The sequence below is a fragment of the Sanguibacter massiliensis genome, assembly GCF_900240335.1.
Classification (GTDB): domain Bacteria; phylum Actinomycetota; class Actinomycetes; order Actinomycetales; family Cellulomonadaceae; genus Flavimobilis; species Flavimobilis massiliensis.
Window position 1 is genome coordinate 1687322 of sequence record NZ_LT964979.1, and the last position, 56112, is coordinate 1743433.

At 72.3% G+C, this 56112-nt stretch carries 54 protein-coding genes and 3 pseudogenes (2 of these 57 only partly in view); 21 read left to right on the top strand and 36 right to left on the bottom strand.

What is annotated here, in order from left to right:
* Window positions 1-607: the 5' portion of a demethylmenaquinone methyltransferase gene (locus tag C1729_RS07855; RefSeq protein WP_102509454.1), read on the bottom strand. It extends 95 nt beyond the left edge of the window; only the first 607 of its 702 coding nucleotides appear in the window; it begins with the start codon at window positions 605-607; its stop codon lies beyond the left edge, outside the window.
* A gap of 91 nt (window positions 608-698) precedes the next feature.
* On the opposite strand from C1729_RS07855, the gene C1729_RS07860 reads away from it, so the two are divergent.
* Window positions 699-2012 (top strand): isochorismate synthase, encoded by a 1314-nt coding sequence (locus C1729_RS07860; protein ID WP_102509455.1) that lies wholly within the window; start codon window positions 699-701, stop codon window positions 2010-2012.
* A 242-nt stretch (window positions 2013-2254) separates the two neighbouring features.
* Here the strand turns inward: C1729_RS07860 and C1729_RS07865 are convergent, their stop codons facing one another.
* The 11 genes from C1729_RS07865 to C1729_RS07915 all read right to left on the bottom strand — a co-directional run bounded on the left by C1729_RS07865 (window position 2255) and on the right by C1729_RS07915 (window position 13723).
* Window positions 2255-3811, bottom strand: coding sequence for a S1C family serine protease (locus C1729_RS07865; RefSeq protein WP_102509456.1), 1557 nt, complete (start codon window positions 3809-3811; stop codon window positions 2255-2257).
* 159 nt (window positions 3812-3970) lie between these two features.
* Window positions 3971-5848: a 2-succinyl-5-enolpyruvyl-6-hydroxy-3-cyclohexene-1-carboxylic-acid synthase gene (gene menD, locus C1729_RS07870; protein ID WP_102509457.1), complete on the bottom strand. Its 1878-nt coding sequence runs from the start codon at window positions 5846-5848 to the stop codon at window positions 3971-3973.
* Window positions 5849-5855: 7 nt separating this feature from the next.
* On the bottom strand, window positions 5856-6821 hold the full coding sequence (locus C1729_RS07875; RefSeq protein ID WP_102509458.1) for an o-succinylbenzoate synthase: 966 nt from the start codon (window positions 6819-6821) through the stop codon (window positions 5856-5858).
* 40 nt (window positions 6822-6861) lie between these two features.
* Window positions 6862-8574 (bottom strand): putative PEP-binding protein, encoded by a 1713-nt coding sequence (locus C1729_RS07880; RefSeq protein WP_102509459.1) that lies wholly within the window; start codon window positions 8572-8574, stop codon window positions 6862-6864.
* Entirely contained in the window at window positions 8571-8834 is a 264-nt protein-coding gene (locus C1729_RS07885; RefSeq protein ID WP_102509460.1) for an HPr family phosphocarrier protein, read from the bottom strand. The genes C1729_RS07880 and C1729_RS07885 overlap by 4 nt, the downstream gene beginning before the upstream one ends.
* 163 nt (window positions 8835-8997) lie before the next feature.
* Window positions 8998-10485, bottom strand: coding sequence for a PTS fructose transporter subunit IIC (locus C1729_RS07890; RefSeq protein ID WP_102509461.1), 1488 nt, complete (start codon window positions 10483-10485; stop codon window positions 8998-9000).
* Complete coding sequence (locus C1729_RS07895; RefSeq protein ID WP_102509462.1) at window positions 10482-10934, bottom strand: PTS sugar transporter subunit IIA; 453 nt, start codon at window positions 10932-10934, stop codon at window positions 10482-10484. The genes C1729_RS07890 and C1729_RS07895 overlap by 4 nt, the downstream gene beginning before the upstream one ends.
* Window positions 10935-10936: 2 nt before the next feature.
* Entirely contained in the window at window positions 10937-11890 is a 954-nt protein-coding gene (gene pfkB / locus C1729_RS07900) for a 1-phosphofructokinase (protein ID WP_102509463.1), read from the bottom strand.
* Complete coding sequence (locus tag C1729_RS07905) at window positions 11887-12648, bottom strand: DeoR/GlpR family DNA-binding transcription regulator (protein ID WP_102509464.1); 762 nt, start codon at window positions 12646-12648, stop codon at window positions 11887-11889. Before C1729_RS07905 ends, pfkB begins: the two co-directional genes overlap by 4 nt.
* 173 nt (window positions 12649-12821) lie before the next feature.
* Entirely contained in the window at window positions 12822-13400 is a 579-nt protein-coding gene (locus C1729_RS07910) for a TetR/AcrR family transcriptional regulator (RefSeq protein ID WP_102509465.1), read from the bottom strand.
* On the bottom strand, window positions 13400-13723 hold the full coding sequence (locus tag C1729_RS07915; RefSeq protein WP_102509466.1) for a DMT family transporter: 324 nt from the start codon (window positions 13721-13723) through the stop codon (window positions 13400-13402). The genes C1729_RS07910 and C1729_RS07915 overlap by 1 nt, the downstream gene beginning before the upstream one ends.
* A 173-nt stretch (window positions 13724-13896) precedes the next feature.
* Here C1729_RS07915 and C1729_RS07920 point away from each other — a divergent pair, with 173 nt between their 5' ends.
* Together C1729_RS07920 and C1729_RS15345 are read left to right on the top strand one after the other, a co-directional pair.
* Window positions 13897-14859, top strand: coding sequence for a 1,4-dihydroxy-2-naphthoyl-CoA synthase (locus tag C1729_RS07920; protein ID WP_102509467.1), 963 nt, complete (start codon window positions 13897-13899; stop codon window positions 14857-14859).
* Between the two features lie 178 nt (window positions 14860-15037).
* Window positions 15038-15202 (top strand): annotated as a pseudogene (locus tag C1729_RS15345) (aldo/keto reductase); the annotation flags it as partial.
* 108 nt (window positions 15203-15310) lie between these two features.
* Here the strand turns inward: C1729_RS15345 and C1729_RS07930 are convergent.
* Window positions 15311-15535: a hypothetical protein gene (locus tag C1729_RS07930; RefSeq protein ID WP_102509469.1), complete on the bottom strand. Its 225-nt coding sequence runs from the start codon at window positions 15533-15535 to the stop codon at window positions 15311-15313.
* Between the two features lie 107 nt (window positions 15536-15642).
* Window positions 15643-16692 (bottom strand): DUF3048 domain-containing protein, encoded by a 1050-nt coding sequence (locus tag C1729_RS07935; RefSeq protein WP_242493757.1) that lies wholly within the window; start codon window positions 16690-16692, stop codon window positions 15643-15645.
* Between the two features lie 116 nt (window positions 16693-16808).
* Here C1729_RS07935 and C1729_RS07940 point away from each other — a divergent pair, with 116 nt between their 5' ends.
* Both C1729_RS07940 and C1729_RS07945 read left to right on the top strand, forming a co-directional pair.
* Window positions 16809-18053, top strand: coding sequence for an AMP-binding protein (locus C1729_RS07940; protein WP_102509470.1), 1245 nt, complete (start codon window positions 16809-16811; stop codon window positions 18051-18053).
* An 80-nt stretch (window positions 18054-18133) separates the two neighbouring features.
* Window positions 18134-19003, top strand: a complete 870-nt coding sequence (locus tag C1729_RS07945) for a 1,4-dihydroxy-2-naphthoate polyprenyltransferase (protein ID WP_102509471.1) — start codon at window positions 18134-18136, stop codon at window positions 19001-19003.
* A gap of 5 nt (window positions 19004-19008) precedes the next feature.
* Here C1729_RS07945 and C1729_RS07950 read toward each other — a convergent pair whose 3' ends face one another.
* Complete coding sequence (locus C1729_RS07950) at window positions 19009-19275, bottom strand: DUF4229 domain-containing protein (RefSeq protein ID WP_102509472.1); 267 nt, start codon at window positions 19273-19275, stop codon at window positions 19009-19011.
* 31 nt (window positions 19276-19306) lie between these two features.
* Between C1729_RS07950 and C1729_RS07955 the strand changes: the two genes are divergently transcribed.
* Window positions 19307-19690, top strand: a complete 384-nt coding sequence (locus tag C1729_RS07955; protein WP_102509473.1) for a PLDc N-terminal domain-containing protein — start codon at window positions 19307-19309, stop codon at window positions 19688-19690.
* A 100-nt stretch (window positions 19691-19790) separates the two neighbouring features.
* The gene (locus C1729_RS07960; RefSeq protein ID WP_102509474.1) at window positions 19791-20462 is read left to right on the top strand and encodes an AIM24 family protein; all 672 of its coding nucleotides are present in this window, start codon (window positions 19791-19793) and stop codon (window positions 20460-20462) included.
* Window positions 20463-20532: 70 nt separating this feature from the next.
* On the opposite strand, the gene C1729_RS07965 is transcribed toward C1729_RS07960, so the two are convergent.
* The 8 genes from C1729_RS07965 to C1729_RS07995 form a co-directional block, all read right to left on the bottom strand.
* On the bottom strand, window positions 20533-21279 hold the full coding sequence (locus C1729_RS07965) for a hypothetical protein (protein WP_129590696.1): 747 nt from the start codon (window positions 21277-21279) through the stop codon (window positions 20533-20535).
* The gene (locus C1729_RS14330; RefSeq protein ID WP_129590697.1) at window positions 21276-22448 is read right to left on the bottom strand and encodes a DUF7689 domain-containing protein; all 1173 of its coding nucleotides are present in this window, start codon (window positions 22446-22448) and stop codon (window positions 21276-21278) included. Before C1729_RS14330 ends, C1729_RS07965 begins: the two co-directional genes overlap by 4 nt.
* 193 nt (window positions 22449-22641) lie before the next feature.
* A complete protein-coding gene (gene ccsB / locus C1729_RS07970) occupies window positions 22642-23682 on the bottom strand; it encodes a c-type cytochrome biogenesis protein CcsB (protein ID WP_102509476.1) in 1041 nt (346 codons plus the stop codon).
* A complete protein-coding gene (resB, locus tag C1729_RS07975; protein ID WP_102509477.1) occupies window positions 23679-25427 on the bottom strand; it encodes a cytochrome c biogenesis protein ResB in 1749 nt (582 codons plus the stop codon). The genes ccsB and resB overlap by 4 nt, the downstream gene beginning before the upstream one ends.
* A complete protein-coding gene (locus C1729_RS07980) occupies window positions 25424-26221 on the bottom strand; it encodes a cytochrome c biogenesis CcdA family protein (RefSeq protein WP_102510587.1) in 798 nt (265 codons plus the stop codon). The genes resB and C1729_RS07980 overlap by 4 nt, the downstream gene beginning before the upstream one ends.
* Window positions 26222-26241: 20 nt before the next feature.
* Window positions 26242-26823, bottom strand: coding sequence for a TlpA family protein disulfide reductase (locus C1729_RS07985; RefSeq protein WP_102509478.1), 582 nt, complete (start codon window positions 26821-26823; stop codon window positions 26242-26244).
* 2 nt (window positions 26824-26825) lie between these two features.
* Window positions 26826-27506 carry a histidine phosphatase family protein gene (locus C1729_RS07990; RefSeq protein ID WP_102509479.1) on the bottom strand — a complete coding sequence of 227 codons (681 nt, stop codon included), beginning with the start codon at window positions 27504-27506 and terminating at the stop codon, window positions 26826-26828.
* Window positions 27507-27651: 145 nt separating this feature from the next.
* A complete protein-coding gene (locus tag C1729_RS07995) occupies window positions 27652-28110 on the bottom strand; it encodes a MarR family winged helix-turn-helix transcriptional regulator (protein WP_102509480.1) in 459 nt (152 codons plus the stop codon).
* 138 nt (window positions 28111-28248) lie between these two features.
* Here C1729_RS07995 and C1729_RS08000 point away from each other — a divergent pair, with 138 nt between their 5' ends.
* A complete protein-coding gene (locus tag C1729_RS08000) occupies window positions 28249-28797 on the top strand; it encodes a YceI family protein (protein WP_102509481.1) in 549 nt (182 codons plus the stop codon).
* A 287-nt stretch (window positions 28798-29084) separates the two neighbouring features.
* A complete protein-coding gene (locus C1729_RS15195; RefSeq protein ID WP_102509482.1) occupies window positions 29085-32459 on the top strand; it encodes a S8 family peptidase in 3375 nt (1124 codons plus the stop codon).
* Window positions 32460-32519: 60 nt separating this feature from the next.
* Here C1729_RS15195 and C1729_RS08010 read toward each other — a convergent pair whose 3' ends face one another.
* From C1729_RS08010 to C1729_RS08020, 3 genes are all read right to left on the bottom strand, one after another.
* Window positions 32520-34511: an anthranilate synthase family protein gene (locus C1729_RS08010; RefSeq protein ID WP_102509483.1), complete on the bottom strand. Its 1992-nt coding sequence runs from the start codon at window positions 34509-34511 to the stop codon at window positions 32520-32522.
* Window positions 34512-34696: 185 nt separating this feature from the next.
* On the bottom strand, window positions 34697-35323 hold the full coding sequence (locus tag C1729_RS08015) for a redox-sensing transcriptional repressor Rex (RefSeq protein WP_102509484.1): 627 nt from the start codon (window positions 35321-35323) through the stop codon (window positions 34697-34699).
* Window positions 35320-35571 carry a glutaredoxin family protein gene (locus tag C1729_RS08020; RefSeq protein WP_102509485.1) on the bottom strand — a complete coding sequence of 84 codons (252 nt, stop codon included), beginning with the start codon at window positions 35569-35571 and terminating at the stop codon, window positions 35320-35322. The genes C1729_RS08015 and C1729_RS08020 overlap by 4 nt, the downstream gene beginning before the upstream one ends.
* A 37-nt stretch (window positions 35572-35608) precedes the next feature.
* Here C1729_RS08020 and C1729_RS08025 point away from each other — a divergent pair, with 37 nt between their 5' ends.
* Window positions 35609-36472, top strand: coding sequence for an HAD family hydrolase (locus C1729_RS08025; RefSeq protein ID WP_102509486.1), 864 nt, complete (start codon window positions 35609-35611; stop codon window positions 36470-36472).
* Window positions 36473-36552: 80 nt separating this feature from the next.
* Here C1729_RS08025 and C1729_RS08030 read toward each other — a convergent pair whose 3' ends face one another.
* From C1729_RS08030 to C1729_RS08040, 3 genes are all read right to left on the bottom strand, one after another.
* A complete protein-coding gene (locus C1729_RS08030) occupies window positions 36553-36651 on the bottom strand; it encodes a 30S ribosomal protein bS22 (RefSeq protein ID WP_003792170.1) in 99 nt (32 codons plus the stop codon).
* Window positions 36652-36800: 149 nt separating this feature from the next.
* Entirely contained in the window at window positions 36801-37007 is a 207-nt protein-coding gene (locus C1729_RS08035; RefSeq protein ID WP_102509487.1) for a helix-turn-helix domain-containing protein, read from the bottom strand.
* A 136-nt stretch (window positions 37008-37143) separates the two neighbouring features.
* Window positions 37144-38343, bottom strand: coding sequence for an acetoin utilization protein AcuC (locus C1729_RS08040; RefSeq protein WP_102510588.1), 1200 nt, complete (start codon window positions 38341-38343; stop codon window positions 37144-37146).
* A 208-nt stretch (window positions 38344-38551) separates the two neighbouring features.
* Here C1729_RS08040 and C1729_RS08045 point away from each other — a divergent pair, with 208 nt between their 5' ends.
* The 3 genes from C1729_RS08045 (at window position 38552) to C1729_RS08055 (ending at window position 41120) form a co-directional block, all read left to right on the top strand.
* Entirely contained in the window at window positions 38552-39928 is a 1377-nt protein-coding gene (locus tag C1729_RS08045) for a TrkH family potassium uptake protein (protein WP_102510589.1), read from the top strand.
* A 67-nt stretch (window positions 39929-39995) separates the two neighbouring features.
* The gene (locus C1729_RS08050) at window positions 39996-40631 is read left to right on the top strand and encodes a potassium channel family protein (RefSeq protein WP_102510590.1); all 636 of its coding nucleotides are present in this window, start codon (window positions 39996-39998) and stop codon (window positions 40629-40631) included.
* Between the two features lie 63 nt (window positions 40632-40694).
* On the top strand, window positions 40695-41120 hold the full coding sequence (locus tag C1729_RS08055; RefSeq protein ID WP_102509488.1) for a hypothetical protein: 426 nt from the start codon (window positions 40695-40697) through the stop codon (window positions 41118-41120).
* A gap of 136 nt (window positions 41121-41256) precedes the next feature.
* On the opposite strand, the gene C1729_RS08060 is transcribed toward C1729_RS08055, so the two are convergent.
* The 4 genes and pseudogenes from C1729_RS08060 to C1729_RS15350 all read right to left on the bottom strand — a co-directional run.
* Window positions 41257-41988: an ABC transporter permease gene (locus tag C1729_RS08060; protein ID WP_102509489.1), complete on the bottom strand. Its 732-nt coding sequence runs from the start codon at window positions 41986-41988 to the stop codon at window positions 41257-41259.
* On the bottom strand, window positions 41985-42731 hold the full coding sequence (locus C1729_RS08065) for an ABC transporter ATP-binding protein (RefSeq protein ID WP_102509490.1): 747 nt from the start codon (window positions 42729-42731) through the stop codon (window positions 41985-41987). Before C1729_RS08065 ends, C1729_RS08060 begins: the two co-directional genes overlap by 4 nt.
* Window positions 42732-42841: 110 nt before the next feature.
* Window positions 42842-43597, bottom strand: coding sequence for a hypothetical protein (locus C1729_RS14595; protein ID WP_165375371.1), 756 nt, complete (start codon window positions 43595-43597; stop codon window positions 42842-42844).
* Window positions 43598-43693: 96 nt separating this feature from the next.
* Window positions 43694-43750, bottom strand: a pseudogene (locus C1729_RS15350) (hypothetical protein); the annotation flags it as partial.
* Between the two features lie 392 nt (window positions 43751-44142).
* Between C1729_RS15350 and radA the strand changes: the two are divergent.
* Window positions 44143-45528, top strand: a pseudogene (gene radA / locus C1729_RS08075) (DNA repair protein RadA); the annotation flags it as partial.
* Window positions 45529-45580: 52 nt separating this feature from the next.
* On the top strand, window positions 45581-46645 hold the full coding sequence (disA, locus tag C1729_RS08080; RefSeq protein WP_102509492.1) for a DNA integrity scanning diadenylate cyclase DisA: 1065 nt from the start codon (window positions 45581-45583) through the stop codon (window positions 46643-46645).
* Between the two features lie 21 nt (window positions 46646-46666).
* Here the strand turns inward: disA and C1729_RS08085 are convergent, their stop codons facing one another.
* Window positions 46667-47269 (bottom strand): hypothetical protein, encoded by a 603-nt coding sequence (locus tag C1729_RS08085; RefSeq protein ID WP_129590698.1) that lies wholly within the window; start codon window positions 47267-47269, stop codon window positions 46667-46669.
* Window positions 47270-47365: 96 nt separating this feature from the next.
* On the opposite strand from C1729_RS08085, the gene C1729_RS08090 reads away from it, so the two are divergent.
* Entirely contained in the window at window positions 47366-48250 is an 885-nt protein-coding gene (locus tag C1729_RS08090; protein WP_242493759.1) for an HhH-GPD family protein, read from the top strand.
* Window positions 48251-48346: 96 nt separating this feature from the next.
* Here the strand turns inward: C1729_RS08090 and C1729_RS08095 are convergent, their stop codons facing one another.
* Window positions 48347-48862 carry an amino-acid N-acetyltransferase gene (locus tag C1729_RS08095; protein WP_102509494.1) on the bottom strand — a complete coding sequence of 172 codons (516 nt, stop codon included), beginning with the start codon at window positions 48860-48862 and terminating at the stop codon, window positions 48347-48349.
* A gap of 280 nt (window positions 48863-49142) precedes the next feature.
* On the opposite strand from C1729_RS08095, the gene C1729_RS08100 reads away from it, so the two are divergent.
* Window positions 49143-50063 (top strand): hypothetical protein, encoded by a 921-nt coding sequence (locus C1729_RS08100; protein ID WP_102509495.1) that lies wholly within the window; start codon window positions 49143-49145, stop codon window positions 50061-50063.
* Between the two features lie 354 nt (window positions 50064-50417).
* On the opposite strand, the gene C1729_RS08110 is transcribed toward C1729_RS08100, so the two are convergent.
* Entirely contained in the window at window positions 50418-51449 is a 1032-nt protein-coding gene (locus C1729_RS08110) for a sugar-binding transcriptional regulator (RefSeq protein WP_102510592.1), read from the bottom strand.
* Between the two features lie 152 nt (window positions 51450-51601).
* Here C1729_RS08110 and C1729_RS08115 point away from each other — a divergent pair, with 152 nt between their 5' ends.
* From C1729_RS08115 to C1729_RS08130, 4 genes are all read left to right on the top strand, one after another.
* A complete protein-coding gene (locus tag C1729_RS08115; RefSeq protein WP_102509497.1) occupies window positions 51602-53353 on the top strand; it encodes a glycerol-3-phosphate dehydrogenase/oxidase in 1752 nt (583 codons plus the stop codon).
* Window positions 53354-53531: 178 nt separating this feature from the next.
* Window positions 53532-54266, top strand: coding sequence for an MIP/aquaporin family protein (locus C1729_RS08120; protein WP_102510593.1), 735 nt, complete (start codon window positions 53532-53534; stop codon window positions 54264-54266).
* Between the two features lie 109 nt (window positions 54267-54375).
* Entirely contained in the window at window positions 54376-55893 is a 1518-nt protein-coding gene (gene glpK, locus C1729_RS08125; RefSeq protein ID WP_102509498.1) for a glycerol kinase GlpK, read from the top strand.
* Between the two features lie 194 nt (window positions 55894-56087).
* A protein-coding gene (locus C1729_RS08130; protein WP_102509499.1) for a hypothetical protein crosses the window boundary here: on the top strand, window positions 56088-56112 show its 5' portion. 155 nt of this gene lie beyond the right edge of the window; the window shows 25 of its 180 coding nt (coding positions 1-25); its start codon is at window positions 56088-56090; its stop codon lies beyond the right edge, outside the window.

A 56112-nucleotide genomic window follows, 5' to 3' on the forward strand; every position in this document is an offset into this window, starting at 1 on the left:
GGTGAGCGAGCGCCACCTGGTCCGGCCACGACGTGATCGACTCTGCAAGGTACTCGTACGAGCCCGCGTCCTTCGTCACGACGCCCGCGACCTTCGGCAGCGCCTTCATGAGGTACTCCTGGTACACAGTCCGGAACGGCGTCCACGTCGGCGACGAGAACTCGCACACGACGATCCGTCCGCCAGGACGCGTCACGCGCAGCATCTCGCGCAGCGCCCCGACCGTGTCGACGACGTTGCGCAGGCCGAACGAGATCGTCACCGCGTCGAACGACGCGTCAGCGAACGGCAGCCGCGTCGCGTCGCCCGCCGTGAACGAGAGGTCGGGACGCCGCGCCTTGCCCACCTGGAGCATGCCGATCGAGAAGTCGCACGGCACGACGCGCACGCCCTCGTCCGCGAACGGCTCCGACGACGTACCCGTGCCCGCCGCGAGATCGAGGACCTTCTCACCCGGGGCCGCCCCGACCGCGTCGATCGTCAGGCGCCGCCAGCGGCGGTCCTGGCCGAGCGAGATGACGTCGTTCGTGAGGTCGTAACGACGAGCGATCCCGTCGAACATCGAGGCGACCTCACGGGGCTTCTTCTCCAGGCTTGCGCGCGACATGCCCCCAGCCTAGCGAGCGGGACGGGCACGTCCGCCCCTCGTCACGCGGCCTGTCCTGGCCGACGGCCCCGGAGACGTACTCTGGACGGCGATGAACGCCAACCAGCCGACGCCCGTGGCGCACGTCCCCGCAGGACGCGTCGTCGCCCGGACGACCCCCCTCGACCTGCCCGACGCAGCGACCGACCCGGGGGCCCTCCTGGACCTCCTGCCCGCCGACTCCCCGCTCTCGTGGGTGCGACGCGGCGACGGCATCGTCGCGTGGGGCGAGCTCGCCCGCATCGAGGTCGGCGGAGACGGCCAGTTCGCGCACGCCGAGCAGGCCTGGACACGGCTCCTGCGCACGATGACCGTCCACGACGACGTCCGCGCTCCCGGCACCGGTCCCGTCGCGTTCGGCTCGTTCTCGTTCGACCCCGCCTCCCCGGCCGGCGGCACGCTCGTCGTGCCCCGCGTCGTCGTCGGCCGTCGCGGCCCCCTCGCGTGGGTGACGACGCTCGCCGAGGAGGACGACGACGCTCCGCGACCGACGCTCGCCGAGCTCCTGCGCGTCGGCGCCGCGCCCGTGACGTCCCCCGGCCCCGTCACCTACACGGACGGTTCCCTCACCCCCGAGGCGTGGCTCGACGTCGTCGCCGACGCCGTCGCCCGCATCCGCGACGGAGCCGTCGACAAGGTCGTCCTCGCACGTGACGTCCGTGCCCGCACCACGCGCCCCGTCGATCCCCGCCATCTGCTCGCGCGGCTCGCCGAGCGGTTCGCCGGCTGCTGGACCTTCTCCGTCGACGGGCTCGTCGGCGCGACCCCCGAGCTCCTCGTGCGCTCCGAGAAGGGCCTCGTCATCTCACGCGTCCTCGCCGGCACCGTCCGCCGCACGGGCGACGACGACGCCGACCTCGCACGCGCCGCGCACCTCTCGCACTCCTCGAAGGACCTCGAGGAGCACGAGTACGCAGTGAGCTCCGTCGCGCAGGCCCTCACCCCCTTCTGCACGTCGACGAACGTCCCCGAGACGCCCTTCGTCCTCCACCTGCCGAACGTCCTCCACCTCGCGACCGACGTCACGGGCGTCCTCGCGCCGCCCGGGGCCTCGAGCCTCGCGCTCGCCGACGCCCTCGCTCCGACGGCCGCCGTGTGCGGCACGCCCACGGCCGTCGCGCGCGACCTCATCCGCGAGATCGAGCACCTCGACCGCGCCCGCTACGCGGGCGCGGTCGGGTGGCTTGGCGCGGACGGCGACGGCGAGTGGGGTATCGGGCTCCGCTCCGCCGAGCTCGACCCCGAGGATCCCCACGAGCTGCGGCTCTTCGCGGGCTGCGGCATCGTTGCCGCGTCCGTCCCGGACGATGAGCTCGCCGAGACCGAGGCGAAGCTCGAGCCCATGCGCTACGCCCTCGGCGGCTGAGACAGCACGACGTGCATCGGGCCGGGTCCCTTGCGGGGACCCGGCCCGACGGGCGTCCGGACAGGATCCGGGTCCGCAGACAGAGGGAGGGCCGAGGCGTCAGGGAATCGCCTCGGCCCTCCGGCGGCGTCATCGGCAGGGGGACCGACTCGCCGCGGCTCCGACGGCGTCAGGGATACACCGTCGGGCGAGTGCCGCGGTGCCCGACAGGGGGCGGGACCGCGACCTGTTCCTAATCTAGATCAGAGGTTCTCCTGGAGCCACTGGAAGAACTCGTCCTGGGTCATATCCCCCGGGAAGGTGTTCCCGGAGTCGTTCCCAGGGCGGCTCGGACGCTGCTCATCAGGGGTGGTGCTGCCGTCGTCGCCGGGCGTCGCGGCGGTGTCCTGGCGCGCCGTGAGCGTCACCGTGAGGTCCTTCGCCGCGCCGTGACGCACGACCGTGAGGACCGCCCGGTCACCCTCGACACGCTCACGCACGGCCGCGGTGAGGTACTCGGCCCCGCTCACGGCTTTGCCGTCGATCGCGACGATGACGTCGCCCTCGACGACGCCGCCCTCGGCGGCCGCCGAGCCCGAGGTCACCTCGACGACCTGCGCGCCACGACGCGTCGTTCCGTCCGCGGTCGCGGTGCCGTCACGGAGCGACACCCCGAGGAACGCGTGCTCGGCCGTGCCGTTCGCGATGAGCTGGTCGCCGATCGACCGCGCGAGGTTCGCGGGGATCGCGAATCCAAGCCCGATCGAGCCCGACTGGCCCGATCCGCTCGACAGCGTCGCGATCGACGACGTGATGCCGATGACCTGCCCCTCCGCGTTGAACAACGGGCCGCCCGAGTTGCCGGGGTTGATCGCCGCGTCGATCTGGATCGCGTTCGTCACGGCAGTCGACTCCTGCGTGCCGTCGGACGTCGACACCGGACGGTCGACGGCCGAGACGATGCCGGTCGTCACCGTGTTGGCGAGCCCGAGCGGGTTGCCGACCGCCATGACCGCGTTGCCGACGACGACCTTCGTCGAGTCGGCGAGCGTCGCGGCGGCGAGGTCGCTCGGCGGGTCGACGAGCTTGACGACCGCGAGGTCCGTCGAGGCGTCGAGACCGACGATCTTCGCGTCGAGGAGCCGTCCGTCGCTCAGCTGGACCGTCACCGTGTCGTCCTTCGCGCCCGCGACGACGTGGTTGTTCGTGAGGATGTGGCCCGCCGTGTCGATGATGACGCCCGAGCCCTGGGACTCCCCCTTCTGCGAGACGACGTCGATCGCGACGACGGTCGGGGCGACGCGCGCGGCGACCGCCTCCCAGCTGGCTGGCGCGACCGCGTCGACGCTGATCGTCGAGTTCGTGCCGAGACCGTTGACGGTCGTCGACGAGCCGGCGGACGCCGCGGGCGGGTCCACGAGCTGCGACGTGACGTAGGCCGCGCCGCCACCGACGACGAGAGCCGTAGCCGCGGCCGTCGCGACGACGGCGGGCCAGGTGCGGGACCTGCGCGGTGCCGGTCTCTTATAAACATCCCCGAGCCCACGACAGCGAAACAGAACCTGTATGTCGTCTTCCTCTTGGAAACAAAAAGACCAGAGAGGCACTCGTCTGCCGTCTTCTGNCTGCGGGGGCGCCGTCGGCTGCGGGGCCGGGGGCACGGGCCCGGGCAGGGGCGCGTCCGGGGCCGCGAAGGTGTTCGGCTGCGGAGCGGCCTGCTGCGGCGCTCCGTGCTGCTGGGCGTCGGTGGTCCCGGGGCGTCCCTCGGGGGTGGGCTCGCCCCCGGCTGCGGGGATCGGCTGCGTGGTGTTCTCGTCCATGGTGGACCTCCTTCAACGCCTTCAGTCGACCATCCGACCCTGAGCGCACGCATCGACGACCCTGAGAGTTCTCTGGGAGTTCCGCGCACGCCCTCGCCCCGAGACAGCGGTGAGGCGTCGGGACACGGGTCGGTCGAGCCCTGTCCCGACCCGGAACCCCTATCTCGCGGAGGAAGGGGTGAGGCGTGCGTCGAGGGCGTCCGAGATCGCCGACGCGCGTGCGCGGCGGTCTGCCCGGTCCACGCGCACCTCGACGACGCACGTGCCACGCCCCGGCGACGCGAGCGCCGACCGCAACGCGTCAGCATCCTCGACGACGACGTGCGGGACGCCGTGCGCCGCGCACAGCGCCCCCAGGTCGACGTCGTGCGGCGTGCCGAACACACGCTCGACCGCCGCCGCACGCGCCGGTGCCGCCTCCGCGAGCGCACCGTGCTCGAGCCCCGTGAAGATCGAGCCGCCCGCATCGTTGACGACGACGATCTGCAGCTGCGGGCGCCCCTCCCCGCGCGCTGCCGCCAGCCCGCCCGCCCCGTGGAGGAACGTGAGGTCTCCGACGAGCGCCCGGACGGTCTGCCCCTCAATCCCGCTGAGCCCCGGCCGGGAGAGAGCAAGCGCCGTCCCCACCGCCGTCGCGAGCAGCCCGTCGATGCCCGCGACACCGCGGTTGGCGACGACGCGCGGCGGCGTGACCCACCGGTGGACAAGATCGAGGTCCCGCACCGGGTTCGACGAGCCGACGACGAGGACGTCGGCCGGCACGAGCGCGTCCGCGAGGACCCGCACGGCCCCCTCCGCGGTGAGCGCGCCGACCGGGCCGGTCGTCGCCGTGGCGTCGGCAACCCGTGCACCCCGGGGCCCGTCCTCGGCCGTGCCCAGCCCGAGCACGTCGTCGATCGCCGCGGCGGCGGCGGCGCCGGCCGCGCGCCACGCGTCCCGCCACCGGTCGCGGCGCACCGTGCGCAGGCCGTCGCCGAGCATGTCGTCGGGCAGGAACCAGCCGAGCGGGACCTCCGGCAGCACCGCGCCCGCGCCGCGCGGCGCGTCGGCCCACGGCGCCCCCTGCGGGGCGACGACGACGACGTCGACATCCTCGCGGGCGACGAGCCGCTGGACCGGGCGCGAGAGCGTCGGCCGACCCACGACGACGACGCGACGCACGTCGGCTGTGAGCGGCGAGGCCGCGAGGACGTGCGCGTGCGCGGGGACGAGCATCGGGCCGCCCGCCGACGGTGTCACGCACTCCGCGAGCAACGGCCAGCCGCGCGCCTCGGCGAGCGCGCGCGCCTCACCGCGGTCGCTGTCGCCCGCGACGACGAGCGTCCCGCCGTCCGTGAGCTCGCCCGCCGTCCACGGGCTCACCTCGAGCGGACGCGCCGTGGGCGCCGACACGCGAGGCGGCCGGACGTCAGGCCACGGCGCGGCATCGTCCGCCCCCGGCACGAGCGGGTCACGGAACGCGAGGTTGAGCTGGACCGGCCCCGGGAAGCCCGAACGCGTGCCCGACGCAGCGTCGACCGCGCGCGCCGCGAGGTGCACGAGGTCACGCTCCTCCCCTTGCCGCCCGTCCGGAGCGGGGACGTCAACCGCAAGACGCACCGCGCCCCCGAAGATCCCCGGCTGGTCGATCGTCTGGCTTGCGCCCGTGCCGCGCAGCTCGTGCGGCCGGTCGGCCGTGAGCAGGAGCAGCGGCAGCCCCGCGTGGTGGGCCTCGAGCACCGCCGGGTGGAGGTTCGCGACCGCCGTGCCCGACGTCGTGACGACCACGACAGGAGCGACGCCGCGGTGCCCGGCACCGCCGGGAGCCCCGGGGCCCCGGCCGAGCGCGGCACCGCGCACGAGCCCGACCGCCGTGAACGCCGCCTCACGCTCGTCGACGCGCACCGTGAGCTCGAGCAGCCCCGCCTCCGCGGCCTCGGCCGCCGCGTACGCGAGAGGCGCCGAGCGCGACCCGGGCGCGAGGACCACCTCGCGCACCCCGAGGCGCACGAGCGCGGCAAGCAGGGTCCGGGCGGCGGAGTACGACGGGGACGTCACCGGCCCATCATCCCAGGACGTCGGCGAGGTCCTCGCCGAGCACCGCCGCGCACCGCTCAAGGCGCTCGCGCCACCGCGCGGCGACGTCGTCGGACGCGGCCGTGCGCGCGAGCGCGGCCGGCGCGACGACCGGACGACGCACGCCGATCGCGCCGCCGACCGGGAGCAGCGGACGCACGACCGTGTCGTCCGTGAGCAGGTGCGCCGTCGCGAGCCCGCACGCGAACGGGAGCTCCGGCAGCGAGGCTGCGAGCGCGATGCCCTGCGCCAGACCGACCGACGACTCGAGCGCCGACGACACGACGACGGGCAGACCGACGTCCTCGGCGAGCCGCAGGCACGCGCGCACCCCGCCGAGCGGCTGCACCTTGAGGACGACGACGTCCGCGGCCTCGCGCCGCACGACCTCGAACGGATCCTCCGCGCGGCGGATCGACTCGTCGGCCGCGACGAGCACGTCCGTCCGGCGGCGGACGGCGGCGAGATCCTCGACGCTCGCGCACGGCTGCTCGACGTACTCGAGCCCTCCCGCCGCCCGGTCGAGCACCGCGAGACGCGCGAGCGCCGTCGTGACGTCCCAGCCGCCGTTCGCGTCGATCCGGATGCGTCCGGCAGGGCCGAGCGCGTCCCGCACGGCCTCGAGCCGCTCAACCTCCTGCGCCTCCGACTGCCCCGGCTCGGCGACCTTGACCTTCGCGGTGGTGCAGCCGCCCGACGCCCGCACGATCGCGTGCGCGCGGGGCCCGTCGACCGCGGGCACCGTGACGTTGACGGGGATGCGGTCGCGCACGGCCGGCGGATGCCCCTCGCGCGCGGCCTCGAGGGCCGCGCGCAGCCAGGCGGCCGACTCGACGTCGTCGTAGTCGGCGAACGGCGAGAACTCAGCCCACCCGGCGGGCCCGCGCAGGAGCACGCCCTCGCGCACCTCGATGCGTCGGAAGCGGGTCGTCAGCGGGATCGAGAAGACGTGCATCGCCCCACCCTAGCGAGGGGCCGCGCCCCGGGCGGAGGGCTCACGCGAGGAGCGCGGCGACCTCCTCGTCGAGGAGCGCCACCGCCGCTGCCCGCGCGTCCGCCGCCGACGACGCCGCGAGCGCGGCCTGCGCGATCTCGACGCACCGGGACCGCGTGTGGCGGCGCAGCGCGAACCGCACCGCGGGCACCGACCCGAGCGACATCGACAGGCTCGTCACCCCGAGCCCCACGAGGGCGAGCGCCATGACGGGATCCCCCGCGGACTCCCCGCACACGCCCACGGGCTTGCCGGCCTCCGCGCCGGCGCGCGCGGTCGCGGCGACGAGGTCGAGGACTGCGGGCTGCCACGGGTCGAGGAGGTCCGCGAGCTCGCCGCGCAGCCGGTCCGTCGCCATCGTGTACTGCGCGAGGTCGTTCGTACCGATCGAGACGAAGTCGACCTCGGCGAGGATCTCGCGAGCACGCAGCGCGGCCGCCGGCACCTCGACCATGACGCCGACCTGCTCGAGGCCCGCGGCGCGTGCCGCGGTCGCGAGGGCGCGCGCCTCGGCGGGCGTCGCGACCATCGGCGCCATGACCCACGGACGCGTGCCCGTCGCGGCGGCCGCTACGGCGAGCGCCTCGAGCTGGTCGGCGAGGAGCTGCGGGTGGACGCGGTCGATGCGGTAGCCGCGCACGCCGAGCGCAGGGTTCTCCTCGTCGGGCAGGGTCGCGAACGCGAGCGGCTTGTCCGCGCCCGCGTCGAGCGTCCTCACGACGACCTTCCGGTCGCCGAACGCCGTGAGCGCGGCCGTGTACTCGCGCGTCTGCTGCGCGACGCTCGGCGCGGTCGTCGCGTCGAGGAAGAGCACCTCGGTGCGGAAGAGGCCCGAGCCCGCGACCGTGCGCGCGTCGTCCGCGGCGGCGGCGCGCTCGGCGTCGGCCGCGGTGCCGATGTTCGCGAGGAGGTCGACGGGGTGGCCGTCGGACGTCGCGCCGGGTGCGGCGTCGTCCGCGAACGCCGCCTCGCGCCGGGCGCGGTCGGCGACCTCGGCGACGTCGTCGTCCGACGGGTCGACGCGGAGCTCGCCCGCGCGGGCGTCGACGACGACGGACGTCCCATCCTCGAGGGCGGTCGCACCGGCGACCTGGACGAGGCATGGCAGCCCGAGCTGACCCGCGATGATCGCGGTGTGGCCCGTCGGCCCACCGAGCTCGGTGACGATCGCGAGGACCTTGCCGAGGTCGAGCGCCGCCGTGTCGGCGGGCGCGAGGTCGCGCGCGACGACGACGCTCGGCACCGCGAGGTCGGGCACGCCCGGAAGTGGCGCGCCCGCGACCCGCGCGACGACGCGGTCACGCACCGACACGAGATCGGTGACGCGCTCGGCCATGAGCCCACCCATCGACGTGAACATGTCGATGAAGCGCCCGACGGCCGCGCGAACCGCGGCGACGGGCGCTGCCCCCGCGCCGAGCTCGGCACGGGCACCCGCGAGGAGCGAGGGATCCGAGGCGATGAGGACGGTCGCCCCGAGCACCTCGGCGAGCGGTCCACTCGCGCGGTCGGCCCGTGCCCGCAGGTCCGCCGCGACCGCCGCGAACGCGTCGACGACGACCTGCTCGACGTCGTCCGCGGCCGCTGGCGCCCCGTCGCGAACCGCGGGGGCGTCGTCGGGCAGCTCCGCGGGCGCGCGGACGAGCGCAACCGGGCCGACGACGGCCCCGCGACCGACGCCGACTCCCGCGAGCGTCCGGCCTCCGGCGGTCATCGTGCGTCCAGGTCCGCGGCGACGAGCGCCGCGACCGTGTCGAGCGCACCCTCGTCGTCGCTCGAGAGTTCGACGGTCTCGCCGTGGCCGGCGCCGAGCGTCATGAGCATGAGGACGCTCGACGCGTCGACACCCTCGCTGCCCGGGCGGGCGATGAGGACGGTCGCGGGCGCGAGCTCTGCGGCGGCCGCTGCGAGGAGCGCGGCGGGGCGGGCGTGGAGGCCCGAGGCGGATCCGACGGTGACGGTGCGCTGGTGCATGGGGGGCGCCTTCCTGTGCGGGCTGGTGGAGTGGGCGGGCTGGACGAGTCGGCTGGACGAGCGGGCTGGCCGAGTGGGGTGGCCGAGTGGGGTGGCCGAGTGGAGTGGACAACGAGGTCGCGCCGGGGGCCGGCCGGTGTCACCGGCCCGCCCCCGGGTGGCCTCACGCGGCGACGGGCTCCGCAACGGGTGCGGCGACCTTGCGCGTCTGCTTGAGGAGAATGACGAGGACGGTCGAGACCGCGACGCCGGCGAGGACCGCGAGGACGAACCCGAGCGGGTTGCCGACGAGCGGCAGGACCCACACGCCGCCGTGCGGTGCGACGAGCGAGACGCCCAGGCCCATCGACACGGCACCCGTGACGGCCGAGCCGACGGTCGAGGCGAGGATGACGCGCCACGGGTCTGCCGCCGCGAACGGGATCGCGCCCTCGGAGATGAACGACGCTCCGAGTAGCCACGCGGCCTTGCCGTTCTCGCGCTCGACCTCCGTGAAGAGGCGCGGGCGCACGACGGTCGCGAGCGCGAGCGCGAGGGGCGCGACCATGCCGCCGAGCATGACGGCCGCCATGACCTTGTACTGCGCGGCGTCGGCCGCGAGGCCGGTCGTCGCGAGGCCCGTCACGCCGAACGTATACGCGACCTTGTTGACGGGCCCGCCGAGGTCGAAGCCCATCATCGCGCCGAGCAGCGCACCGAGCAGGAGAATGCTCCCGCCCTGGAGGCCGCCGAGCCAGCTCGTGAGGCCCTCCATGGCGCCCGCGATGGGACGGCCAAGGAGGACGAGCATGAGGATGCCGATCACGAGTGACGACAGCAGCGGGATGACGACGACGGGCATGATGCCACGGACGCCCTTGGCGACCTTCCAGCGGCTGATCCACAGGGCGACGAAGCCGGCCGCGAAGCCGGTGACGAGACCGCCGAGGAAGCCCGCGCCGACGAAGCCTGCGGCGGCGCCGCCGACGAAGCCGGGGACGAGGCCGGGGCGGTCGGCGATCGCGTAGGCGATGTAGCCCGAGAGGACGGGGACGAGGAAGCCGAACGCGAGCTGGCCGGTCTTGAGGAGGACGACCGCCCAGTGCTGGAGGCTCAGCGGGTCGAACGACGCGAAGATCGCTGCGGCGTCGGCGTTCGTCACCTCGACGGCACCCTCGGCGCCGCCCCACGCGACCTGCGCGAGCATGAAGCTCAGGGCGATGAGGATGCCGCCCGCGGCGACGAACGGGATCATGTGGGAGACGCCGGTCATGAGCCACTGGCGGACCTTCGCCGCGCCCGACGCAGCGGGTCGCGGTGCGGCGGGTGCGACGACGGGCCGCTCGGCAGCGGGCGTCGCGGCCGCGGCCTCGACCGCGGCAATCGCCTCGGCCAGAACCTTCGCCGGCTCGTGGACGGCACGCTTGACGCCGACGTCGACGGCCGGCAGCCCGGCGAAGCGGTCACGCTCCTTGACCTCGAGGTCGGCGGCGAAGATCACCCCGTCGGCAGCCGCGATGACCGCGGGGTCGAGCGGCTCGGAGCCGATCGATCCCTGCGTCTCGACGGTCACCTCGTGACCCTGGGCCTTGCCCGCCTGCTCGAGGGCCTCGGCGGCCATGTAGGTGTGCGCGATGCCCGTGGGGCAGGACGTCACGGCGACGAGCTTCACGAGGCCACCGCCTCGTTGACAATCGCGGCGAGGGTCTCGGCGTCGGCGGCGCCCCGCACGGACTCCATGAACTCGGCGTTCATGAGCTTGCGCGCGAGCTTCGCGAGGATCTGCAGGTGCACGTTGTCGCCCATCGAGGGGGCAGCGATGAGGAAGACGAGCGTCGAAGGCCCGTCGGGTCCCCCGAAGTCGACGCCGCCCGGGACGGTCGCGACGGCGAGCGAGGGTGTGAGGACGGCATCGGACTTCGCGTGCGGCAGGCCGACCTGTCCGGGGAGGCCGGTTGGGGTCTGTGCCTCGCGGGCGCGGACGTCGGCAGCGAACGTCTCGCCGTCCGTGACGCGCCCGGCGGCGGCGAGGCGCTCGGCGAGCGTTTCGATGACGACGTCCTTCGTCGCGGCAGGCAGGTCGATGGCAACGAGATCGGCGGGGATCAGATGGGTGGGCATGTCTACAGCTCCTTGACGAGGGTGGCCGGTGCAGGGTCGGGGACGAGCGTGACCGCGTCGACGTCGACGAGGTCGGGGCCCGGGACCGCGGTCCCGGGCAGGAGCACCGCGGCGCGCCCCCAGGCGACGGCGGTGCGGAGGCAGTCGGCAGGGTCGGCACCTGCGTGCTCGGCGGCGAGGTAGCCGGCGAGGGTCGTGTCGCCCGCGCCGACCGTCGAGGCGGGAACGAGGGCGGGGCCGCTGGCCCACCAGTGGTGGTCGGCGGTGACGAGGAGCGCGCCGTGCGCACCGAGGGAGACGAGGAGCGCGTCGGTTCCGCGCGCGAGGACCTCGCGCGCGGCCTCGACGACGTCGCCGACGGTCGTGAGCTCGCGTCCGACGAGCTCGGCGAGCTCGTCGTCGTTGGGCTTGGCGAGCGCGACGCCGCCCGCGCGGGCGGCCGCGACGAGCGGGCCTCCGGACGTGTCGAGGACAAGACGCGCGCCGCGCTCCCGGACGGCGGCGGCGAGCGTCACGTAGAAGTCGGGGGCGAGGCCGCGCGGGAGGGATCCGGCGCCGACGACGGTGTCGCCGGGCCCGACGGTCGCGACGACCGCGGCGAGGAGCCGCGCGCCCGCGGCGGTGTCGAGCTCCGGGCCGGGCGCGTTGATCTTCGTCGTCGTGCCGTCGGACTCCTGGAGCGTGATGTTCGAGCGGGTGTCGCCGGGGACGGGGACGGCGCGCACGGTGACGTCGGTCGGGGCGAGGAGGGTGACGAGGAGCTCGCCGTCGGCGCCGCCGACGGGAAGGACGGCGACGGTGGGGACGGCGTGCGCGGCGAGCGCGCGCGAGACGTTGATGCCCTTGCCGCCCGCGTCGACGTGGACGGCGCCCGCACGGTTGATGCCGCCGCGTGCGAGGGCTTCGACGTCGTAGGCGCGGTCGACGGACGGGTTGGGGGTGAGCGTGACGATCATGCGGTCACCACCCCGACGCCTGCGGCGGCAAGCTCCGTGAGGAGGTCGGGGTCGACGCCCGCGTCGGTGACGAGGGTGTCGACGGACTCGATCGTCGCGAACGCGACGAGCTCGTCGCGGCCGATCTTCGTGTGGTCGGCGAGGACGATGACGCGGCGGCCTGCGGCGGCGAGCGCGCGCTTGGCCTCGGCCTCGGCGAGGTCGGGGGTCGTGAGGCCGCGGTCGACGCTCACGCCGTTGGCCCCGAGGACGACGACGTCGGCGCGCAGCGAGCCGAGCGCGGCCGTCGTCCAGGGGCCGGTCGCGACGAGGGTGCGGCCGCGGACGTGCCCGCCGACGAGGTGGAGGGTGATGCCGGGCCGGGTCGCGACGGCGGCGGCGACGGGCAGGGCGTGCGTGATGACGGTGAGCTCGCGGCCCTCGGGAAGGAGCGCGGCGAGGCGGGCGGTCGTCGTGCCGCCGTCGATGACGATCGTCGATGCGTCGTCGAGGAGGGCGAGCGCGGCGCGGGCGATCGCGTCCTTGGCGTCGGTGTTGGCGAGGTCGCGCTCGTCGACGGACGGCTCAAGCGTGAGGCGTTCGACGGGGACGGCGCCGCCGTGGACGCGGCGCAGGAGGCCGCGGCGCTCGAGGACGGTGAGGTCGCGGCGGACGGTCTCGGCTGCGACGTCGAGCTCGGCGGCGAGGGTCGCGACGTCGACGCGGCCGGCGGCGCGGGCTCGGGCGACGATCTCGTTCTGGCGTTCCGGGGCGTACACGGCGGGTGCTCCTCACGGCGCGACGTTGCGGGCAGAGTCCTCGTCGACAATCACCGTCGACATGACCGATCATGCCCGAGTTCACCCGTGCCGTCAACCCTTTCCCACAGGATCGGGCAGAGACGATGCCCGGTCGTGTGGGAACCTTCCGCAACCACGCCCGAAACGGACGCCTACGGGTGCGCGACTCCCCCGAGTAGCTCCCTCAACCGGGCAGCGACTGTCGGGCGAACCTCACGCGCCTCGCTCAGCGCCGCGACCGCACCCCCGTCGACGACGGCGAGCACGAGCGTCGCCCCGGCACCCGCCACCCCGAGAGCCGCGAGCAGCCGGCCGATCTCCTCGTCGAGCACGGGCCGTGACGCCGCGTACTCGTGCCCGAGCCGCGAGCGCCCGACCCCGACGAGGTGCGCGTAGTGAGCCCTCACGACGTCGTCACCCCCCGGCGGCAGGAGGGCGCGCACGAGCAGGTCCGCCCGCAGCTCGACCGTCGTCGCCGCAGCGATCGCCGCACGGTCGTCGAGCACGTCGCGCACCGCGGCCTGCCAGCGCTTCGCGAGCCGCGCCCCGACCGCACCGAGGATCTCGTCAAGCGACGCGAAGTGGTACGTCGTCGAGGCGAGCGGAAGCCCGGCCCGGGCCGCGAGCGCACGGTGCGTGAGCGCGGCCGGCCCCTCCTCAAGGACGAGCGCGACCGCTGCGTCGACGAGCGCGTCCCGACGCGCGGCGCCGCGCGGGCGGGGCGCCGGCATCAGTGACCCCCGCCCGAGAGGTTGAGGCCGACGATCCCCGCGACGATGAGGACGAGCGAGACGGCCTTGACGACGTTCATCGTCTCGCCGAACGCGAACACCGCGACGACGGCCGTCGTCGTGGCCCCGATGCCCGTCCACACGGCGTACGCGACGCCGACCGGGAGCGTCCTCAGCGCGTAGGCGAGGCCGAGCATCGACAGGACGAGGAGGACGCCGAAGGTCACTGTGGGCCACAGCCGCGTGAAGCCGTGCGAGGCCTTGAGGCTGAGGGCCCAGCCGGCTTCGAGGAGGCCGGAGACGACGAGGACGAGCCATGCCATGGGGTGCTCCCGGCTGGCCGACGGATTGATGGCTTCCCCCGTTCGACGGGGGAAGCCATCAATCCGTCGGGCGACGAGGTGGACGGAACCGAATCGGTACGAGCGTACCAACCCAGTGGTACGCACGTACCACTGTGTGACGCGACCCACCGCGCGCTCGCTAGGGTGAGGACATGAGCGAGATCCCGGCCCAGGTGTCCCAGACCTTCGACCCCATGCGATGGCGCACGGTCGCCGGCTTCGAGGACCTCGTCGACATGACGTACCACCGCGGCGTCGAGCGCACCTGCGCCGCCGACGGCACCGTCACCGCCGAGCGCGACCTGCCCGTCGTCCGCGTCGCCTTCGACCGCCCCGAGGTCCGCAACGCGTTCCGCCCCGGAACCGTCGACGAGCTCTACCGGATCCTCGACCACGCGCGCCTCACCTCCGACGTCGGCACCGTCCTCCTCGCGGGCAACGGCCCCTCCGAGCGCGACGGCGGCTGGGCGTTCTGCTCGGGCGGCGACCAGCGCATCCGCGGCCGCGACGGCTACCGCTACGCCGAGGGCGAGACCGCCGACACCGTCGACCCCGCGCGCGCCGGACGCCTCCACATCCTCGAGGTGCAGCGACTCATCCGCACGATGCCCAAGGTCGTCGTCGCCGTCGTCGACGGCTGGGCCGCAGGCGGTGGGCACTCCCTCCACGTCGTCGCCGACCTCTCGATCGGCTGCCGCGAGCACGCCCGCTTCAAGCAGACCGACGCGAACGTCGGCTCGTTCGACGGCGGCTACGGCTCCGCCTATCTCGCCCGCCAGATCGGCCAGAAGCGCGCGCGGGAGATCTTCTTCCTCGCCCGCGAGTACTCCGCGCAGGACGCCTACGACTGGGGCGCGCTCAACGACGTCGCCGAGCACGACGACCTCGAGGACCTGGCGCTCGAGTACGCGCTGACAATCGCCGAGAAGTCGCCCCAGGCGATCCGCATGCTGAAGTTCGCGTTCAACCTCGCCGACGACGGGCTCATGGGCCAGCAGGTCTTCGCCGGGGAGGCGACGCGCCTGGCGTACATGACCGACGAGGCCGTCGAGGGGCGCGACGCGTTCCTCGAGCACCGTCGGCCCGACTGGTCTCCGTACCCTTACAGCGTCTGACCCCTCCGAGTCGCTCGGTGCGGCATCAACGTTTCGGCGGGAGCAACGATGAGACCGCTGGGCGGAGGCGGAGCACGATGGGGCGATGGACATCCCCACCGTCACCCTCCACAACGGCGTCGAGATCCCCCAGGTCGGGCTCGGTGTCTTCCAGGTCCCCGAGGACGGCACCCAGCGCATCGTTATCCCCAAGTCGGTGACCCCCGAGCGCTACCGCGCCAACCTCGCCGCCGTCGACCTCGAGCTCACAGACACGGACCGCGCCGCGATCGACGCCCTCGAGAACGGCAGCCGCCTCGGCGCCGACCCGGCCGTCGCGGCCTTCACGCAGTACCGCGACTGACATCACGCACCGACGACGACGGGTCCCCGGCAGCCGCGGCTGCCGGGGACCCGTCGTCGTGCGCCGCGCTCCCCCCTGCGGGGCGGGGCGGTCGGTGCAACCGAAACCTCAGCCGGAGACGAAGAACGTCAGCGCCAGCTCGACTGCCTCGCGCAAGCCGAGCGCGAGCGCCGTCGCGAGCGCCGTGAGCAGCGCGACCGACGCCGCAGCAGGCGCGGTCGACGTGCGCCACGGGTCGCGGTCGCGACGGGTACGGGCGGGGCGGACGACGCGGCGCACCGCGCCGTCGGAGCCGGACGGACGGGGGACGTGGTGGAGGTGCGTCGTGGTCATGGCTCAACCCTCGCGCCCAGGCCTCCCCGGGCGCGTCGGCCACGGGTCTGGAGATGACGACGGCGTCTCCCCCGGTCGGGGGAGACGCCGTCATACCGGGGTCGGACTCAGTCGACCGTGTACGAGCTCTTGCCCTTGTTGAGCATCTCGATCCACGTGGTGCCGGGGGCGAGGAGGATCGGCTCACCGTCGGCGTCGACGAGCTCGAGCGGGTCGGAGACACCCGCCTTCTTCCACGTCGCCTCGACGACCTTGCCGCCCGTCGCGACGAGGGCCTTGCCCTTGCCCTTGAACTTCTGGTCGGGGACCATCGCGCCCCCCTGGGCGTCGAGCTTCGAGTCGAGCTGCTCGGTCTCGATGAGCACGAGGTTCGTCGCCGCGAGCTGCGTGCCCGCGGCCGTCATCGCCTTCGCCGAGCCCTCGGACCGCAGCCACGTCGACGAGCCGGCGTCCCACGCCCACGCGGGTCGCGCCGCGGACGACAGGGAGATCGCGATGTTCTTCGCGCCCTTGCCGTCGACGACCGCGGTCGCCTCGTCGGCCTCGAGCGCAAACTTCAGCTCGCCGCTCGGCGGTGCCGAGTGGTTCGCGTCCGCGGACTTCCAGACCGTCGCGAGGTCCGCGTAGACGTTGTGCGGCGCACGTCGCGTCGAGATCCGGCCGAGACCGGCCGCGCCCGCGTCGTGCGAGATCGACTGGATCTCCGGGAGACGACCGATGCGGATGTTCATGCGCTTCTGCGCGCCGGACGCCACGAGCAGCGCGTGCATGGGCGCGGCGACGTGCAGGTCGACGGGCCGCGCCGAACGCACGGGGCCGACGCTCTCAGGTGTCTTCGAGTGGTAGACGGCGATGAACCGCGGCACCTCGAACTCGACGACCGTCTCCCAGACGATGTCAGCGTCCTCGAGCCCCGACTGCGGGCGCGCCGCAGCCGTGTTCTCGACCTTGACGGCGATCGCCGGCCGCTGCGGGACCTCGTCGACCTTGACGCCCGTGAGCGGGTAGATGATCGGGCCCTCGGGCGTCGGGGCGTCCGTCTTCGACGGGTCGACCGACGCGTCGACCGTCACGGTCGGCGTCGTCGGAGCCGGCTCCGGGTCCTTGCTGCACGCGGCCAGCCCCAGCGTCGCCACGAGCGTCCCGGCGAGGGCCATGACGGCTCCTCGTCCTCGCATCGTCCTACGGATCACGTCGTCCACCTCTCTGCCTGCCCCGCACGCCTCGACTGCGCACGCGTCCGCAAGCCTACGTCCGCGGCTAGGGTGGTCGGGTGCACCGTCCCGTCATCTGGCCCGCGGCCTCAGGAATTCCGGACAGCGCGCTGCCCGCGCTCGTCCGGGCGGCCCTCGACGGCTCGGGGCCTGCGCTCCTCTCCCAGCCGGTGCCGCCGGAAGGTTCTCCTGCGGCGACGGTGCCGGCCGGGGTGCCTGACGACGTCACGCTCGTCGTCGGGACGTCGGGCTCGACGGGTCTGCCGCGGCGCGTCATGCTCACGGCTGACGCCCTGCGCGCGTCGGCCGCCGCAAGCGCCGAGCGGCTCGGCGGCACGGGGTCGTGGCTGCTCGCCCTGCCGACGACGCACATCGCGGGCATGCAGGTCGTCGTGCGGTCGGTCCTCGCGGGGACGACCCCGACGCTCCTCGAGGGGCCCTTCCGCGCGGACGCGTTCACCGAAGCCGTCGGGCGCATGCCCGCCCGGACCGCCGCCCCGGGCGGCGGCCGGTTCACGTCGCTCGTACCGACCCAGCTCCACCGACTTCTCGAGCCGGGCCCTGACGCCGCGGCGGCGCTCGCGGCACTGAGGTCCTTCGACGCGGTGCTCGTCGGCGGTGCGGCGCTTGCGCCCGAGCTCGCGGCCCGCGCCGCTGACGCGGGCGTGCGCGTCGTGACGACGTACGGCATGTCGGAGACGTGCGGCGGCTGCGTGTACGACGGGATCCCGCTCACGGGCGTGCGCATCCGCACGTCCGCCGAGGGGCACGTCCTCGTCTCGGGGCGCGTCCTGTCGGTCGGGTACCTCGACGACGACATCGCCGACGCGCAGTCGTACACGACGATCCACGGCGGCCGGTGGCTGCGCACGCCGGACCTCGGCACTCTCGAGCTTTCCGAGGACACGTCGTTCCTCACGCTCACGGTCCACGGCCGCTCGGACGACGTCATCGTCACGGGCGGCGAGAAAGTCGTCGCGGGGGCCGTCGAGGCCGCGCTCGCAGGATGGCAGGGGCTCGGTGAGGTCGCCGTCGTCGGTGTGCCCGACGATGAGTGGGGCACGGCCGTCATCGCCGTCGCGACCCTCGCGCCGGGCGCAGCCGCCCCGACGATCGACGACGTCCGCGCGCACGTGCGCGCGACCGTGTCGGCGCCGGCCGCGCCACGGGCCCTCGAGATCGTCGATGCCGTGCCGCGGCTCGGCATCGGCAAGCCGGACCGCGACGCGGTCCGCGACCTCGTCCTCGGCCGGCGTCCCGGCACTGTGACGACGCTGTCCCCCCAGGAGCTGGCCGACGGCTGATAGCCGACCGTCACACACGTCACGCCGCACCTCCGCGCCCGCATGCCGGGCCGCGCGGACGGGGCGGATACCCTCGGGGCATGGCCACACCAGCGCAGTGGGTCGCCGGAGCGCGCCCCCGCACCCTGCCCGCCGCCGCCGCCCCCGTCCTCGTCGGCTCGGGCGCTGCCGCGCACGCGGGCGCGTTCGACGGCGGCCGGGCGCTCCTCGCGCTCGGGGTCGCGCTCGCGCTCCAGGTGGGCGTCAACTATGCGAACGACTATTCCGACGGCGTCCGCGGCACGGACGCCGACCGGGTCGGTCCGCTGCGGCTCACGGCCTCACTGCTCGCGCCCGCGAAGCAGGTGAGGCTCGCCGCGTTCGCGGCGTTCGGCGTCGGGGCGCTGCTCGGCCTGTGGCTCGTCGCACTCTCAGGGCAGTGGTGGCTGCTCGCCGTCGGTGCCGCGTGCGTCGCTGCCGGCTGGTTCTACACGGGCGGCTCGAAGCCCTACGGGTACCTCGGGCTCGGCGAGATCTTCGTGTTCGTGTTCTTCGGCCTCGTCGCGACGATCGGCACGACGTACACGCAGGTCGGCCACGTCACCTGGCCGTCGGTCGTCGGCGCCGTCGCGATCGGCCTCGTCGCGTGCGCGATCCTCATGGTCAACAACATCCGCGACATCCCGACCGACGTCGTCGCGGGCAAGCGGACGCTCGCGGTACGGCTCGGCGACCACAAGGCCCGGCGCGCCTACGTCGCGATGGTCGCCGGGTCGTGGGTCCTCGCGCTCACGTGCGTCTTCGCGTCACCGTGGGTACTGGGCGTCGCGCTGCTCGGGCTGCCCGTCGTGCTGCTGTGCATCCCCGTACTCGCGGGCGCACGCGGCAAGCTGCTCGTCCCCGTCCTCGGCGGGACGGGATTTTACGAGCTCGCGCTCGGCGCACTCCTGGGCCTGGGCCTCGCGCTGTAGGCCGGTCAGAGACCGTCGGCCTCCGCGTCCTCGGCCTCCGCGTCCGGGTCGTCCGTACCCTCGGCACGACGCTGCTTGCGCGCTGCGGCCCGCTCCGCGAGCCAGACCGACGCCCTGTCGCGCTGCGGGCGCAGCGCGACGATCGAGATGAGGAACGTCAGCAGCACCGCGAGCAGCAGCCACAGGACGTCACGCGCACCGAGGAGCCACAGCACGGGCAGGAGCACGACGAAGATGAGCACACGCCACAGCGTGTAGACGACGAGAGGCACGGTCCCAGCCTAGGCGCACTAGGGTGGCCCCATGCGCTACCTCGGGTTCCTGCTGCTCGTCGCGGTCGTCGTCTATACGGTCACCGACATCATCAACGCGCCCGACGAGGACCTCCACGGCCTGCCGCGCGGTATCTGGCTCGTCCTCGTCGTGCTCATCCCGGTGCTCGGCTCCGTCGTGTGGTTCGCCGTGAGCGTCAACGGTCGCCGCAGCCGCGGCGAGGCGCTCGGCGGGCCCCGCTCGGGCCCGCGTACCGCCCCCGGCGGCCACCCCGCACCGGGCCGGCAGGGCCCCCTCGCGCCCGACGACGACCCCGAGTTCCTCTGGCGCCTCGAGCAGGAGCGCCGCCGCCGCGCCGGCGAGACGGGCACCGACGGCTCGACCCCTCCGACCTCGGACGACAGCAGCCGCTGACCCGCGCGCACCGCCGGGGCGTCGGCGCGCGCACCACCGTCCGCGCCGCTATCTTTGCCGCGGAGGTCCCGCACGGGGACCACGACCCAGGGGGTGCAGCATGACGCTCTACGGAGCCCTGTTCCAGCAGTTCGCCGAGAACACCTCGCAGGACCAGTTCAGCCTGCAGGGCAGCAAGATGCTCAAGATCAACATGGGCTTCGGCCCCGTCTGGTCACGCTCGGGCGCGATGGTCGCCTACCAGGGCGACGTACGCTTCGAGAAGAAGGGCCAGGGCGCGGCACGCTTCCTCAAGGCCGCGGTCACGGGTGAGGGCCTTGACCTCATGAAGTGCTCCGGCTCCGGCCAGCTCTTCCTCGCGGACCTCGCGCAGAACGTGCAGATCATCTACCTCGAGAACGACATGATCTCGATCAACGGCGCGAGCGTCCTCGCGATCTCCGACTCCATCCAGTGGGACATCAAGATGATCAAGCCCGGCGCCGGCATGGCCGCGGGCGGGTTGTCGAACGTCGTGTGCCAGGGCACGGGCTACATCGCCGTGACGACCGCTGGCGAGCCGGTTGCGCTCGATGTCACCGAGGCTCCGACCTTTGGGGACCCGCAGGCCGTCGTCCTGTGGACGGGCGGCGTGCAGATGAACGTCAAGGTCGACACGGGCGGCCTCGGCTCCCTGCTCCGCGGCGGCTCGGGCGAGACGTTCCAGCTCGCGTTCGGCGGCCAGGGTGTCGTCGTCGTCCAGCCGAGCGAGGGCTTCCACTTCTCCAGCTAACCCCACTCAACAACTCGTAGCCCCTGTGCACCATCGAATGGTGCACAGGGGCTACGGGTCAGAGTGAGGTTCAGGAGAGGCTATACTGCGCGGTGAGTCGCTCGGGCACGGTGTCGAGGACGCCCAGGTCCGCATCCGTGAGCAGGTCCACCCGGCCCAACGCCGCGAAGGACTCCAGGCCCGTCGAGGACCTCACCGTCTCGCGGAAGTCGTCAGAATCGACCTGGAGCAGACGCACTGCGGGGAACGCGCCGTTAATGATGCCGAACTCGTCCCCACCCCCGAGCTCGAACTTTGTGTACCACTGGGCCACAATTGCCTCCGCGAGCTCGGCACGGCCGTCCGACTCAAGGCAGTCGAGGACCTCGGGCTGCGCAAGTAGCGACTCCAGCAGCGTGACCGAGAGCGTCGGGAACTCGAAGTTCTCGCGGGCTTCCACGAGGTCGAGGTCGGCGTAGTAGCCAACGAGGAGATCCGAAACGTCCTCTCGTTTGAGGAGTTCATCAAGCTCAGGCCACTGCCCCCGAACCCGATCAATACCTTCTTGGCGCGTCTCGTAGACAAGGTGGAGACCCACCTTATCGGAATCCAGCAGGTCGCCGATCATGGCGTCGCGGTCCGCGCTCTCGACGAGCGTCGGCGAGCATGCGCCCTCGGACGCCGCAGTCGAAGCCGACGGGGGCAGCGTGGCATCTCCTGTGCCGTCTCCGCACCCGGAGCAAAGCAATACTGCAGTCCCCAACGACAGCGCCAGGCAGACCCCACGGAGCATCCTTGAAACGCCACAACCCACAGGTATCTCCAACATAGCGTTCACGCTCGCCTGAAATAGTTCAATTGGGTAACTCCCGTGTATGGAGTAGCCGTCGGCCGATGCTTGATAAGGCCAAGCTGACCCCACTTCGACAAGAAATGCGTGGACGACGTCTTGACAGCAGAATGATCGCCCCCGTAGTAGTACACTCTCACGCCATTCGGAACATTCGGGATCGTATTAATGTACTTCGTGTAAGCGGTACGTACATAACTTCCGTCGGAAATATACGGATGCACGATTGGCAGATTGATCCAGACATCGTTCGCCGTCGACTGCTTATGCCAAGCATAAGAGTGGCAGTTGTACTTCATTGTAGCCGACCCGATCACCTCAACACTTGGATACGCTCGTTTGACCCAGGAGTTAGCCTGCGACTTCTCGGCCGCCGTAAAGTCCTGGCCTGACCATCGCAGCGCCGGAACTGCAGCACCTCGCGGGGTGTACACCTTTGTCGATCCGTAACTCTTAGCGAGAGCGGCCACATTGCCTGCCGTCAGCACTCCCCCGCTTGCGCCAAAGTATGCTTCGCGCCCAGCAGAGCGAGCAAGCCCCTCCCCGCCAGAGGGAAGGCGCACTGTACGCTTCATCCGTTCCGGCAAACTCTCTACGAGCCGCTCAGGAATACTCGTAAGCAACTCGCTGCTATCGCGCGTATCGAAAGATTCCAGAATACCCTCTTCAAGAAACTCTGATGCGACCGAATCCTGGGAAACGTCAAGTGCGACAGCATCGTCCGCGGCCGCGAGCGAACGCAACCCCAAGAATGCGGAGGTCGTCGTGCCATAATGGTCAGCGCCATCGATACTGAGCTTCAACGCCCACGAATCAAGGACTTCTTCGTGCAGCGCTACTCGCTCGGCATCAGAGACAGACTCCACCACTTCAGGCTGCGCGAGCAGCAGTTCAAAGAATGCTACTCGAATAGTGGAGAAGGGGTCACTCTTAGAGGTCTCCACGAGGTCAAGTTCCTGGTAGTGCTCGACAAGCGCAGAACTCGCATCCCGTCGGGACAATAGGGCATCAACCTCGGGAACCGCATCGCGTACAGCCTCAAATCCCTTCTGCGGGCTGTCGTACGCCAGGTAGAGCCCGAGCTCGTCACTCGCCAGCACGCTCTCAACGAGATCATCAGTCGACGTCGACTTCGCAGTCGCACTCGTCGCACCCACGACACCGCACCAAGATGCTGCCGCGACGGCCAAGCAAAAGGCCACTCCAGCGCTTCTCTTCACGCTCAACTCCCATCTTCGCCCGAACCGCTCATCGATTCGACATGGCGCCTACAGCATCACCGGACAAATCATGATGTATACATTCTAGCGACCATCGATGATATCGGGCACTACGGTCGTGTTGATGAAGCTAGACGCCCGAGTAGGAGTGCTTGCCGCTGAAGAGCAAGTTGACACCCGTGAAGTTGAAGAGCACGCACGCGTAGCCGACGACGACGAACCACGCCGCCCGACGACCCGACCAGCCGCGCGTCGTCCGCGCGTGCAGGTACGCCGCGTAGACGACCCAGATGACGAACGACCAGACCTCCTTGGGGTCCCAGCCCCAGTAGCGGCCCCACGCGTCCTCGGCCCACACCGAACCCGAGACGATCGTGAACGTCCACAGGACGAAGCCCACCGCGTTGATGCGGAAGCTCAGCAGCTCGAGCTGCGCCGCCGTCGGTACCTGGTCGAGCCACGACCACGTGCGCGACGCAAGCATCGGCGAGCCCTCGTCGCGCGAGTCACGCAGCAGCTGCGTGACCGACGCCGCGAACGCGACCGTGAAGATGCCCGTCGCGAGCACCGCGATCCCGACGTGGATGACGAGCCAGTACGACTGCAACGCTGGCTGCACCCCGGCCGCCTCGACGTGGAACGCGTTGAGCGCCACGACGATCGCGATCGTCGACAGGCCGGAGACGATCGTGCCGAGGAAGCGGATCTCCCAGCGCGTCTGCACGACGAGGAACACGGCCATCGCGAAGAACGCCCCGACGAGCACGAACTCGTAGAGGTTCGCCCACGGTGCGCGTCCCGCCGCGAGGCCGCGCGTCACGACCGCGGCGAGGTGGAGCGCGAGACCCATCCACGCGACAGACATGGCGATCGCGAGCGGCTTCGAGACGCTCCACGCCTTCCACGGGGAGGTGAGGGACGCGGCCCGACGAGCCGTGACCTCGGAGACCGCGCCCGCGCTCGTCGTGTCGCGGACCGCGGGGTCAACGACGTCCGTGGCGACGGTCGACGCACCCGAGGCAGGCGTCGCCGCGGCCAAGACCTTCTCACGGGCGACGGACCGGACGCCGAGGCGCCCCGAGAGGTCGATCGCGAACGCAACGAACGCGATCGCGTAGGCGCTCGCGGTCCCCCAGGCAAGGAGGTCGCTCATCTCACCGACGGTCGTCATCGGGTCTCTCCAAGGTCGGCGGTCGCCGGGCTGTCGTCCGGCGCCGAGTCGTCCACCGCCGGACGGTCGTCCGGCGCAGGGTCACGGGTGTCGAGGAACGCGAGCAGAGCGTCGACCTCGGGCTGCAGGCCTGCATCGTCCGTGCGCGCCAAGCCGGCGGCCTCGACCACTGTACGCGCGGGGCCATCACCGTCGGAACGGGTGCTCACGCGCAGCCACACGCGGCGGCGCGGCGTGAAGAGCGAGAGCATGAGCCCGCCGATCGCGGTGAACGCGAAGATCGCGATCCACGTGAGCGCCGGGTCATGACGCAGGTCGAGCGCCACGAACCGCGGGATGTCGTCGAGCGTGAGCGTGCCGAGCCCGTCCGGCAGGTCGACGGTCGTGCCCGGTGCGAGCATGAGCGTCACCGGCTGGCCGTCGGCCGTGCGCGCCTGCGTCATCTTCTCGGTCTCGAGCTCGTAGACGTTCTGCGGCACGCCGTCGTCGAGCCCGAGGTCCCCCGTCCACACGGTGAGGACGAGGACGGGGTTGAGGAGGTCGGGGTGGAGCGAGCGCACGCCCTGCGCGGAGAGCTGCGCGGTCGGCAGGAGGTAGCCGACGAGGCCGATCTGCTCACCCGCCACGACGTCGGGCACCTTGACGACGCCGCGGGACGTGTACACCTGGTCCTCGGGGATGAACGGCACCGTGCCGGCGAACGTCACGTTGCCGTCGGCGTCCTTCACCGTGAGGCGCGGAGCGTAGCCGTTGCCCTGGAGGTAGACCTTGGCGCCCTCGATCGTCAACGGATGGTTGACCTTGATGGTCTCCGGCCGCGTCCCGGCGGGGTCCGTCACGGAGACGAACGCCGTGAAGTCCTTCGCGACAGGCATCGCGTCGTCCGTGAACGTCGACGTGAAGTCGTCGAGCACCATCGTGAACGGCGGCAGGTTCTCCTCACGGAACCACGGGCCCTCGCTGAACGTGTCGTAGGCGCTCACGGAGTTCGCGAACCCGCGCCCCTGGACGACGATCGCCTGCCCACGGTACTGGAACGCCTGGCCGAGGCCCACGGCGACAAGCAGTCCGACGAGCGCGAGGTGGAAGATGATGTTGCCGGTCTCGCGGAGGTAGCCGCGCTCGGCGGCGACGACGTGGACGGGCCCGGGCTCGCCCTCGGGCGCGCGGGCGCCGGCGCTCGTCTCCGTGCCCTGCTCGACGCGGAAGCGCGGCAGCGGGCCGCGGCCGCGCAGGTGCGCGGCGGCCGCGTCAGCCACCTGCGCGGGGGTGTACGACGCGGCGTAGACGCGCGACCCCTGCGCGGGGTAGCGGCCCATGCGGCGCGGTGTGCGGGGCGGACGAGCACGCAGCGCGACCCAGTGGACCTTGGCGCGCGGCAGGATGCAGCCGACGAGCGAGACGAAGAGCAGCAGGTAGATCGCGGAGAACCACACCGAGCCGTAGACGTCGAACATCTGGAGCTTGTCGAGCCACGGCGCGACGCCCGGGTTGTCGTCGAAGAACTCGACGACCTTCGACGGGTCCTGCGGACGCTGCGGGATCGTCGAGCCGGGCACCGCGGCGACCGCGAGGAGCATGAGGAGCAGGAGCGCGACGCGCATGCTCGTGAGCTGGCGCCAGCCCCAGCGGAGCCAGCCGACGACGCCGAGCGCGGGCAGCTCGCCCGACGGGCGGGACGCGGGTGCGGGCGCGCCGTCCTCGGCGAACGCGTTCTCGATGCCCTCGGGGCGGTAGCCGCTCACAGGACCGTCTCGAATCCGCCGATGAGTCCCGCGAGGGACTGCGTCCAGCTCGCCCAGAGGCCCGTGACGAGCGCGAGGCCGATGAGCACGAGCATGATCCCGCCCGCGCGGGAGATGCCGACGCGGTGCGCGCGCATGAGGTCCACCATCTTCGTCGAGGAGTCGAGGCCGAGGGCGATGCCGCAGAACGGCAGGCCGAGGCCGAGGCAGTAGGCGACCGCAAGGATCGCGCCGCGCGCCGCGGTGCCCTGCTCGAGGGACAGCGCCGAGATCGCGACGAGCGTCGGCCCCATGCACGGCGTCCAGCCGAGGCCGAAGACGATGCCGAGCAGGGGTGCTCCGCCGAGGCCGGCGGTCGGGACGACGGGCAGGCGCACGGTGCGTTGCAGGGGTGCAAAGGCGCCGAGGAACGCGAGGCCCATGAGGATGACGACGATGCCGAGCCAGCGCGTGATCGTCTGCTGGTGCTGCGCGAGCTGCGCACCGACCGTGCCGAAGAGCGCGCCGTACGCGACGAAGACGACGGTGAAGCCGAGGACGAAGAGCGCGACGCCGAGCAGGAGGCGGCCGCGGCGCGGGGCTGCGACGGCGGTCGTCGTCCCGCCGTCACCGGCCGGTGCGGGGCGCGTCGGGCCCTGCCCCGCCATGCCCCCGAGGAACCCGAGGTACCCCGGCAGGAGCGGCAGCACGCACGGCGACGCGAACGACACGAGGCCCGCGAGCAGCGCGACCGGCAGCGCAAGCAGGAGCGAGCCCGAGAAGACCGTCTCGCCCGCGGAGGCGAGGACGGTCATCGGGACGTCCGCGGGCACGTTCACGCCTGCTCGGCGAGGACGTCGTCGATCATCGCGTCGAGCGTCGACCGCTCGAGCAGGCCGAGGATGCGGGCCGCGACGCGGCCCTGCCGGTCGAGGACGAGCGTCGTGGGGGTCGCGGCGATCGGCGCGACGCCCTGGAGGGCGGCCGTCGCGGCGCCCGTGCGGTCGTCGATCGACGGGTACGGGATCTCGAAGTTCTTCTCGAAGGCCTGGGCGGCACCCGCGTCGTCGGTGCGGTTGAGGCCGAGGAGGTGGACGCCCTCGTCGGCGCGCTCGGCGGCGATCGCCGCGAGGTCGGGGGCCTCGACGCGGCACGGCGGGCAGGCCGCGAACCACGTGTTGACGACGACGACGTCGCCGAGCCACGCGCTCGTGTCGACGGGGTCGCCCGCATAGTCGGTGCCGGTGAGCGTCACGGGCTCACCGCGCTCGGCGACCGCCCACTGGCGGGTCGACCCGTCGCCCGACACGTAGCCGGGGTTGGCGACCTGGCCCGTCGAGTCGCCGCCCGGCGTGCAGCCGGCGAGCGCGAGCGCCGTGGCCGCGAGCGCGGCCACGGCGAGGAGGCGGTGACGCATGCTCACGCGCCCGCCACCTTGTTGGCGCCCGGGAGCAGGTCGGCGGCGGGCTCGGTGTAGCTGAGGCCGACGTAGCGGTCGCCGTCGAAGCGCAGCGAGGTCACGGACGCGAGCGAGCACTCACGCTTGCGCGGGTCGTGGAGGTAGCGACGGCCCTCGAAGGAGGAGCGTGTGATCCACACGGGCAGCTGGTGGGAGACGAGGACGACCTCGTGGCCCTCGGCGAGGCGGCGGGCGTCGTCGATCGCGGCGCGCATGCGCGCGACCTGGTCCTTGTAGGCCTCACCCCATGACGGGCGCCAGGGGTTCCACAGCTTGGGCCAGTGCTGGGGGTGGCGCAGGGAGCCGTCGCCGACACCGAAGGTCATGCCCTCGAAGTAGTTGCCGGCCTCGATGAGGCGCTCGTCGGTGCCGAGCTCGAGCCCGAAGGCTTCCGCGATGGGGGTCGCGGTCTCCTGCGCGCGCTGGAGCGGGGACGCGATGACGTGCGTGATGTCGTGCCGGACGGGCTCGACGTCGTCGGGGGTCGTCGGGACGCGCTCGCCTGCGAAGTGGGCGGCAACCGTGCGGGCCATTGCGTGGCCGCGCTCGGAGAGGTGGTAGCCGGGCAGGCGTCCGTAGAGGATGCCCTCGGGGTTGTGGACCTCACCGTGGCGCATGAGGTGGACCGTCGTCAGTGCCATGTCTCCATGTTTCCAGAGTTCGTGGGACCTCGGTCCCGGTCGGGGTGTGACGTGGGCCGCGTCCGGGTTCTCTCGGGTTGAACGTCCGGGGCACGCGGTGGTTCCCGGCGGAGCGGGGGCGCGACCGCAGGGAGGTGCGGAGGTGTCAGCGTGTGGCTGCGGCGACGCGTCGCATGACGTCGGTGAGCACGGCGGCCTCGGCGGGGCTGAGGAGGTCGACGAGGTGGTGCCGGACTGCTGCGACGTGGCTGGGCGCTGCGGCGACGAGGGCGGCGCGGCCGGCGTCGGTGAGCTCGGCGTTGACGCCGCGGCCGTCGGCCTGGCATGCGGCGCGGCGGACGAGCCCGCGGCTCTCGAGCCGTCGGACCGTGTGGGTCGTGCGGCTGCGGGAGTGGGCGAGGGAGTCGGCGAGCTCGGACATGCGGAGGGTTCCGTCGGCGGTCTCGTCGAGCCGGACGAGGACGGCGTACTCGCCGGGGGTGAGGCCGTGCTCGGTCTCGAGCTGGCGGCTCAGTGCCTCGGCGAGGCGTGTGGAGCCCTCGAGGTAGGCGCGCCACGTGGCCTGCTCGGTGTCGTCGAGCCAGCGTGCGGGTGCCTCGGGCATGAAGCCTCCGTGTCGGGTTCCGGACAATTCCGCTACCAGTCTTGCGGACACGCGCCATGCGGGCTAATCTGATTGAAGATTCACTTGAAGCAACAACCGATGCAGGTGGATCGACCGCGCATCCACGAGGAGGACCCCATGACCGCGCTGCCCACGAACCTCACCCCCGGCACCTACGTCGCCGACCCCACCCACACCCAGGCTAGCTTCACCGTCCGCCACGCTGGCATCTCCAAGGTCCGCGGCACCGTCCCCGTCACCGAGGCCACGATCGTCGTCGGCGACGACGTCGAGTCGTCCTCGGTCACCGCGACGCTCGACGCGACCGCGATCTCGACGGGCGACGCCGGCCGCGACGGCCACCTCCAGTCCGCCGACTTCTTCTCGACCGACGTCAACCCGACGTGGACGTTCTCCTCGACGTCCGTCACCGCTGACGGCGACGACTTCAAGGTCGTCGGCGACCTCACCATCGCCGGTGTCACCAAGCCCGTGACGCTCAACCTCGAGTACACCGGCTCCGCGACCGACCCGTTCGGCAACCCGCGCGCCGCGTTCGAGGCCTCGACGACGATCTCCCGCAAGGAGTGGGGCATCACGTGGAACGCCGCGCTCGAGGCCGGCGGCGTCCTCGTCTCCGACAAGGTCGCCATCGCGCTCGACGTCTCGGCCATCAAGCAGGCCTGACGCCCCGCAGCACCCAGGCAGTACCAGCGCAGCCCCCGCACCGTCCACGTGCGGGGGCTGCAGTATTTCTCCCGGACCTCCCCTGCGGTCGCGGGCCAACGGACGTTCCCGCAGGTCATCCCTACCGCGCAACCGCTCCGATTGCGGACTCCCGAGAGCTGACGCACGCTCGTGGCGGGACCGGGCGCCCGACGTCGTGCGCCGGGGCGCCTCGGCGTGGCTGCGCCGTCGCACCCGCGCGCACGCCACGTGCGTCCGCGTCGGCCCGCCGACCACCGGAGGACCGCATGACCTCACGTGCCTCACGGCGCCCAGGCGCCTGGCTCGTCACCACCGTTACCGCAGCGCTCGCCGTCGGCACCGTCGGTGCCACCACGACCGCCGCCGCGGCCGACGATCCCGGGGGCACCGCGTCCCCCGCACCCACCGCCGCACCACGCACGCTCGGCAAGGACGCGAAGATCCTCGGCGGGCTCGGCACCCTCACGGGGACCCGCTCGGTGTTCGTCCAGCTCGCAGGCGACGGCGCTGCCGACTCCGCCGCGGCCGCGACGGGCACGACCGCGAAGCGCAAGGCCGTCAAGGACCGCCGTGCCGCCGTCGGCCGCACCGCCGACTCCGTGCTCGCCGAGGCCCGCCGCACCGACAAGCGCGCGACCGCCCTCTACGAGGTCGCCAACGCCGTCCCCGGCGTCGCGATCCGCGCCGACGTCGACACGCTCGTCCAACTCGCCGACCGCACGGACGTCGTCGCGATCATGCCGATCATCCCCAAGAAGCCCACGAACGCCGGCGCCACGGCCCTCACGCGCGCGCTGCAGACCTGGCAGGACCTCGGCGAGACCGGCAAGGGCGTGACGATCGGCGTCATCGACACCGGCATCGACTACACGCATGCCGGGTTCGGCGGCACCGGCACGGTCGCCGCCTACGAGGCCGCCCTCGCGGCTTCCTCCGGACCGTGGACAGCGACCGCCAAGGTCGTCGGCGGTTACGACTTCGTTGGCGACAACTACAACGCCGACCCCGACGCCGACGACTACCAGCCCGTCCCCCACCCCGATCCCAACCCGCTCGACTGCCAGGGACACGGCTCGCACGTCGCCGGCACCGCCGCCGGCCAGGGCGTCCTCGCCGACGGCACGACGTTCACGGGCGACTACTCCTCGCTCACCGAGGCCGGGCTCCTCGACATGACCGTCGGCCCCGGCGTCGCCCCGGACGCGAGCCTCTACGCGCTCAAGGTCTTCGGGTGCACCGGCTCGACGAACGAGGTCATCGCCGCGCTCGACCACGCGCTCGACCCCAACGGCGACGGCGACCTCTCCGACCGCCTCGACGTCGTCAACCTCTCCCTCGGCTCCGACTACGGCGTCGCCGACGACCCCGAGAACCTCGTCATCGACAAGCTCGCCAAACACGGCGTCATGCCCGTCCTCTCCGCCGGCAACAACGGAGACCTCACCGACACGGGCGGCTCGCCCGGCAACGCCGTGCGCGGCCTCGCCGTCGCAAGCTCCGTCGACCCGTTCCAGCTCCGCGACGGCCTCAAGGTCGACGCCCCCGCGAACGTCGCCGGCATCGCGTCCGGACAGTTCTCCGTCGCGTACGACTGGGCGACGAAGCCGCCCGTGAGCGGCGACGTCGTGATCCTCGGCGGCGCCAACGCCGACGGCTGCGCACCTCTGAGCGCCGCCGACGCCGCGAAGGTCGCCGGCAAGGTCGCCTGGCTCTCGTGGGACGACAACGACGCCACCCGGCGCTGCGGCTCGGCCGGGCGTGCGAACAACGTCACCGCCGCGGGTGCGATCGGCTCGATCTTCACGTCGAGCCTCGACGTCTTCAGCGCCGGGATCTCCGGCAACGCGGCCATCCCGATCATCCAGCTGCCCGCCGCCCAGACGACCCGGCTCCAGCCGGCCGCCGAGGCAGGCACGCTGCGCGTGACGTTCGACGGCTCCCTCGCCGGCACCATCAAGGACGTCACCCCGTCGATCGCCGACACCATCAGCTCGTTCACGTCGCGCGGCGTCCACGGCTCGTTCGGCGTCGTCAAGCCGGACGTCACCGCGCCGGGGGACACGATCACGTCCGTCGGCGTGGGCACGGGCTCCGGCTCGCTCACCATCAACGGCACGTCGATGGCCGCGCCGCACGTCGCGGGCATCGCCGCGCTCGTCCGGGCCACGCACCCGTCGTGGGACGTCGAGCGCATCAAGGCCGCGATCATGAACACCGCGACGCACGACCTGCGCACCGCCGACGGCACGATCTACGGCCCCGCCCGCGTCGGCGCCGGCCGCGTCGACGCGCTCTCGGCCGTGACGACGGACCTCGTCGCGTACGCGTCCGCAGGCTCAGGCGCGGTCTCCGCGTCGTTCGGCGTCGTCGCCGCCCCCGTGACGAAGCGCACCGTCACCGAGCGTCGCACCGTGACGGTCCGCAACACGGGCCGCACGACGAAGGACGTCCGCGTCACCTACGAGGCCGCGACGACCCAGCCGGGCGTCACGTACACCGCCTCCCCGTCCCGCGTGCGGGTGCGGGCGGGCGGCACCGCGAAGGTCACGGTGACGATGACGGTGCGGCCCTCGCAGCTGCGCCGCACGATCGACCCGACGATGGACACCACGCAGGTCAACCCCTACACGGGCGGCACCGAGGCACGACAGTTCGTCGCCGACGCGTCGGGCAGGCTCGTGCTCACCGCGCAGGGCGACGAGCTCCGCGTGCCCGTCTACGGCGCGGCCAAGCCGACGTCGCGGACGACCGCGTCGGTGCAGACGTCGAAGAAGTCGGACCCGGCGATCCGCCTGCGCGGCACCGGCGTCGACCAGGGCTCCGGCTCGAGCGCGTTCACGTCGCTCGCGTCGGTCCTCACCCTCGGCGAGACGTCCGGCAGGCTCCCCCGCTGCTCCGCGACGGTGGCGACCGGCTGCGTGTCGATCGCCTCCGAGCGGGCCGGGGATCTCAGGTACGTCGGTGCCGGGTCCGTCGCCGGACCGGGCGGCTACGCCGACGGCCTCCTGTGGTTCGGGCTCGCGACGTGGGGCGACTGGGCGACGATCGGCAACACGACCATCCCCTACGTCGACTTCGACGTCGACGGCGACGGCCGCGCGGACTACGAGGTGTTCGTGCAGAACGCCCCGGGCACCGACCTCCTCGAGGCCCTGCTCGTCGACCTCCGGACCAGCGCACCGGTGTCGGTCATCCCCGCGAACTTCGCCGAGGGTGACACCGACACCAACGTGTTCGACTCGAACGTCCTGCTCATCCCGGTGGACCCGGCAGCGATCGGGATGCCCGTCGGCGCGACGTCGTTCCCGATCACCTACCAGCTCGGCATGTTCTCCGGCTACACGGGCGACGACATCGACACGACCGGCGCGATCCGGTACGACGTCGCCGACCCCGACGTCGTCGTCGACTCGCCGCTCTACGTCGACGCACCCGGCACCATCGGGTACACGCTCGGCTCGGGTGCGACGAAGGGCACGAAGGCGCTCATCGTGCACCTCCACGGGGCCGAGCGCGCACGCGCCGAGGTCCTCTCGCTCCCCAAGGCGTCGTCGCCGACGAAGCCTCCGAAGGGCAAGAAGCACCACAAGGAGCGTGAGCACCTCACGCGCTCGAAGGGTCACCACGCGTTCACCGACTGACCCTGCACGCCGCGGCGGCCCCGCACCCCTCGTGGGTGCGGGGCCGCCGTGGCGCCCGGGTCACGCGCGGGCGGGCACGAGGACGTGCTCGACGAGCGTGCGGAGGATCGCGAGGCCGTCGCGCGAGAGGACCGACTCAAGGTGGCCCTGGACGCTCGCGAACGAGGGCCCGCGGAGCACGTGCACCTCACCCACCTCCCCGGCCGTGACCCGGACCTCGCCCGCGTCCGTCGTGAGGGTCGTCGTGCCCGGGACGACGCGCGCGGCGAACGTGTTGTAGAAGCCGACAACCGCGTGCGTGCCGTCGAGGTCGATCCCGAGCGGCAAGCCCTGCCGGGGCGTGGGCAGCGGCTCGATGGGCAGCCCGAGACGGTGCGCGACAACCTGGTGGCTCAGGCACACCGCGAGCAGCGGACGCTGCTGGTCGAGCCGTCGCCCGACGACGTCGTGGAGCCGCGCGAGGCGCGGAGACGCGTCGCGCGGGTCGCCCGGTCCCGGACCCGCGACGACGAGGTCGGCCGCGTCGAGCTCGTCGTCCGTCACGGCGTCCCACGGGACGACGTCCGCGTCGAGGCCGAGGTGCCGGAGCTGGTGGGCGAGCATCGTCGTGAACGCGTCCTCCGCGTCGACGACGACCGCACGTGCGCGGCTGCCCACAGGGGCTCCCCGCGTCCCCGCGTCCACAGCCGGCGCGGCCGCAGGTGCGCCCTGATCCTCGAGCCAGAAGGATGCGAGACGGGCGTTGCGACCCGCGAGCGCGGCGAGCACGTCCGGGTCCGTGTGTGCCCGGTCCCGGGACGGGGCGCACACGGGCCGCGGCACGACCCCGAGCGCCCCGAGCACGCCCGCGGCCTTCGCCGTCGTCTCGGCCGTCTCCGCGACCGGGTCCGAGTGCCGAACGATCGTCGCCGCGGCAGGCACCGTGAGCCGCCCGCCCGCGAGATACGCGGTCCGGATGAGGATCGGCGCGTCGAGGTCGTGCGTGACGGACGGGTCGCCGACCGGGGCGGCGTCGCCCGGGGCCGCGCCGGGCACCGGCCGGGGCGTGAAGAGCGCCGCGACCCCCGCGTAGTACCCCCGCCCTCGCCCCTCGTGCCGCGCGAGCACCGTGCACGCCGACCGCATCGGCGAGCCCGTCACCGTCGGCGCGAACATCGTCGCCCGCAGCACGTCCCGCGGGTCCATCGACGTCCGGCCCGCAAGCACGTACTCGGTGTGCGTGAGACGCGACATCGGTCGCAGCCGCGGCCCCGACACCCGCCCACCCTCCGGGCAGGCGACGCTCATCATCTTGAGTTCCTCGTCGACGACCATGAAGAGCTCCTCCGTCTCCTTCGTCGACGCGAGGAACTCGAGCAGCTCTTCACGCGTCGGCGGCGCGTCCCCGTGTCGGAACGTCCCCGAGATCGGCGTCATCCTCACCTCGCCGTCCCGCACCGACACGTGGACCTCCGGCGTCGCGCCCACCGCGACGTGATCGTCCGTGACGATCGCGAACGTCCAGTACGCGCCGGCCTCGGTCCCGAGCAGGCTCCGGAACCACGTGAGCGCCGCCGTCACCGGATCCGCGTCGACGCTCCCCCGCCGGTCCCGACGCACGACGAACGACGAGCCCGCGCCCTGCCCGATCTCGTCCGCGACGACCCGTCGCACGACGTCCGCGTACGCGTCGTCGTCGAGGTCGAACCCGTCGTCGGCGACAGCGACCGCCTCCGTCGGCAAAGCCGCAAGCGCGGCCTCCCGCGCGACGAGCGCCCGCTCACGGACGACGAGGCAGCGCAGCGGCGCCCCGTCGTCGACCGCGTCGAAGCCGAGCTCGCGCACCTGCCGGAACGGCACGAGCGCGAGCACCTCCTGCGCGCGCCCCGCCTCGTCGTGCAACGGCACGTCGTCGAGCACGTCGACGTCGACGACGTCGCCCGTGAGCACCTCGACGTCACCGCCCTCGCGGGCGAGCAGCGCGAACGGCGGCCGCAGCGCGGCGAGCACCGACGCAGCATCGTGGCCGAGCAGCAGGGCAGGGGCGTCAGCGGGGACGTCATACCTGGTCATGAGTTCTCCTGAGGTCCGACGGAGGGCCCAGGAACGCACAAGGACCGCCCGTCATGGGGCGGTCCGTGATCGTGAGAGGTCGCGAACGCACCGCCTAGAGGCGGTGCCACCAGCTGGTCGTCGCGAACATGCGGGCGACACTACCGCCTCCGCACCTCCACGACCACCCCCTGGGACGTAGCGTCTCAGGGACTCGACGCGTAGAACGAGAGGATCTGCAGCTCTGCCGCGACATCGACGACCCGCACCGCCATCCCGTCCGGCACGTTCAACCGGCCTGGCACGAAGCTCAGCACCGAGACGACGCCCGCCGCCGCGAGCGCATCGAGCGTCCCCTGCGCCGCCACCGGCGGCACCGCGAGCACCGCGATCGTCGCGCCCGTCGACGCGACGACCTCCGCAAGATCGTCCTCGTGCCGCACGAGCACGCCGTCGACGCTCCGCCCGACGACCGCCGGGTCGACGTCCGTGGGCGCCACGACCTCGAAGCCCCGCGCCCGCAGCCCGCCGTACCGCGCGACAGCCTGCCCGAGATGACCGGCACCGACGACGATGACCCGGTGCGCGTCAGACAGGTGCAACGCGCGCCGCACGTGCGCCGCCAGGTCCGCGACGTCGTACCCGACGCCCCGCGTGCCGTACGTCCCGAGCCGCGACAAGTCCTTGCGGACCTGCGCGGGCGCGACACCCGCAAGCTCCGCGACACGCGACGACGACGCCGTCGACTCCCCGTGCCGTGCCAGGTCGTCGAGCACCCGCACGTAGACGGGCAGGCGCTCGAGCGTCGGCGGCGGCAGCGAGCGTTCGCTCACCGCAAACCCTGGACGAACAGCCGCAGCCGCTTCTCCGGGATGCGCCAGACCCCCACCTGGTGGCCATCGACGAGCACGACGGGCACGTGCTCGCCGTGCTCCGCGAGCAGCGCAGGATCCTCGTCGACGTCGAGTTCCTCCCACGCGACCCCCTCGTCGGCGCACACCGCCGCGACCGTCTCGCGCGCCGTGTCGCACAACGAGCACGTCGAACGAGTGATGAGACGAACCCTGACCTCGGTCTGCATGAGCCAACCCTACGGACCGGTCACTAGAGTGGTCGACATGGCACGCACCGAACCCACGAGCTCGGACCACGTGCCCTCGGTCCCCGACGGGGAACCGCGGGGCGTCGTCCCCGAGGAACCCGCACCCGGGAGCGTCGTCGCCGCGTTCTTCGACGTCGACAACACGATCATCCGCGGGGCGTCCTCCTTCCACCTCGCGATCGGCCTCTACAAGCGCGAGTTCTTCCGCGTGCGCGACCTTCTCTTCGCATCCTTCCAGCAGCTGCGGTATGTCCTCGTCGGCGAGGACAACGACCAGATCGGCTCCGTGCGCGACCGCGCGCTCCTCATCATCAAGGGCCACTCCGTCGCCGAGGTCACTGCGATCGGCGAGGAGGTCTACGAGCAGGCGCTCGTCTCACGGATCTTCCCCGGCACCCGCAAGATCCTCGACGCCCACCTCGCCGCCGGCCACGAGGTCTGGCTCATCACAGCCGCCCCCGTCGAGATCGGCGCGCTCATCGCGCGACGGCTCGGCGCGACCGGTGCGCTAGGCTCCGTCGCCGAGCACGTCGACGGCATCTACACGGGCCGGCTCGTCGGCGAGCTCATGCACCGCGAGTCAAAGGTCGACGGTGCGCGCGAGCTCGCCGAGCGGCGCGGCATCGACCTCGCCGCGTCGTACGCATACGGCGACTCCGCGAACGACATTCCGCTGCTCTCGAGCGTCGGATTCCCGTGCGCGATCAACCCCGAGCCGCGCCTGCGACGCCACGCGAGCGAGCACGGATGGCCCATGCGCGAGTTCCGCGGCAAGCGACGGATCGCGAAGCGATCGCTCAAGACGGCGTCGTGGGCCGGTGCCGCCTGGGTGCTGGGGCTTGTCGCGCGGTCCCTCACCCGCACGATCCGCGGGCGCTGACGCGCCGACGCCCGTCACGACGACGAAGGCCTCCGTCCCTGTCGGGGCGGAGGCCTTCGTTCACACCTGGTGGTGTGAGGTCACTTCTTGTTGCGACGCTGGTGGCGCGTCTTACGAAGCAGCTTGCGGTGCTTCTTCTTCGCCATACGCTTGCGGCGCTTCTTGATCACGGAGCCCATGGGTGCCTCGCAGTGTCTCGTCGGATGTGCACGCGCGGCACACCCTACGGCCACCACGCTGGAAAAAGTCCTCACCGATCTTACCTCGCGCACGGGGATGCCCGCGACACGCCCTGCGAAGGTGTGCCGGGCCAGCGTCCGGACGACGGTCAGGAGGTGAGGCGGTCCTGGTCGATCGTCGCCTCGGCGAGGTACTGCTCGAGCGCAGACGCCGGCACCCGGAAGGACTTCCCGACACGGATCGCCGGCATCTCACCCGCGTGGACAAGGCGATAGACGGTCATGCGGGAGACCCGCATCGCGTCGGCGACCTCGCCGACGGTGAGGAATGCGGGACGCGCGGCGGCGTCGGACATCGGGCCCCTCCTGAGACGGTCGTCGGCCGCACCCAGCAGCCGTTCAGCGACTCACTCTAGGGCCTTGCGCAGCGGGGCGGTAGCCCGTCTCACCTGCACCGTCACCCTCACGTGCCCCACGTTCCCCACGCGACGCTCAGAGGTCGTCGGGCAGGAGACCCAGATGCGGGAACACCGCCGCACGCGTCGCCCGCACCGCACGGTCGACCGGATCCGCAGGGTCGTAGCCCGCACCCCACGGACGGTGGTCGGGGCCGCTCGCGAGGTCGGCGACGTCGTCCCCACCCATGCGCGAGGGCGCCTCGACGAGAAACTCCTCGAGGATCCGTGCCCGCCACGACGCCGGCACCGGCGTCTCCGGCGCCACCGGACGGTGCGAGACCACCCCGAGCAGGTTCGTCCACGCGACCGGCACGACGCCGACGATCGCGTACCCCCCGCCGCCGAGCGCGACCCATCGGCCGTCGCACACCTCGTGCGCGAGCTCGTGCATCCACTCCGCCGCGTGCCGTTGCGCCCGGATCCCCACGCGCAGCTCCGACAGCGGGTCACGCCCGTGCGCGTCGCAGCCGTGCTGCGTGACGAGGAGCTCCGGCGCGAACGCACGCACGGCCGGCAGGACCGTCGCCTCGACCGCCCGCAACCAGCCCGCGCCCTCCGTCCGGGGCGGGAGCGCCACGTTGACCGCCGTCCCCTCGGCCGACGGCCCACCGATCTCCGTCGGATAGCCCGTGCCCGGGAACAACGTCGCAGGCGACTGGTGCACCGACACCGTGAGGACACGCGGGTCGTCCCAGAACACCTTCTCGACACCGTCGCCGTGGTGCGCGTCGAGGTCGACGTACGCGACGCGCTCGACGCCCGCGTCGAGCGCGTCCTGGATCGCAACCGCCGCGTCGTTGAACACGCAGAAGCCCGACGCGCCGCCCGGCATCGCATGGTGCATGCCGCCCGCCACGTTGATGCCGTGCGCCGCGCGACCGCTCACGACCGCGCGCACCGCGTCGACCGTGCCGCCGACAATCCGCGCGGCCGCGTCATACATCCGCGGGAAGATCGGATCGTCCTCGGTACCGAGACCGCGCACCGGGTCCGTGACCCCGTGCTCGGCCGCGGCCCGCACAGCGTCGAGGTACGCGCGCTCGTGGACGAGCGCGAGCAGCGCGTCGTCGGCAGGGTCCGGCTCGACGACGAGCGCCTCAGCGCCCTCGAGCACACCGAGCTCGCGCGCGAGCTCGACCGTGAGACGCAGCCGCACGGGCGACATGGGGTGCCCGGGCCCGAAGTCGTACCCGAGGAGCTGCGGCGACCAGGTCACATGGACGGCTGCGGACATGTCGCCACCGTAACGTGCGTCACACTCGCGCGTCGCGGCTATCCACGGGCGCCCCGCGACGCGCGCCCCGGCACCCGACGCCCCCGTCGCCGACATCCCGCACGGCGTGACACCCCCGCACTGTCGGCACCGGACGCCCACAGGTGGCATCGTTGACCAGTGCGGCCCTCCGGTCGCAGCACGCAGCAGGGACGGAGAACGCGTGGACATCGGGCAGAAGCTCAAGGCGACAGCCTGGGCGGGCCGCGAGCTCGTCGACAGGCTCGCACGCCAGTCCCCCGCGCGCCTCGCGATCATCACGTTCGGCGGGGTCATCCTCGTCTTCACCGGCCTCCTGAGCCTGCCCGCCGCGACGTCGACGGGAACCCGAGCCCCGTTCTTCGACGCCCTCTTCACCGCGACGTCCTCCGTGTGCGTCACCGGCCTCGTCACCGTCCCCACGGGCACCTACTGGTCCGGGTTCGGCCAGGCCGTCATCCTCCTCGGCATGCAGGTCGGCGGACTCGGCGTCATGACCCTCGCATCGATCCTCGGCGCCGCCGTCTCCCGCCGCATCGGCCTCACCCAGAAGCTCCTCACCGCATCCGAGACGAAGACGACCCGGCTCGGCGAGGTCGGCTCGCTCATCCAGGTCGTCGTCATCACGTCCCTCACGCTCGAGGCCGCGATCGCCGCGCTCCTCCTGCCGCGCTTCCTCATGCTCCGCGAGTCCTTCGGCGAGGCGCTCTGGCACTCCGTGTTCTACGCCGTCTCCGCCTTCAACAACGCGGGCTTCATCCCGACCGCCGAGGGCCTCGCGCCGCACGTCGGCGACTGGGCGCTCCTCCTGCCGATCATCCTCGGCGTCTTCATCGGCTCGCTCGGCTTCCCCGTCATCCTCAACGTCGCCCGCCAGGGCCGCCGCTTCAGCCGCTGGAACCTCCACGCCAAGCTCACCGTGACGATGTCCGTGACGCTCGTCGTCCTCGGCACCTTCGCGTTCGCGGCCCTCGAGTGGCGCAACAAGGACACGTTCGGGTCGCTCGGCTGGTCGGAGAAGCTCCTCGGCGCGCTCTTCGCCGGCGTCATGCCCCGCTCCGGCGGGTTCTCGACCGTCGACGTCGGCGCGATGCACGAGTCGAGCTGGCTCGTCACCGACGCCCTCATGTTCGTCGGCGGCGGCTCCGCATCGACCGCGGGCGGCATCAAGGTGACGACGCTCGCCGTCATGCTCCTCGCGATCATCTCCGAGGCACGCGGCGACCGCGACGTCGAGGCCTTCGGCCGACGCATCCCGCGCGACACGCTCCGCCTGTCCGTCGCCGTCGTCTTCGTCGGCGCCACGACGATCCTCGCCGCGTGCCTCGCCCTCCTCGAGATCACCGGCTGGACCCTCGACGTTGTGCTCTTCGAAGTGATCTCCGCGTTCGCGACCGTCGGCCTCTCGACCGGCGTCACCCACCTCCTGCCCGACGCAGGCAAACTCGTCCTCGTCGTCTTGATGTTCGTCGGGCGCACCGGCACGATGACACTCGCCGCAGCCCTCGCGCTGCGCGACCGGAGCCGCGTCATCCGGCTCCCCGAGGAAAGGCCGATCATTGGCTGACAGGTACACGCAGACGCACGCGAGCCGCTCCGCGACGACGCCCAAGCGCTCAGGGGCGGGCGACGGCGTGCTCGTCATCGGCCTCGGACGCTTCGGCTCGGCCCTCGCCGCAACCCTCGACCGGCTCGGCCAGGACGTCCTCGCCGTCGAGCGCAACGCGACGCTCGCCCAGCAGTGGGCCGGGCGCATCCCGCTTGTCGAGGCCGACGCCACGAACCCCGAGGCCCTCGAGCAGCTCGGCGCGCGCGACTTCCCCGTCGCCGTCGTCGGCGTGGGCTCCTCGCTCGAGGCCTCCGTCCTCATCACAGGCAACCTCGTCGACATGGGCACGCCCCAGATCTGGGCGAAGGCCGTCTCGGCCGAGCACGGGCGCATCCTCCAGCGCATCGGCGCGCACCACGTCGTCTTCCCCGAGGCCGACGCGGGCAACCGCGTCGCGCACCTCGTCTCCGGCAAGCTCATGGACTACATCGAGGTCGAGGACGGCTTCACGATCGTCAAGATGCGCCCGCCCAAGGAGATGCAGGGCTTCACCGTCGAGCAGTCGAAGGTCCGCACCCGTTACGGCGTCACCGTCATCGGCGTGAAGCCCCCGGGGCAGGAGTTCATCTACGCGACGCCCCAGACGCGCATCTCCGCGAACGACCTGCTCGTCGTCTCGGGCCACTCGGAGCTCCTCGAACGCTTCGCGGCCAGGCCGTAGGGGCGTCGGGCGTCGGGGCGTCGGGCTGCGGGAGGGCGCCGCGAGGTCGGGGATGATGGTGGGGTGAGCTCCGCCGCCGAGATCGTCACGACGATCGCCCTTCTGGCTTCGTCCGTCCTCATGATCGCGGTCGCCGCGACCTGGTTCTCCGACGGACGACGCAAGCGACCCCGCTCGCGCAAGCTCGAACCGCTCCTGCAGCCCCAGCGCCCCGACGAGGACCGACCGCCTGCCGAGCAGGGCATCACGTGGCCGACCGCCACGTACGTCGTGAGCGCCGGGCTCGTCGGCTTCGCCGTCGGCGCCGTCGTCGGGCACCTGCCGCTGCGACTGTTCGTCGGGGCGCTCGTCATGGGTGTGCTCGTGCCCGTCCTCGGCGGGCTGTGCGCGCTCTACCTCGCGGGTCGTCGACGCTCGACGACGCCCGTCGTCGCGACCGTCGCGGCGCTCGTGCTCCTCACCGCGCTCACGGTCGTCATCCCGGCCTGAGCGACCCGTCGGCGTCTTCCTGCGCCCAGGCACCCCGCAGGGGTGCTGCCGCGCAAGCACCCCACACCTAGCCCGCGCCCCGGCCGGAACCTTGCGCTCAGACACCCCGCAGGGGTGCTGCCGCGCAAGCCGTCCCCTACCGCGTCCGGCGCCGCAGCGTCACGACGCCGAGGACGATCGCCCCGACGACGAACAGGGCGATCGCCCCGATCGCCCCCCGCACGTCGGCCCACGCAGCACCGAGCGCAAGCTGCTGCATCGACTCGATGCCGTACGTGAGCGGCATCGCCCGCGAGAACCACTCGAGAGCCTGCGGCATGTCCGCGCGCGGCATGAGGATCCCGCACACGAGCAGTTGCGGGAAGATCACCGCCGGCATGAGCTGCACCGCCTGAAACTCCGTGCGCGCGAGCGCCGACGCCCCGAGACCCAACGCCGAGCCGAGCACCGCATCGAGCACCGCCACGAGCACCACGAGCCCGAGCGACCCCGCGACGTCCATGCCGAGCACCCACGTCGTGAACCCCACGAGCACGAGCCCCTGCACCGTCGCGAGCAGCGCGAACGCGAGCGCGTACCCGACGACGACGTCCGCCCGCCCGACGGGCAGCGTCATGAGCCGTTCGAGCGTCCCCGACTGTCGCTCGCGCAGCATCGCGACGCTCGTCACGAGGAACATCACGAGCATGGGGAACATGCCGACGAGCATCGGCCCCCAGTGGTCGAGCGTCGGTGTGCCCGAGAACATCCACGCGACGATGCTCAGCAGGAGGCACGGCAGGACGATGACGAGCGCGATCGTGCGGCGGTCGTGACGCAGCTGGCGCAGGACCCGCGCGGTCGTCACGAGGGTGCGGTGGAGGCTCATCGGTCGCTCCCGTCGGTCGGCGCGGCGCCATCGACGAGGGTGAGGAACGCGCCCTCGACGTCGTCCGCGCCTGTCACGGCGAGCAGGCCCGGCACCGTGTCGTCCGCGAGGAGCTCGCCGTCTCGCAGGAGGAGGACGCGGTCGCAGCGCTCGGCCTCGTCCATGACGTGGCTCGACACGAGGAGCGTCGTCCCGCGGTCGCGCAGCGTCCGGAACAGGGCCCACAGGTCGCGGCGCAGGACAGGGTCGAGGCCGACGGTCGGCTCGTCGAGGACGAGCAGCGGCGGCGACCCGAGCAGCCCGACGCCGAGCGACACACGTGCTGCCTCGCCGCCCGAGAGCTCGGCGACGAGCGTGTCGCGGTGCCGCACGAGGTCGACGTCAGCGAGCACCCGCTCGACCTCGTCGCGACCCGCGCCGAGGAGTCCCGCACCGTGCCGGAGGTTCTCGCCGACCGTGAGGTCCACGTACACCGACGGCTGCTGCGACACGTAGCCGACGCGGCCGCGCAGCGCCCGCTCGCCGGCCGGACGCCCGAGCACGCTCACCGAGCCGCCGGCGACGACCTGAACACCGACGATCGCGCGCATGAGCGTCGTCTTGCCCGAGCCTGACGGGCCGAGCAGGCCCACGACCTGCCCGGCGGGGACGGAGAGCGAGAGCCCGTCGAGCACGGTCGTGCGGCCGCGCACGACGCGCAGCCCCCGGACGTCGACGGCAGGATCACCGGTCATACGGTCCATCCAACACCCGAACAGCTGGCCTGCACCGCGACGGGGCCCGTGTCGTCGCGGGGCGCAGCTCACGCGACGGGGCGGGCGAGGACCCCCACGACGTCACAGCGCGGCTGGCTCTACAGCGGGAACGCGAGGAAGAAGTTCTCGATCGCCGCGCCGGGGCCCGTCGCGCGGAACGCGGTCGTGCCGTTGGTCCACGTGGCGAGTCCGACCTCGCCGCCCGTCGCGACCGACGCCGTCCCGACCTCGTTGTCCCCGACGCGCACGGGCAGCTCGGTGACGGTCGAGCCTTCGCTCGGTGCGGTGTCGCCGTCCGCGGACTTCTGCGCGGCCTCGGCCGCGGCCTCGACCGTGCGCGCCTGGACGACGTCGACGACGACGGTGCCGCCCGCGCCGTCCGTGTACGTGAGCCGGTAGGACTCGAGCGGCTTCTTCGCGACCTTGGTGCGCTCCTGCGTGACGACGGTCCACTGGAGGACCGAGTCCGGCAGCGCCTTCTGGAGCGGGGTCTTCGTCTCGCGCTCGGCGGGCGTGCCGACAGGCGTCGGGAGCGGGTTAGTGATCGTCACGGCGGGCGGCGTCGTCGGGGCGGCGACCGGCTCGTCACGCTGGGTGACGACGATCGCGACGACGACGGCCACGACGGCCAGGACCGCAGCGCCACCGGCGATCCACAAGCCACGGGCGCGCCGGCGCGGCTGCGCGTGGGCAGCCCCGTCGCGGGGCGCGGCCACAGCGGCAGCGGTCGCAGGGTCGTCGGCCGCAGGCACCCCGTCGGCAGTGCCCGGCACTTCGTCGGACGCTGCGGCGGCCGCCGCGTCCGGCGTCGGATCCTCGGGCGTGCGCGCGTGCTCGTCGTCGTGCGTGCTCATCGTGCGTCCTTCCTGGAGGTGCTCCCGGAAGCGTACGTCGCGACGCACGCAGGCGCCCGCCCCGGACGGCGACGGGCGCCTGCGTGGACGGCCGCGCACCGCAGCCCGCGTCTGCGGCCGCACGTTCGGATGGTCGTTGAGCACACGCGACACCGTCTGGTGCGAGACGCCGGCGACCTACGCGACATCAGCCATCGACGGCGCACGGCCCGACGTCGGAACGCCTGCGGGCATGGAGCCCCTCGTCCTGTCCGCACGGCCCGGACCAGGTCCACTCTCGCAGGTCCCCGGCCTCGCGCCCCGATGTCGGTGGCCCCCGCTAGCGTGTCGGCATGGCCGCACGCACCCCCCGCCCCNGGGCGCGACCTCGTGCTGCGGCGGCCCCCCCGCGGCCTTGGGACCGCCGCGGCCTCCCCCCCCCCCCCCCCCCTCCTCCCGCCGGTCCCCCCCCCCCCCCTGCCGGCCCTCCCCGCGCCGCCCCCCCACCGCCCCTCCCTGCCCCGCGCCCCCCCCCCCCTCCTCCCCCCCCCCGCCCCCCCTCCCCCCGCCCCCGCCCCGCGTTCCGCTGCACCGAATGCGGCTGGACCACCGCGAAGTGGGTCGGCCGCTGCGGCGAGTGCCAGGAGTGGGGCACCGTCTCGGAGGCCGAGGCCCCTGCGGGGCCGCGCACCGCCGCGACCTCGCCCGCGCGCACGCCCGCCATCCCCATCGCCGACGTCCCCGTCGACGCCGCGCGCGCCGTCCCGACAGGCGTCGACGAGCTCGACCGCGTCCTCGGCGGCGGCCTCGTCCCCGGCGCCGTCGTCCTCCTCGCCGGCGAGCCCGGCGTCGGCAAGTCGACCCTCCTCCTCGACGTCGCCGCGATCGCCGCGATGGGCGGCCGCACCGTCCTCTACGTCTCCGGCGAGGAATCCGCGGGGCAGGTGCGGCTGCGCGCCGAGCGCATCGGGGCGCTCGCACCGTCGCTCCTCCTCGCCTCGGAGACAGACCTCGGCACCGTCCTCGGCCACGTCGAGTCGAACGTGCCCGACCTGCTCGTCCTCGACTCCGTCCAGACGATCGCCTCGACCGCCGTCGAGGGCGGACCGGGCGGCGTCGCGCAGGTCCGCGAGGTCGCGTCGGCGATCATCCAGGCCGCTAAGTCCCGCAACATGCCCGTCCTGCTCGTCGGCCATGTCACGAAGGACGGCTCCGTCGCGGGCCCCCGCACCCTCGAGCACCTCGTCGACGTCGTCTGCACGTTCGAGGGCGACCGGCACTCGAGCCTCCGGCTCGTGCGCGCTGTGAAGAACCGCTACGGGCCCACCGACGAGGTCGGGTGCTTCGAGCTCGCCGAGGGCGGCATCGTCGGGCTCGCCGACCCGTCGGGGCTCTTCGTCTCCGCAGCCGTCCAGGACGTCCCCGGCACGTGCGTCACCGTCACCCTCGAGGGACGACGGCCGCTGCCGCTCGAGGTCCAGGCACTCGCCGTCCCCTCGACCGTCCCCAATCCCCGGCGCACCACCAACGGGCTCGACTCCTCCCGCCTCGCGATGCTCCTCGCCGTCATGCACCGCTTCGCCGGCCTGCGGCTCGACCAGCAGGACGTCTACGCGTCGACCGTCGGCGGCCTGCGCGTCTCCGAGCCCGCCGCCGATCTCGCCGTGACGCTCGCCGTCATGAGCGCAGCCCGCCACCGTGCCCTGCCACGCGGCACGTTCGCGATCGGCGAGGTCGGGCTCTCGGGCGAACTCCGGCCCGTGGCCGCGCTCGCCCGCCGCCTCGGCGAGGCTGCACGGCTCGGGCTCCGCACCGCCGTCGTCCCCGCAACCTCCGCCGCCCAGCTCGACCCCGCCCGGCTGCCCGCCGGACTCACCCTGCGGCCCGTCCACCACGTCGCCGAGGTCGCCGAGCTCTTCTTCGCCGACGCCGACGAGCGCGCCACCCGCTGAGCTCTGCGGGTCAGACGGATAGGATCACGACGTGCCCCAGATCTCCGCCCACATGGACGCCCAGTTGCGCGACACCCTCATGGCCGTCGCGCCCGGCACCGAGCTGCGCGACGGGCTCGAACGCATCCTCCGTGGGCGCACCGGCGCGCTCATCGTCATGGGCATGGACCCCGTCGTCGAGTCCCTCTGCTCGGGCGGCTTCGAGCTCGAGGTCGACTTCTCCGCGACCCGTCTGCGCGAGCTCGCGAAGATGGACGGCGCGATCGTCCTCGACCCGCGGAACTCACGCATCGTCCGCGCCGCCGTCCAGCTTCTCCCCGACGCCACGATCCCGACGTCCGAGTCCGGCACACGTCACCGCACGGCCGAGCGCGTCGCCAAGCAGACCGGCTTCCCCGTGATCTCCGTCTCGCAGTCCATGCGGATCGTCGCCGTCTACACCGGCGGCGGCCGCCACGTCCTCGAGGACACCGAGGTCATCCAGTCCCGCGCCAACCAGGCCCTCTCGACGCTCGAGCGCTACCGCGCCCGCCTCGACGAGGTGTCCGGAACGCTCTCCGCGCTCGAGATCGAGGACCTCGTCACCGTCCGCGACGTGTGCGCGGTCGTCCAGCGGCTCGAGATGGTCTCTCGCATCCACGAGGAGATCGCCGGGTACGTCATCGAGCTCGGGACCGACGGTCGGCTCCTCGCGCTCCAGCTCGACGAGCTCGTCGGCGGTCTCGGCTCCGACCGCGACGCCGTCATCCGTGACTACGTCGAGCTGCGCGCCAAGGACCGCTCGATCGTCGACGTCCTCCAGGCCCTGTCCTTGCTCGACTCGACGCAGCTCCTCGACCTCTCCCAGATCGGTCGGGTCCTCGGCCTGCCCGGGGGCGGCGACGCCCTCGACGCGGCCGTCGCCCCGCACGGCTACCGCCTGCTCTCGAAGGTTCCGCGCCTGCCCGCGACGATCGTCGAGCGCCTCGTCACGCACTTCGGTGGCCTGCAGCGGCTCCTCGCCGCCACGATCGAGGAGCTCATGGGCGTCGACGGCGTCGGCGAGCAGCGGGCGCGCGCCGTCCGTGAGGGCCTCTCGCGCCTCGCGGAGTCGAGCATCCTCGAGCGGTACGTCTGACATCGGCCGCGAGGCCGCGCCTCACTTGAGGCGGAAGACGATCTCCTTCGACGCGACGCCGAGGACGGTCGCCGACGCGCGGTAGGTGCCGGCCTTCGCCTCAACACCCTTGCGCGGGCAGCCTTCCTCGGAGCGCGTGCGGTCCCACGTGAGCGTCGACGCCTCCGACTTGCCCGCGCCGACGAGCAGCGTCTTCGGCTTCGCCTTGGCCGCGCAGTCGCTGCTGCCCCACACGCGGGCCGGCCCGGACGTCACCGTGACGACGCGCGTCTCCGCGGAGACGTCGACGAGGCACGGAATCTCCGACGAGTTCGTCATCGTCACCGTGAACGCAGGCTCGGAGCCCGCCGCGAACTCGGTGCCGTTCGCCTCGAGCGTCGTCGCGAGCATGTCCTTCGTGCAGATGGGGACGCCGGCTGTTCCCGTCGGAGTCGGTGTCGGAGCCGACGACGCGCCGCCCGACGCGGCCGGTGCCGGGGCCTTCGCGTCGCCCGACCCGCCGACCTTCTGGACGAGCACCACGCCAAGGACAACGACGATCACGAGCACAGCGAGCACGACGATCCGCCGCCGCCAGTACACACGTGACGGCAACGACCCTGTGGGCCTCAGGAGCGTGCTCACCGGTCCTCCTCGCTCGGTCCTGAGAGACACGCTAGTGCGGGCCACCGACACGCGCGGGCCCGGCACGCCGGGGCCCGCGGGTGCGACCATGGCTCCGTGCCCACCGCTTCCCCTGCCCTCCTGCGCGCCCGCGTCGTCGAGTGGTTCGCCCACGCGGCCCGTCCGCTGCCGTGGCGCGCGCCCGGCACGACACCGTGGGGCGTGCTCGTCTCCGAGGTGATGTCTCAGCAGACGCCCGTCGCGCGTGTCGAGCCGTCGTGGCACGCATGGCTCGAGCGGTGGCCTGGCCCGGCCGAGCTCGCGACGGCCGAGGCCGCCGAGGTCCTGCGGATGTGGGGCACGCTCGGCTACCCGCGGCGGGCGCTACGCCTGCAGGACTGCGCGCGGGCGATCGTCGAACGGCATGGCGGCACGGTGCCGTCGTCGTACGAGGACCTGCTCGCGCTGCCCGGCATCGGCCCCTACACCGCGGGCGCGGTGCTGGCGTTCGCGTTCGGGCGTCGGGCCGTCGTCCTCGACACGAACGTCCGGCGTGTGCTCGCACGCGCCGTCGCGGGCACGGCGCTGCCGCACCCGCACCAGACGGCCGGGGAGGTGCGGCTCGCGGAGTCGGTCCTGCCCGACGACGACGCGTCGGCAGCCGCGTGGTCTGCAGCGTCGATGGAACTCGGGGCGCTCGTCTGCACAGCACGCGCGCCGCGCTGCAGCGAGTGCCCGGTCGCGGACCTGTGCACGTGGCGGCTCGCCGGGTCGCCGCCCGACGAGCACGCGGGACGGCGCCGGACGCAGGCGTGGCACGGCACGGACCGGCAGTGCCGCGGCCGTGTCATGGCCGTGCTGCGGGAGGCGTCGTCCCCGGTCCCCCGCCCTGACCTGGCGCCTCTCTGGCCGGACGCCGCCCAGCTCGACCGCTGCATCGCGAGTCTGCTCGAGGACCACCTCGCGGAGGAGTCGTCGGACGGCCTCCACCTCCCCACCTAACCCCCACCGGTTCGCGAGATAGCGGCCACCGGACGAGATAGCGCGAGAGACGCGCTATTTCGTCCGAGGAGCGCTATCTCGCGAGACGGGCAGGTGTCAGAGGTGGAGGAGCATGCGGGTGTTGCCGAGGGTGTTCGGCTTGACCCGCGCGAGGTCGAGGAACTCCGCGACGCCGTCGTCGTGCGAGCGCAGCAGCTCCGCGTAGACCTCGGGCGTGACGACCGTGCCGTCGATCTCCTCGAAGCCGTGGCGCGAGAAGAAGTCGACCTCGAACGTCAGGCAGAACACGCGCTCGAGCCCGAGCGCTCGGGCGCGGTCGACGAGCGTGTCGAGGATCGCGTGCCCGACGCCCGCGCCCACCCAGCCCGGTGCGACGGCGAGAGTGCGGATCTCCGCGAGGTCCCACCACATGACGTGGAGCGCTCCGCAGCCGATGACGGTGTCCGCGCTGTCGACGGCGACGACGAACTCCTGCACGGCCTCGTAGTAGGTGACCTGTTCCTTCGCGATGAGGATGCGTCGGTGAGCGTACGGCTCGACGAGCTCGCAGATCGCGTGGACGTCGGCGGGCAAGGCGGGGCGGACGGTGAAGGCGGGAGGTGCGGAGCTCACGCGAGAACGCTACTCCCCGGTGATCGCGCCTGACGTCGATCAGATACCGATGTGGTTGAAACTGCGATGATCTTGCGTTGCGGACAATACGCCGATCCGTCGCGCGGTCCGCGATCATCTCCTCAGCGCACGTCAGGATGTGCACGGCAACTATGCCGAAGATCGAGAGAGAGAGAGAGCCTTGAGGCCCATCTCACGTTCATTGCTCGCCTGCGCCGCGAGTGCGGCACTCATCGCGACAACTGTCGGCGCAGCCGCAGCACCCGCGCCCGCTACCGCTGTGAGTGAGGTCACCGACGCCATCGCAGCAGTCGCACCTGCTCAGGACCTCGTCACCCGCGACGTCGCGATCGTCGACGGCACGGTACAGCCGAGCGACCCAGCCGGCGAGGTCGTCGTCCCGGCCGACCCTGGCGATTCCATCGTGCTGAGCGGCGGCGACGCGACCGACGTTCCAGCCCTGTCGATCGCACTGCCGGCAGAGGTCGAGGTCGAGAGTGGCGTCGTGTCCGACGACGGAACGGTGGTCTACGAGTCCGTCGACGGTGGCGTCGACGTAGCGGTTCAGGTGATGGAAGACTCCTCTGTCCGCGTGATGACGGTCATCCCCGATGCGAACGCGCCGCGCGAGTACACCTATGACCTCGGACTGCCCGCCGACGCCGTCGTCACCGAAGGGGACGACGGATCGATGCTCTTCACCACCCCCGACGGCGACTTCCTCGGCGGGGTCGCCGCGCCGTGGGCGAAGGACGCGAACGGCGTCGACATTCCCACGCGGTACCGCGTCGACGGTTCGTCGCTCGTGCAGGAGGTCGACTTCACGGACGAGACGGTGTTCCCCGTCGTCGCTGATCCATGGATGGGTCTGAAGATCTTCAGCTCCATCACCCGAACTTCGATGGGGTCATGGTGGAAGGTCAGTGCAAACAAGTCGCTCTGGGGACACAACATCCACACCCCTAGCGCCCCCAGCTGGGCGATCATGCTGACCGCGGGCTGGGATGAGATCAAGGCGAAGTACCCGCACACGGTCAAGCCAATCACTTTCCGTCAGCAGTACGAGTGTCATGTCGCGGGCGGGTACCTCTGGATCGCGGGGGACTGGAATCTTGAGGGGAACAGACCTGCCCGGACGACTCACTGGAGCTACGGCGTCGCGAAGCACCACTGCAACTGGTCCAGCCCTGACCGCTACTGAACGGAGCACCATGACCATCGAGCCATCGACTCCAGCACCCCGCGACACACACCGGCGTTCGCGCCTGTTCGTGGGGATGCTCATCCTCACTCTCCTCTTGTCACCTTTCGCGCTCGTCGGACCGCTCGTGGCACTCGCCACGCCCCTGCGCAGGGCACCTCGACAGATGCGACTCCTGTGGATCGTCGCTCTCGCAGTCACCGTGCTGGGATGGGGACTAGCTCTCTTCGCGAGCTCGGGACTCTGGCCCGACTGGCTCATGTTCGACTCTGAGGAGTCCGCGACGGTCTGACCCGCGCGACTCGGAGCATCGCTCGTGACCGTCACCGCTCGACCCGTCGGGTCTGAGCGCCATCACAGCGCGCTCAGACCCGACGGGTCGGTTCGGGGGCGCGGGTCGCCGACGGGGGTCCACGTCGGGTCGTCGTCGACGTCGTCGTCGAGCTCGAGAAGACGCTGGGCGGTGAGCTCGTCCGTGATGAGGTGCGTCGGGACCCCCGCGAGGAGCGCGGCGCGCAGAGGCACCGCCTTGTTGTCGCCTGCAACCGCGCACACGCGGCGCGGGATGAGCCGTAGCTGCGCAGGCGTCGGGCCCGTCGCGCGCGCGTTGATCGCCACGTCGGCGTACGAGCCGTCGGCCCGGAGGAACACGGTGCACACGTCCCCGACGACGCCCTCGAGCCCGAGCATCTCGACGTCCGACGGCTCGAGGTAGCCCGCCGAGTAGACATGGCTCGGCAGCTCCCCCTCGAGCGCGCCGACGGAGAACAGTGCGATGTCCGCGCGCCGCTGGACGTCGAGCACGCGGCGCACGGAGCGTTCGCGCCACATGGCATCACGCGTCTCGGCGTAGTCGAAGAACGCGGGCACCGGGAAGTGGTGGACGTGCGCGCCGAACGCGCGCCCGTATCCAGAGATGAGGTCGCCCGCGTAGTCGACGCCGCTCGAGCGCGTGTTCGCGGCGCCGTTGAGCTGGACGACGGCGGAGCCGCGCGTCGGCTTCTTCTGGAGGTGCTCGGCGATCGCGTGGATCGTCGTGCCCCAGGCGATCGCGAGGACCATCTCGGAGTCGAACCACGAGCCGACGAGCCGCGCGGCGGAGCGGGCGACGTGGTCGAGGCGGTCGGCCTGCGTCGCGGAGTCGGGGACGGGCGCGACGTACGCGTCGATGCCGTAGCGGTCACGGATGCGTTGCGTGAGTCCGGGGGCGCGGGATTGTGTAGGGCGCAGGGTGATCTCGACGACGCCGGTCTCCCGTGCCTCCTTGATGAGCCGGGAGACGGTCGAGCGTGACGTGCCGAGCTGGCGCGCGATCGTCTCCATCGTCATGTCCTGCAGGTAGTACATCGACGCTGCAGCGAGGACGTCCCTCCCACGTGCACGCATGGCCACCCCTTGACCTTTCTTGCCCGGCTCCCGGGGGTTTTTCCCGGGGATCTAGGTCCTAGCCTTGCACATCTGTGCAGTCCGGTTGCGCGTCCGTGCTCGCACTGGTTGCGTGGACCTCACCAAGCCGACGACGTCGAAAGGTGCACCACATGTCTGTCTCCGGAGCAGCATCCCGCCTCACCCCGGCGACACGCCGCGCGTCCCTCGACGCCCTCCGCGCGTCGGTCACCGAGCCGCTCGACGTCCTCGTCGTCGGCGGCGGCGTCACCGGCGCCGGCATCGCGCTCGACGCCGTCAGCCGCGGCCTCACGACCGCGGTCGTCGAGGGCCAGGACTGGGCGTCAGGCACCTCCTCCCGATCCTCCAAGCTCGTCCACGGCGGCCTGCGCTACCTCCAGATGCTCGACTTCCACCTCGTCAAGGAAGCACTCACCGAGCGCGACCTCCTCATCAACAAGCTCGCGCCCCACCTCGTCAAGCCCGTGTCCTTCCTCTACCCGCTCGAGCACAAGGTCTGGGAACGTGCTTACGTCGGCGCAGGCGTCGCGCTCTACGACGGGCTCGCAACCCTCGCCCCCGGCAAGCGCGCGATGCCGTGGCACCGCCACCTCACGCGCACCGGCATGGAGAAGCTCTTCCCCGACCTCCGCCACGACGCCGCGGTCGGCGCCCTCCGCTACTGGGACGCGTCCGTCGACGACGCGCGCCTCGTCCTCACCCTCGTCCGCACCGCCGCCGAGTATGGCGCGCACGCCGCGACCCGCACCCAGGTCGTCGAGCTCACGAGCAGCCCCTCCGGACGCGTCGACGGCGCCGTCCTCGAGGACCTCGAGACCGGCGAACGCTTCCCCGTCAAGGCACGCCACGTCATCAACGCCACGGGCGTGTGGACCGAGGAGACCGAGTCCCTCGCCGGCTCCGACGGCGGCCTGCGCGTCCTCGCGTCCAAGGGCATCCACATCGTCGTGCCCCGCGAGCGCATCCGCGGGTCCGTCGGCCTGATCCTCCAGACCGAGAAGTCCGTGCTCTTCGTCATCCCGTGGTCCCGCTACTGGGTCATCGGCACGACCGACACCCCCTGGGAGCAGGAGCTCACCCACCCCGTCGCGACGGCCGCCGACATCGACTACGTCCTCGACCACGCCAACGCCGTCCTCGCCGACCCGCTGACGCGCGACGACATCATCGGCACGTGGGCCGGCCTCCGACCCCTCCTCCAGCCCGGCACCAAGGAAGGCACGAGCTCCGCGAAGATCTCGCGCGAGCACACCGTCGCCTCCCCCACCCCCGGCCTCACCGTCATCGCCGGCGGCAAGCTCACGACCTACCGGGTCATGGCCGAGGACGCCGTCGACTTCGCGCTCGGCGCCGAGGCCCGCACCCGGCCGTCCGTCACCGCGCAGACGCCGCTGCTCGGCGCCGTCGGGCTCGACGCGCAACGCAACTGGGCCCGTCGCCACGCCCGCACCTACGGGTGGGACCGCGCGATGCTCGACCATCTCTTCCACCGCTACGGCTCGCTCGTCGGCGACCTCGTCGCCCTGTGCGAGGCCGAGCCCGACCTCGCCAAGCCCCTCGAGCACGCACCCGCCTACCTCCGCGCCGAGATCGCCTACGCGGTCGACGCCGAGGGCGTCCTCCACCTCGAGGACCTCCTGCTCCACCGCACCCGCCTCAACTACGAGGTCCGCGACCGCGGCCTCGCTGCCCTCGAGGAGATCTCCCGCATCGCCGCGGACCGCCTCGGCTGGGACGAGTCCCGCCGCATCGACGAGGTCGCCTCTTACACCGCCCGCGCGGAGGCCGAGGCCGCCGCCGAGCACCAGCCCGACGCCGCGTCGGCCGAGCGCACCCGCCTCACTGCCACCGACGTCGCACCCCTCAAGCCGCTCGGACGCTGAGCAGGGTGGGGCGGCCCGCCGCCCCACCCCACCGACGGCTCGCACGCCCGCCCACGGCACGGCCCTCCCCGGCACGGCCCCAACCCACCTGCCCCGCCCGCACGGGCGGCGCCCACCCGGACGCACCGACGCGTCCGGGACGTGACAACGAAGTCCACCCCTGAAAGTGAGCACCCTCATGCTGATGGATGCCTTCTGGTCCGAGGTTCTCGGCACCGCGATCCTCCTGCTCCTCGGTGGCGGTGTCGTCGCCACCGTCCTCCTGCCGAAGTCCAAGGGCTTCGACGGGGGCTGGCTCCTCATCAACTTCGGCTGGGGCCTCGCGGTCTTCGCCGGTGTGTACATCGCCTTCAAGTCCGGGGCCCATCTCAACCCTGCCGTGACGATCGGCCTCTTCGCCGCGGGCGAGCCTTTCTACAACGGTCCAGGCGGTCCGATCGACCCGACGATCGGCAACATGCTCGTCTACTTCGCCGCGGAGCTCCTCGGCGCGTTCCTCGGCGCCGTCCTCATGTTCCTCGCGTTCAAGAAGCACTTCGACGAGGACGCCGACCCGGCCGCCAAGCTCGCCGTCTTCTCGACCGGCCCCGGCATCCGCTCGTACGGCTGGAACATCGTCACCGAGGTCATCGCAACGTTCGTCCTCGTGTTCTGGGTCGTCATCCAGAGCAAGACCCCGACGCAGATCGGCCCGCTCGCTGTCGCCCTCATCGTCGTCGGCATCGGCGCCTCCCTCGGTGGCCCGACCGGCTACGCGATCAACCCCGCCCGTGACCTCGGCCCCCGCATCGCCCACGCGCTCCTGCCCATCAAGGGCAAGGGCAGCAGCGACTGGGGCTACGCGTGGGTGCCGATCGTCGGCCCGCTCATCGGTGGCGTCATCGGCGGACTCGTCGGCGCTGCCTACATGTGACCTGACGCGGGCGGCGCGCGAGCGCGCCGCCCGCACCCACCGCGCCCCGCAGGCGCACCCCCGCACCCCCGCACCCCGTCCGACCACGACGACGTGAAGGAAACCCACCATGGAGAAGAAGTACGTCCTGGCGATCGACCAGGGCACGACCAGCTCGCGCGCGATCCTCTTCACGCACGACGGCATGATCCACTCGGTCGGCCAGCTCGAGCACGACCAGATCTTCCCGCAGGCCGGCTGGGTCGAACACAACCCCGAGCAGATCTGGAACAACGTCCGCGAGGCCGTCGGCATCGCCCTCACCCGCGGCAACGCGTCGCACGACGACATCGCGGCAGTCGGCATCACCAACCAGCGCGAGACCGCCGTCGTCTGGGACCGCACGACCGGCAAGCCCGTCTACAACGCGATCGTCTGGCAGGACACGCGCACCCAGAAGATCGTCGAGGAGCTCGGCGGCGACGAGGGCGCGGACAAGTACAAGGACATCGTCGGCCTGCCCCTCGCGACGTACTTCTCCGGTCCCAAGGTCAAGTGGATCCTCGACAACGTCGAGGGTGCCCGCGAGGCCGCCGAGCGCGGCGACCTCATGTTCGGCAACACCGACACCTGGGTGCTGTGGAACATGACCGGGGGCGTCGAGGGCGGCGTGCACGTCACCGACGTCACCAACGCGTCGCGCACCATGCTCATGAACATCGACTCGCTCACGTGGAACGAGGACATCGCGAAGGACATGGGCATCCCCCTGTCGATGCTCCCCGAGATCCGCTCGTCGTCCGAGGTGTACGGGCATGGCCGCGCACGCGGCATGGTGCCCGGCGTGCCGATCGCTGGCATCCTCGGCGACCAGCAGGCCGCGACGTTCGGCCAGGCATGCTTCGAGCCCGGCACCGCGAAGAACACGTACGGCACGGGCAACTTCATGCTCCTCAACACCGGAACCGAGCCGGTCCGCTCCGAGAACGGCCTGCTCACGACCGTCTGCTACAAGATCGGCGACCAGCCGACCGTGTACGCGCTCGAGGGGTCGATCGCTGTCACCGGCTCGCTCGTCCAGTGGCTGCGGGACAACCTCGGGTTCTTCGAGGACGCCGCCGACATCGAGCACTACGCCCGCAAGGTCAAGGACTCGGGCGGCGCGTACTTCGTGCCCGCGTTCTCCGGCCTCTTCGCGCCGCACTGGCGGGCCGACGCGCGCGGCGCGCTCGTCGGGCTCACCCGGTTCGTCAACAAGAACCACATCGCGCGCGCCGCTCTTGAGGCGACGGCCTTCCAGACGCGCGAGGTGCTCGACGCCATGAATGCCGACTCGGGCGTGCCCCTCAAGGAGCTCAAGGTCGACGGCGGCATGGTCGCCAACGAGCTGCTCATGCAGTTCCAGGCCGACATCCTCGACGTCGAGGTCGTCCGGCCCAAGGTCGCCGAGACGACGGCGCTCGGCGCCGCGTACGCCGCCGGCATCGCCGTCGGCTTCTGGAACGGCGAGCAGGATGTCCGCGACAACTGGGCCGAGGGCGGCCGCTGGACGCCGACCATGGAGGCCGACGAACGTGACCGCCAGTACCGCCTGTGGAAGAAGGCCGTGACGAAGACCCTCGACTGGGTCGACGACGACGTGCTCTGACACCACGCGTTCCTGGGGAGGAGGCTCCCGTCCGTCGCCGCGTGCGACGGGCGGGGGCCTTCGTCGCGCCGGGGCGCCCTCATCACTGCCGACCCCGGTTACGCACCCCGGGCAAAGGTCACAGGTCTTGCGGAAGATCGCCATATCGGGCACACTCGCGATCGCGCGTGCCTTCCCCACGAACGAGAGGCATCATGAGAGCCACATCCCTCGCCGCGA

Bases quoted from the DNA above. Each gene is read 5' to 3' on its own strand.
- C1729_RS07860 (WP_102509455.1), top strand. From the start codon at position 699: ATGAACGCCAACCAGCCGACGCCCGTGGCGCACGTCCCCGCAGGACGC.
- C1729_RS07875 (WP_102509458.1), bottom strand. From the start codon at position 6,821: ATGCACGTCTTCTCGATCCCGCTGACGACCCGCTTCCGACGCATCGAG.
- C1729_RS07880 (WP_102509459.1), bottom strand. From the start codon at position 8,574: ATGACCGCCGGAGGCCGGACGCTCGCGGGAGTCGGCGTCGGTCGCGGG.
- C1729_RS07885 (WP_102509460.1), bottom strand. From the start codon at position 8,834: ATGCACCAGCGCACCGTCACCGTCGGATCCGCCTCGGGCCTCCACGCC.
- C1729_RS07895 (WP_102509462.1), bottom strand. From the start codon at position 10,934: ATGCCCACCCATCTGATCCCCGCCGATCTCGTTGCCATCGACCTGCCT.
- pfkB (WP_102509463.1), bottom strand. From the start codon at position 11,890: ATGATCGTCACGCTCACCCCCAACCCGTCCGTCGACCGCGCCTACGAC.
- C1729_RS07910 (WP_102509465.1), bottom strand. From the start codon at position 13,400: ATGCCGGCGCCCCGCCCGCGCGGCGCCGCGCGTCGGGACGCGCTCGTC.
- C1729_RS07915 (WP_102509466.1), bottom strand. From the start codon at position 13,723: ATGGCATGGCTCGTCCTCGTCGTCTCCGGCCTCCTCGAAGCCGGCTGG.
- C1729_RS07920 (WP_102509467.1), top strand. From the start codon at position 13,897: ATGAGCGAGATCCCGGCCCAGGTGTCCCAGACCTTCGACCCCATGCGA.
- C1729_RS07930 (WP_102509469.1), bottom strand. From the start codon at position 15,535: ATGACCACGACGCACCTCCACCACGTCCCCCGTCCGTCCGGCTCCGAC.
- C1729_RS07935 (WP_242493757.1), bottom strand. From the start codon at position 16,692: ATGGCCCTCGCCGGGACGCTCGTGGCGACGCTGGGGCTGGCCGCGTGC.
- C1729_RS07945 (WP_102509471.1), top strand. From the start codon at position 18,134: ATGGCCACACCAGCGCAGTGGGTCGCCGGAGCGCGCCCCCGCACCCTG.
- C1729_RS07955 (WP_102509473.1), top strand. From the start codon at position 19,307: ATGCGCTACCTCGGGTTCCTGCTGCTCGTCGCGGTCGTCGTCTATACG.
- C1729_RS07960 (WP_102509474.1), top strand. From the start codon at position 19,791: ATGACGCTCTACGGAGCCCTGTTCCAGCAGTTCGCCGAGAACACCTCG.
- ccsB (WP_102509476.1), bottom strand. From the start codon at position 23,682: ATGACGACCGTCGGTGAGATGAGCGACCTCCTTGCCTGGGGGACCGCG.
- C1729_RS07980 (WP_102510587.1), bottom strand. From the start codon at position 26,221: ATGACCGTCCTCGCCTCCGCGGGCGAGACGGTCTTCTCGGGCTCGCTC.
- C1729_RS07985 (WP_102509478.1), bottom strand. From the start codon at position 26,823: ATGCGTCACCGCCTCCTCGCCGTGGCCGCGCTCGCGGCCACGGCGCTC.
- C1729_RS07990 (WP_102509479.1), bottom strand. From the start codon at position 27,506: ATGGCACTGACGACGGTCCACCTCATGCGCCACGGTGAGGTCCACAAC.
- C1729_RS07995 (WP_102509480.1), bottom strand. From the start codon at position 28,110: ATGCCCGAGGCACCCGCACGCTGGCTCGACGACACCGAGCAGGCCACG.
- C1729_RS08000 (WP_102509481.1), top strand. From the start codon at position 28,249: ATGACCGCGCTGCCCACGAACCTCACCCCCGGCACCTACGTCGCCGAC.
- C1729_RS15195 (WP_102509482.1), top strand. From the start codon at position 29,085: ATGACCTCACGTGCCTCACGGCGCCCAGGCGCCTGGCTCGTCACCACC.
- C1729_RS08010 (WP_102509483.1), bottom strand. From the start codon at position 34,511: ATGACCAGGTATGACGTCCCCGCTGACGCCCCTGCCCTGCTGCTCGGC.
- C1729_RS08020 (WP_102509485.1), bottom strand. From the start codon at position 35,571: ATGCAGACCGAGGTCAGGGTTCGTCTCATCACTCGTTCGACGTGCTCG.
- C1729_RS08025 (WP_102509486.1), top strand. From the start codon at position 35,609: ATGGCACGCACCGAACCCACGAGCTCGGACCACGTGCCCTCGGTCCCC.
- C1729_RS08030 (WP_003792170.1), bottom strand. From the start codon at position 36,651: ATGGGCTCCGTGATCAAGAAGCGCCGCAAGCGTATGGCGAAGAAGAAG.
- C1729_RS08035 (WP_102509487.1), bottom strand. From the start codon at position 37,007: ATGTCCGACGCCGCCGCGCGTCCCGCATTCCTCACCGTCGGCGAGGTC.
- C1729_RS08040 (WP_102510588.1), bottom strand. From the start codon at position 38,343: ATGTCCGCAGCCGTCCATGTGACCTGGTCGCCGCAGCTCCTCGGGTAC.
- C1729_RS08060 (WP_102509489.1), bottom strand. From the start codon at position 41,988: ATGAGCCTCCACCGCACCCTCGTGACGACCGCGCGGGTCCTGCGCCAG.
- C1729_RS08065 (WP_102509490.1), bottom strand. From the start codon at position 42,731: ATGGACCGTATGACCGGTGATCCTGCCGTCGACGTCCGGGGGCTGCGC.
- C1729_RS14595 (WP_165375371.1), bottom strand. From the start codon at position 43,597: ATGAGCACGCACGACGACGAGCACGCGCGCACGCCCGAGGATCCGACG.
- disA (WP_102509492.1), top strand. From the start codon at position 45,581: ATGGACGCCCAGTTGCGCGACACCCTCATGGCCGTCGCGCCCGGCACC.
- C1729_RS08110 (WP_102510592.1), bottom strand. From the start codon at position 51,449: ATGCGTGCACGTGGGAGGGACGTCCTCGCTGCAGCGTCGATGTACTAC.
- C1729_RS08115 (WP_102509497.1), top strand. From the start codon at position 51,602: ATGTCTGTCTCCGGAGCAGCATCCCGCCTCACCCCGGCGACACGCCGC.
- C1729_RS08120 (WP_102510593.1), top strand. From the start codon at position 53,532: ATGCTGATGGATGCCTTCTGGTCCGAGGTTCTCGGCACCGCGATCCTC.
- glpK (WP_102509498.1), top strand. From the start codon at position 54,376: ATGGAGAAGAAGTACGTCCTGGCGATCGACCAGGGCACGACCAGCTCG.